49 protein-coding genes and 1 pseudogene (2 of these 50 cut by a window edge) are annotated in these 57,671 nt (G+C 50.5%); 35 read left to right on the top strand and 15 right to left on the bottom strand.

Features of this window, described 5'->3' with window-relative positions; all coding sequences use genetic code 11:
* On the top strand, nucleotides 1-1,218 hold the 3' portion of the coding sequence (locus AC5JLP_RS31940; protein ID WP_496071899.1) for a tetratricopeptide repeat protein. It extends 57 nt beyond the left edge of the window; 1,218 of the gene's 1,275 nt are visible here — the last part of the coding sequence; its start codon lies beyond the left edge, outside the window; it ends in the stop codon at nucleotides 1,216-1,218.
* Here the strand turns inward: AC5JLP_RS31940 and AC5JLP_RS31935 are convergent.
* The 3 genes from AC5JLP_RS31935 to AC5JLP_RS31925 all read right to left on the bottom strand — a co-directional run bounded on the left by AC5JLP_RS31935 (nucleotide 1,176) and on the right by AC5JLP_RS31925 (nucleotide 3,383).
* Nucleotides 1,176-1,967, bottom strand: a complete 792-nt coding sequence (locus AC5JLP_RS31935; protein WP_496071898.1) for a phosphate/phosphite/phosphonate ABC transporter substrate-binding protein — start codon at nucleotides 1,965-1,967, stop codon at nucleotides 1,176-1,178. The genes AC5JLP_RS31940 and AC5JLP_RS31935 overlap by 43 nt on opposite strands.
* Before the next feature lie 494 nt (nucleotides 1,968-2,461).
* Complete coding sequence (locus AC5JLP_RS31930) at nucleotides 2,462-2,620, bottom strand: hypothetical protein (RefSeq protein ID WP_496071897.1); 159 nt, start codon at nucleotides 2,618-2,620, stop codon at nucleotides 2,462-2,464.
* A 46-nt stretch (nucleotides 2,621-2,666) separates the two neighbouring features.
* The gene (locus AC5JLP_RS31925) at nucleotides 2,667-3,383 is read right to left on the bottom strand and encodes a hypothetical protein (RefSeq protein ID WP_496071896.1); all 717 of its coding nucleotides are present in this window, start codon (nucleotides 3,381-3,383) and stop codon (nucleotides 2,667-2,669) included.
* Nucleotides 3,384-3,708: 325 nt separating this feature from the next.
* Here AC5JLP_RS31925 and dacB point away from each other — a divergent pair, with 325 nt between their 5' ends.
* Nucleotides 3,709-5,163: a D-alanyl-D-alanine carboxypeptidase/D-alanyl-D-alanine endopeptidase gene (dacB, locus tag AC5JLP_RS31920; protein WP_496071895.1), complete on the top strand. Its 1,455-nt coding sequence runs from the start codon at nucleotides 3,709-3,711 to the stop codon at nucleotides 5,161-5,163.
* 70 nt (nucleotides 5,164-5,233) lie between these two features.
* Here dacB and AC5JLP_RS31915 read toward each other — a convergent pair whose 3' ends face one another.
* Nucleotides 5,234-5,917: an SDR family oxidoreductase gene (locus tag AC5JLP_RS31915; protein WP_496071894.1), complete on the bottom strand. Its 684-nt coding sequence runs from the start codon at nucleotides 5,915-5,917 to the stop codon at nucleotides 5,234-5,236.
* 203 nt (nucleotides 5,918-6,120) lie between these two features.
* The gene (locus AC5JLP_RS31910; RefSeq protein WP_496071893.1) at nucleotides 6,121-6,549 is read right to left on the bottom strand and encodes a pentapeptide repeat-containing protein; all 429 of its coding nucleotides are present in this window, start codon (nucleotides 6,547-6,549) and stop codon (nucleotides 6,121-6,123) included.
* A 324-nt stretch (nucleotides 6,550-6,873) separates the two neighbouring features.
* Here AC5JLP_RS31910 and AC5JLP_RS31905 point away from each other — a divergent pair, with 324 nt between their 5' ends.
* The 4 genes from AC5JLP_RS31905 (at nucleotide 6,874) to AC5JLP_RS31890 (ending at nucleotide 11,962) form a co-directional block, all read left to right on the top strand.
* A complete protein-coding gene (locus tag AC5JLP_RS31905) occupies nucleotides 6,874-7,128 on the top strand; it encodes a hypothetical protein (protein WP_496071892.1) in 255 nt (84 codons plus the stop codon).
* A 320-nt stretch (nucleotides 7,129-7,448) separates the two neighbouring features.
* Nucleotides 7,449-8,720, top strand: coding sequence for an HlyD family secretion protein (locus AC5JLP_RS31900; protein ID WP_496071891.1), 1,272 nt, complete (start codon nucleotides 7,449-7,451; stop codon nucleotides 8,718-8,720).
* 205 nt (nucleotides 8,721-8,925) lie between these two features.
* Nucleotides 8,926-11,001 carry a glycosyltransferase gene (locus AC5JLP_RS31895; RefSeq protein ID WP_496071890.1) on the top strand — a complete coding sequence of 692 codons (2,076 nt, stop codon included), beginning with the start codon at nucleotides 8,926-8,928 and terminating at the stop codon, nucleotides 10,999-11,001.
* A 70-nt stretch (nucleotides 11,002-11,071) separates the two neighbouring features.
* Entirely contained in the window at nucleotides 11,072-11,962 is an 891-nt protein-coding gene (locus tag AC5JLP_RS31890) for a polysaccharide lyase (protein ID WP_496071889.1), read from the top strand.
* Nucleotides 11,963-12,046: 84 nt separating this feature from the next.
* Here AC5JLP_RS31890 and AC5JLP_RS31885 read toward each other — a convergent pair whose 3' ends face one another.
* Complete coding sequence (locus AC5JLP_RS31885; protein ID WP_496071888.1) at nucleotides 12,047-12,268, bottom strand: CU044_2847 family protein; 222 nt, start codon at nucleotides 12,266-12,268, stop codon at nucleotides 12,047-12,049.
* Here AC5JLP_RS31885 and AC5JLP_RS31880 point away from each other — a divergent pair.
* Together AC5JLP_RS31880 and yidD are read left to right on the top strand one after the other, a co-directional pair.
* Nucleotides 12,263-12,808, top strand: coding sequence for a transposase family protein (locus AC5JLP_RS31880; RefSeq protein ID WP_496071887.1), 546 nt, complete (start codon nucleotides 12,263-12,265; stop codon nucleotides 12,806-12,808). The genes AC5JLP_RS31885 and AC5JLP_RS31880 overlap by 6 nt on opposite strands.
* A 452-nt stretch (nucleotides 12,809-13,260) precedes the next feature.
* The gene (gene yidD, locus AC5JLP_RS31875; RefSeq protein WP_496071886.1) at nucleotides 13,261-14,004 is read left to right on the top strand and encodes a membrane protein insertion efficiency factor YidD; all 744 of its coding nucleotides are present in this window, start codon (nucleotides 13,261-13,263) and stop codon (nucleotides 14,002-14,004) included.
* A 59-nt stretch (nucleotides 14,005-14,063) separates the two neighbouring features.
* On the opposite strand, the gene AC5JLP_RS31870 is transcribed toward yidD, so the two are convergent.
* Nucleotides 14,064-14,234 carry a hypothetical protein gene (locus tag AC5JLP_RS31870; RefSeq protein WP_496071885.1) on the bottom strand — a complete coding sequence of 57 codons (171 nt, stop codon included), beginning with the start codon at nucleotides 14,232-14,234 and terminating at the stop codon, nucleotides 14,064-14,066.
* Between the two features lie 211 nt (nucleotides 14,235-14,445).
* On the opposite strand from AC5JLP_RS31870, the gene AC5JLP_RS31865 reads away from it, so the two are divergent.
* From AC5JLP_RS31865 to AC5JLP_RS31825, 9 genes are all read left to right on the top strand, one after another.
* Nucleotides 14,446-14,577, top strand: a complete 132-nt coding sequence (locus AC5JLP_RS31865) for a hypothetical protein (protein WP_496071884.1) — start codon at nucleotides 14,446-14,448, stop codon at nucleotides 14,575-14,577.
* 127 nt (nucleotides 14,578-14,704) lie between these two features.
* On the top strand, nucleotides 14,705-15,004 hold the full coding sequence (locus AC5JLP_RS31860) for a ferredoxin (RefSeq protein WP_496071883.1): 300 nt from the start codon (nucleotides 14,705-14,707) through the stop codon (nucleotides 15,002-15,004).
* Between the two features lie 512 nt (nucleotides 15,005-15,516).
* Nucleotides 15,517-18,246 (top strand): putative Ig domain-containing protein, encoded by a 2,730-nt coding sequence (locus AC5JLP_RS31855; RefSeq protein WP_496071882.1) that lies wholly within the window; start codon nucleotides 15,517-15,519, stop codon nucleotides 18,244-18,246.
* 257 nt (nucleotides 18,247-18,503) lie between these two features.
* On the top strand, nucleotides 18,504-19,265 hold the full coding sequence (locus AC5JLP_RS31850) for an SDR family oxidoreductase (RefSeq protein ID WP_496071881.1): 762 nt from the start codon (nucleotides 18,504-18,506) through the stop codon (nucleotides 19,263-19,265).
* Nucleotides 19,266-19,569: 304 nt separating this feature from the next.
* Nucleotides 19,570-22,485 carry a right-handed parallel beta-helix repeat-containing protein gene (locus AC5JLP_RS31845; protein ID WP_496071880.1) on the top strand — a complete coding sequence of 972 codons (2,916 nt, stop codon included), beginning with the start codon at nucleotides 19,570-19,572 and terminating at the stop codon, nucleotides 22,483-22,485.
* A 76-nt stretch (nucleotides 22,486-22,561) separates the two neighbouring features.
* A complete protein-coding gene (locus AC5JLP_RS31840) occupies nucleotides 22,562-24,520 on the top strand; it encodes an MASE1 domain-containing protein (RefSeq protein WP_496071879.1) in 1,959 nt (652 codons plus the stop codon).
* Nucleotides 24,521-25,092: 572 nt separating this feature from the next.
* A complete protein-coding gene (locus AC5JLP_RS31835) occupies nucleotides 25,093-25,845 on the top strand; it encodes a peptidylprolyl isomerase (RefSeq protein ID WP_496071878.1) in 753 nt (250 codons plus the stop codon).
* An 11-nt stretch (nucleotides 25,846-25,856) separates the two neighbouring features.
* Complete coding sequence (locus AC5JLP_RS31830; RefSeq protein ID WP_496071877.1) at nucleotides 25,857-28,850, top strand: peptidase domain-containing ABC transporter; 2,994 nt, start codon at nucleotides 25,857-25,859, stop codon at nucleotides 28,848-28,850.
* A 4-nt stretch (nucleotides 28,851-28,854) separates the two neighbouring features.
* A complete protein-coding gene (locus AC5JLP_RS31825; protein ID WP_496071876.1) occupies nucleotides 28,855-30,435 on the top strand; it encodes a beta-barrel domain-containing protein in 1,581 nt (526 codons plus the stop codon).
* A 120-nt stretch (nucleotides 30,436-30,555) separates the two neighbouring features.
* Here the strand turns inward: AC5JLP_RS31825 and AC5JLP_RS31820 are convergent, their stop codons facing one another.
* Nucleotides 30,556-31,467, bottom strand: a complete 912-nt coding sequence (locus tag AC5JLP_RS31820; RefSeq protein WP_496071875.1) for a pirin family protein — start codon at nucleotides 31,465-31,467, stop codon at nucleotides 30,556-30,558.
* A gap of 149 nt (nucleotides 31,468-31,616) precedes the next feature.
* Here AC5JLP_RS31820 and AC5JLP_RS31815 point away from each other — a divergent pair, with 149 nt between their 5' ends.
* Entirely contained in the window at nucleotides 31,617-31,820 is a 204-nt protein-coding gene (locus AC5JLP_RS31815; RefSeq protein WP_496071874.1) for a hypothetical protein, read from the top strand.
* Here the strand turns inward: AC5JLP_RS31815 and AC5JLP_RS31810 are convergent.
* Nucleotides 31,797-32,672, bottom strand: a complete 876-nt coding sequence (locus tag AC5JLP_RS31810; protein ID WP_496071873.1) for a MerR family transcriptional regulator — start codon at nucleotides 32,670-32,672, stop codon at nucleotides 31,797-31,799. The two genes, AC5JLP_RS31815 and AC5JLP_RS31810, sit on opposite strands and share 24 nt — an antisense overlap.
* A 253-nt stretch (nucleotides 32,673-32,925) precedes the next feature.
* Between AC5JLP_RS31810 and AC5JLP_RS31805 the strand changes: the two genes are divergently transcribed.
* The 5 genes from AC5JLP_RS31805 (at nucleotide 32,926) to AC5JLP_RS31785 (ending at nucleotide 35,360) form a co-directional block, all read left to right on the top strand.
* Complete coding sequence (locus tag AC5JLP_RS31805) at nucleotides 32,926-33,183, top strand: hypothetical protein (RefSeq protein WP_496071872.1); 258 nt, start codon at nucleotides 32,926-32,928, stop codon at nucleotides 33,181-33,183.
* Nucleotides 33,173-33,319 carry a hypothetical protein gene (locus AC5JLP_RS31800; protein WP_496071871.1) on the top strand — a complete coding sequence of 49 codons (147 nt, stop codon included), beginning with the start codon at nucleotides 33,173-33,175 and terminating at the stop codon, nucleotides 33,317-33,319. Before AC5JLP_RS31805 ends, AC5JLP_RS31800 begins: the two co-directional genes overlap by 11 nt.
* 161 nt (nucleotides 33,320-33,480) lie before the next feature.
* Complete coding sequence (locus tag AC5JLP_RS31795; RefSeq protein ID WP_496071870.1) at nucleotides 33,481-34,245, top strand: DUF4386 domain-containing protein; 765 nt, start codon at nucleotides 33,481-33,483, stop codon at nucleotides 34,243-34,245.
* A 57-nt stretch (nucleotides 34,246-34,302) separates the two neighbouring features.
* Nucleotides 34,303-35,241, top strand: coding sequence for an SDR family oxidoreductase (locus AC5JLP_RS31790; RefSeq protein ID WP_496071869.1), 939 nt, complete (start codon nucleotides 34,303-34,305; stop codon nucleotides 35,239-35,241).
* Complete coding sequence (locus AC5JLP_RS31785; protein WP_496071868.1) at nucleotides 35,238-35,360, top strand: hypothetical protein; 123 nt, start codon at nucleotides 35,238-35,240, stop codon at nucleotides 35,358-35,360. Before AC5JLP_RS31790 ends, AC5JLP_RS31785 begins: the two co-directional genes overlap by 4 nt.
* 97 nt (nucleotides 35,361-35,457) lie before the next feature.
* Here AC5JLP_RS31785 and AC5JLP_RS31780 read toward each other — a convergent pair whose 3' ends face one another.
* A complete protein-coding gene (locus tag AC5JLP_RS31780) occupies nucleotides 35,458-37,209 on the bottom strand; it encodes an iron uptake porin (RefSeq protein WP_496071963.1) in 1,752 nt (583 codons plus the stop codon).
* Nucleotides 37,210-37,898: 689 nt separating this feature from the next.
* Here AC5JLP_RS31780 and AC5JLP_RS31775 point away from each other — a divergent pair.
* Nucleotides 37,899-38,480, top strand: coding sequence for a beta-class carbonic anhydrase (locus AC5JLP_RS31775; protein WP_496071867.1), 582 nt, complete (start codon nucleotides 37,899-37,901; stop codon nucleotides 38,478-38,480).
* Nucleotides 38,481-38,582: 102 nt separating this feature from the next.
* Here the strand turns inward: AC5JLP_RS31775 and AC5JLP_RS31770 are convergent.
* Nucleotides 38,583-39,271, bottom strand: a pseudogene (locus AC5JLP_RS31770) (IS1 family transposase).
* 419 nt (nucleotides 39,272-39,690) lie between these two features.
* Between AC5JLP_RS31770 and AC5JLP_RS31765 the strand changes: the two are divergent.
* The 6 genes from AC5JLP_RS31765 to sds all read left to right on the top strand — a co-directional run bounded on the left by AC5JLP_RS31765 (nucleotide 39,691) and on the right by sds (nucleotide 47,528).
* On the top strand, nucleotides 39,691-40,503 hold the full coding sequence (locus AC5JLP_RS31765) for a carbon-nitrogen hydrolase family protein (protein WP_496071866.1): 813 nt from the start codon (nucleotides 39,691-39,693) through the stop codon (nucleotides 40,501-40,503).
* Between the two features lie 304 nt (nucleotides 40,504-40,807).
* Nucleotides 40,808-42,226, top strand: a complete 1,419-nt coding sequence (locus AC5JLP_RS31760) for a cation:proton antiporter (RefSeq protein WP_496071962.1) — start codon at nucleotides 40,808-40,810, stop codon at nucleotides 42,224-42,226.
* Between the two features lie 213 nt (nucleotides 42,227-42,439).
* Nucleotides 42,440-42,586 carry a hypothetical protein gene (locus AC5JLP_RS31755; RefSeq protein WP_496071865.1) on the top strand — a complete coding sequence of 49 codons (147 nt, stop codon included), beginning with the start codon at nucleotides 42,440-42,442 and terminating at the stop codon, nucleotides 42,584-42,586.
* A 234-nt stretch (nucleotides 42,587-42,820) separates the two neighbouring features.
* On the top strand, nucleotides 42,821-44,629 hold the full coding sequence (locus tag AC5JLP_RS31750; protein ID WP_496071864.1) for an N-acetylmuramoyl-L-alanine amidase: 1,809 nt from the start codon (nucleotides 42,821-42,823) through the stop codon (nucleotides 44,627-44,629).
* 186 nt (nucleotides 44,630-44,815) lie between these two features.
* Nucleotides 44,816-45,679 (top strand): glutamate racemase, encoded by an 864-nt coding sequence (gene murI / locus AC5JLP_RS31745; RefSeq protein ID WP_496071863.1) that lies wholly within the window; start codon nucleotides 44,816-44,818, stop codon nucleotides 45,677-45,679.
* An 877-nt stretch (nucleotides 45,680-46,556) separates the two neighbouring features.
* Nucleotides 46,557-47,528: a solanesyl diphosphate synthase gene (gene sds, locus AC5JLP_RS31740; RefSeq protein WP_496071862.1), complete on the top strand. Its 972-nt coding sequence runs from the start codon at nucleotides 46,557-46,559 to the stop codon at nucleotides 47,526-47,528.
* A gap of 145 nt (nucleotides 47,529-47,673) precedes the next feature.
* On the opposite strand, the gene AC5JLP_RS31735 is transcribed toward sds, so the two are convergent.
* From AC5JLP_RS31735 to AC5JLP_RS31725, 3 genes are all read right to left on the bottom strand, one after another.
* Nucleotides 47,674-48,543 (bottom strand): transglutaminase family protein, encoded by an 870-nt coding sequence (locus AC5JLP_RS31735; RefSeq protein WP_496071861.1) that lies wholly within the window; start codon nucleotides 48,541-48,543, stop codon nucleotides 47,674-47,676.
* Nucleotides 48,544-48,705: 162 nt separating this feature from the next.
* Nucleotides 48,706-49,668 (bottom strand): alpha-E domain-containing protein, encoded by a 963-nt coding sequence (locus AC5JLP_RS31730; protein WP_496071860.1) that lies wholly within the window; start codon nucleotides 49,666-49,668, stop codon nucleotides 48,706-48,708.
* A gap of 372 nt (nucleotides 49,669-50,040) precedes the next feature.
* Nucleotides 50,041-51,474: a circularly permuted type 2 ATP-grasp protein gene (locus AC5JLP_RS31725; RefSeq protein WP_496071859.1), complete on the bottom strand. Its 1,434-nt coding sequence runs from the start codon at nucleotides 51,472-51,474 to the stop codon at nucleotides 50,041-50,043.
* A 343-nt stretch (nucleotides 51,475-51,817) separates the two neighbouring features.
* Here AC5JLP_RS31725 and AC5JLP_RS31720 point away from each other — a divergent pair, with 343 nt between their 5' ends.
* Both AC5JLP_RS31720 and hetR read left to right on the top strand, forming a co-directional pair.
* The gene (locus AC5JLP_RS31720) at nucleotides 51,818-52,030 is read left to right on the top strand and encodes a hypothetical protein (protein ID WP_496071858.1); all 213 of its coding nucleotides are present in this window, start codon (nucleotides 51,818-51,820) and stop codon (nucleotides 52,028-52,030) included.
* Between the two features lie 680 nt (nucleotides 52,031-52,710).
* On the top strand, nucleotides 52,711-53,616 hold the full coding sequence (gene hetR / locus AC5JLP_RS31715; protein ID WP_496071961.1) for a heterocyst differentiation master regulator HetR: 906 nt from the start codon (nucleotides 52,711-52,713) through the stop codon (nucleotides 53,614-53,616).
* 169 nt (nucleotides 53,617-53,785) lie between these two features.
* Here the strand turns inward: hetR and AC5JLP_RS31710 are convergent, their stop codons facing one another.
* A complete protein-coding gene (locus tag AC5JLP_RS31710; protein ID WP_496071857.1) occupies nucleotides 53,786-54,844 on the bottom strand; it encodes a dipeptide epimerase in 1,059 nt (352 codons plus the stop codon).
* A gap of 278 nt (nucleotides 54,845-55,122) precedes the next feature.
* Between AC5JLP_RS31710 and AC5JLP_RS31705 the strand changes: the two genes are divergently transcribed.
* The 3 genes from AC5JLP_RS31705 to AC5JLP_RS31695 form a co-directional block, all read left to right on the top strand.
* Nucleotides 55,123-56,424 carry a S41 family peptidase gene (locus tag AC5JLP_RS31705; protein ID WP_496071856.1) on the top strand — a complete coding sequence of 434 codons (1,302 nt, stop codon included), beginning with the start codon at nucleotides 55,123-55,125 and terminating at the stop codon, nucleotides 56,422-56,424.
* Between the two features lie 198 nt (nucleotides 56,425-56,622).
* Nucleotides 56,623-57,198: a hypothetical protein gene (locus tag AC5JLP_RS31700; protein ID WP_496071855.1), complete on the top strand. Its 576-nt coding sequence runs from the start codon at nucleotides 56,623-56,625 to the stop codon at nucleotides 57,196-57,198.
* Nucleotides 57,199-57,232: 34 nt separating this feature from the next.
* Nucleotides 57,233-57,671, top strand: the 5' portion of a protein-coding gene (locus AC5JLP_RS31695) for a Uma2 family endonuclease (RefSeq protein WP_496071854.1). It continues 164 nt past the right edge of the window; 439 of the gene's 603 nt are visible here — the first part of the coding sequence; its start codon is at nucleotides 57,233-57,235; its stop codon lies off the right edge, out of view.

Raw genomic sequence — 57,671 nt, 5'->3', positions numbered from 1 at the left:
CACCTTAACGACTTTGTGCAACAGGCGCTCGGCTATGGCAAAGACGCTGAGGTCGCAATCAGCCAAGCGCTTGCCGCCGACCCAAGCTGCGCGATCGCCCATGCCTATGCGGCTGCCCATTTTCTATCTCAAGAGAATGCGGTCGATCGTAGTCAGGCGATCCGTCACCTTCAGTCGGCTCAGCAGTACGCTCGTCAGGCAACCCAGCGCGAGCAGTGGTACATTCAGGCGATCGCCGCCTGGGCCGCAGGAGCCATTGATCGAGCGATTCAATGGCACGAGGCGATCGCTCAAAGCTATCCTCAGGATTTGATCTCGGTGCAGCAGGGGCAATATCACTATTTCTACCGGGGGGAAGCAACCAACCTGAAGCGCCTTGCAGAAACCGTGCTGCCTGCTAACGCTAATAATCACTATCTCTACGGCATGCTGGCGTTTGGGCTAGAGCAATGTGGTGCTTTGCAGCAAGCTGAAACGATCGGACGGAGAGCTGTCACCATGAATCGGCATGATTCCTGGGCACAACACGCGGTTGCTCATGTACTGGAAACGCAAGGTCGAGTCGCTGAAGGCATTGCGTGGATGGAACACCATGCCGATACCTGGGTAGCCTGCAATTCCATGCTGCTGACGCATAACTGGTGGCATGTCGCCCTTTATTACCTAAAGCAGGGTGACTGGCAAACGGTGCTGGAACTGTATGACACCCGTGTGTGGGGGCATGCTCGCAAAGAAACCCCCAAAGATCAGGTCGGGGCGATCGCCCTACTCTTGCGGCTAGAGTTGCAGGGCGTGGATGTAGGCGATCGCTGGCAGGCGCTAAGTAGTTACCTGCGGTTTCGACTGCATGAGCATGCGTTACCGTTTCAAGACCTGCATGCGCTCTATGCGATGGCGCGGGCAGGCAAAATGGCGTGGGTTGCAGAAATGCTAGACAGCCTTCAAGCCCATGCCCAAACCGTCGATCGATCTCAGCGTCGAGCATGGCTAGAGGTTGCTGTGCCCACAGCTCAGGGATTGATTGCTCACGCTCAAGCAGACTGGGGCCTTGCTGCTACGACGCTGAAGCCTGTCATGCACCGACTTCAAGAACTTGGCGGTAGCCATACCCAACGCGCGTTGTTTAAGCAGATCTATCAAAATGCTCAGCGCCATGCAACTACGTCGGTTCGTCTTCACCCTGCCATTATGTCCAGGCAGTTATTGATAGCTGTGTAATCTGCCGCTTTGACCGCAGTATAGCGTTGAACCATCATCTGCTGCATAGCTGTTTGCAGTGCTTCATCGGGCTGTAGTAAAGCTACTTGAGTGCGATCGCCCAACGCGCGTCCCAAATGAGTGGCTGTTACAAGGGGTGGCATCGGCGATGGGCCAATGGACTCGATTACTCGAAGCTGAGGCGCGAGTTCAGGAAACTGACGCAGCTCTTGTTCTAACACGGTGCTGTCGATCGTCGCCCAATCTGCTTGTCCTGACAGCACCCAACGGATGGATTGCTGATGAGAACCAGATGCGATCGCGTTGGTCAGCGTTGGCTGTAGCGATCCACTCTGGAGCAAGCGCTGCTGTACCAGATGATAGCCGCTATTGGAACCGCGATCGTTGTAGCAGAACATTGACCCATTCAAACGTTCCAAACTATTGAAAGTACTCCTTGCGTGCACAATGACATCTGCAAAATAGATGGGTTGATTGCGATACCGGGGCGCTTGCATCACGGGTGCTACTGCCGCTTGCAATTGATGTGGCACGCGTTGACAATAACGGCGAAATGGCAGCCCACAGATGAAAGCCAGATCCCATTGGTCTTGCAACAGCGCTGGATCTTCGAGTGGATCAAACACTGCCTGCACAAGTTGCACCTCTCGCAGCAGCGATCGACTCAAAAACTCTGCCACTGCCTGATAAAAGCCAAACCAGTTTGGGGCCAGGTAAGAGACGGCTCTTAGCGGTGTTTGTTCAATCATAGTTGCGTATTTAACCCTAGTTAAGCCAATCACTATCGTGAGTCTTTTTTAATCATCTTTTTTGTTAGGACTTACGCAAAAGTGGTCATCTTTCGCCCCCTAGCCCCCCATTCATAGCCCTTTGGGCATACCCTTTGGGAAGCAAACTACAAGAAAGTGGGAATCGAGCTAATTAAAGCCCCCAAAGTTAGGGTTTGGGGCAAATGCGTAAGTCTTATTGATCATAAAGGCAGAAAAGCCTGGATACTTTTTGCTTCTGCGTCGTCGCTACCCCCTTTCTTACAACACTGAGGAATCTGAAGTGGATCTCTCCTAGAGTGTTGCTTCACCCATTTGAGTGCCTTGAAGAAGGGCTGAGGCAAGTTAAGTCACGAGTCTTTCTAGACTTGGCTGCTTGTAGTGGTGTTAGAAGGACGGGTCTGGGAAAGCATTGAACTTGAAGACGTATGGGTCGTAGAATTACTTCGTTCTAGAGAATCTTAATTTAGCTTGCATCATTCGGCTGCACTTAACTCAGGTGGATAAGCAAGGCGACGACAGCAAGCGTCACACCCACGCCGACAGGGCCACCAGTCTCGATCCGCACGGATGGCCTGCGCTCTGGCTTCAATCTGTGCGTCTAGTCTTTGCAATGGCGACCATCCTTTACTCATAGCGCTATTTCTTGGAACGCTCAGAGTGCATGTTACAGCGGCAGCATTAGTTTGCGATCGTCACGTTCTTGAACGCTTGCGTTTTGGGGATGAGAATGTCGATCCCTTTTGTACTTTCGGGAATTTGCATCCACACATAAGCGTCAGCGGTCGCGTTTTGATTCAGGTCGCTGACAGAGATGTTGCTGGTGGCACGATTAATGCGATCGACGGCCTGATACGGTTCGCCTGTCGTTGGATTGCGCGCCGTGGTGCTGCCAGGGTAGATCACGCCCTGCTCATAGCCAATGGCATCGGTTTTGGGAGCCACTCGACGCACCCGAAACTGGATGTTGACAAAGTCCCGCAGCTTCGTATTTGGATTTTGAATCCGGTTGACCGCGATAATTTCAACCTGCGCTTTGTTGTCGATCGCAGGTTGCGTTGTTCCTGGCTGGCTAAAACTGTTGGTTGGTGCCTGAGCAGACGGTTGAGGGGACTCTGTTGTTTGACTTGCTGTTGGATTTGTAGACGGTTGATTTGTTGTCTGCGATGTCTCCGCGTTAGGCTTCTGGGCTGCATTCTGATTCAGCGCATCAGTTACAACCGAGACTGCCTGTTGTACATCAAGGAAGCGGTAGGCCAAAAAACCGCTGATGCCTAAGCTCAGCAGCGAGAGGAGAAATGCCAGTGTTGTCAAGAATGAAAGCCCTGCATGACCGTGCGATCGTCGGGCGTAGACAATAGCGTCCTTGTCCGTTGCTTGAGGATTTCGTGTTCTCATAACAAACGCTGTAGTGCTAAGCTACAGAGCTAACTTGGCTATACGAGCATTCCATTTCCGCTCTGGAATATCCTCTACCGCCAGAGAGAAAGCGTACTATTCGTTTAGACAGGTATTTTTGGAACTTTCGCTTCAACCGATCGCTCAAAGAAGGCAACAGGAAAGCGTAGACTGCAACATAACAATGATTGTGGTTGCCTCCCCAAAACGTGCTTCTCACCCTATTGGCTGTCGATCGATGAAATTTGAACCCTCTGTTAGACGCTTCAAGCTACTTGTTACGGCTTCAATCTCGCTTGTGCCTATCATGCCAGTACAGACAAGCATGGCTCACAGCCCGACAGCAACACCTTTAAATACCAACGCTTTTGTGCAAGCAACGTCTTTAGCGCAAGCCTCCGCAGGCACCCTTTGTCCAGCGCAGATAGGCAGCGCCATCGATCGTATCACTCAGCGAAAAGCGTTGGCTGGTGTCCGTTGGGGCATCGTGGTTCAAACGCTGGCTAATCCTGCGAACCGCAAAACACTGATTGCTCGTAACGCGACGACACTGCTTGCCCCTGCTTCCAACAACAAGCTATTGACCACCGCCGCTGTACTGAACGCACTGGGAGCAACATACCGCTTTCGTACGGCTGTATATGGCGATAGCCCCCAGCCCAATCTGGTTACCTTGCGCGTTATTGGACATGGCGATCCTAGCCTCACCACTGCCCAACTCACCACCCTTGCCCAACAGATTCGCCAGAAAGGGGTACAGCAAGTAGAGCAACTCATTGGGGACGATACTTACTTTCGCGGTGCTGCCGTTAACCCCAACTGGGATACAGATGATACGCTCCAGGGGTATGGTGCGCCTGTGAATAGCTTGATGCTGAACCAGAATGGTATTGGACTTACGCTGTTTCCCCAACGAGTGGGACAACCACTACGAGTGCAGTGGGATGATCCAACAGACGCGGCTAGCTGGAGCCTTCGGAATCAGTCCGTGACGGTTTCTGCCAATGGTGGCGAGTATGTGGATGCGGTACGCACGGCACAGCGGATCATTCAAGTCAGCGGACAATTGCGGGTTGGGTCAGAATCGGAGCCGATCGCAGTCTCTATCCCCAACCCTGGCAACTATTTGATCGACAAATTCCGCACCGTGCTTATCAATGCCAATATCCTCATTCAGCGTGCGACCGTCGTTAAAACTACTCCTGCCCCATCCGGCCTGGTGGAACTTGCTGCCATAGAATCAGCTCCTCTGGCGCAACTGCTCATTGAAACCAACCGCGAAAGCAACAATACGTATGCCGAAGCACTGCTGAAAACCCTGGGAGCCACACAAACGGCCATTAGCCAGGATGCGACGACTAGTGGTATTGCGGCTGTAAAAGCCACACTCACACCCTTGGGTGTCAATGCCGCAGGCTATCGCATGGTTGATGGCTCTGGTTTGGCAAGCCGCGATCGTGCCACCCCCAAAGCGTTGGTGCAAACGCTCCAAGCAATGGCTCAATCTCCAAACGCACAGGTTTTTCGTGATTCGTTAGCGGTAGCAGGTATCAACGGGACGCTCAAAAAGCGCTTTCGCAATACGGCGGCGCAAGGCAAATTGCAAGGCAAAACAGGCACGATTGCGGGTGTAGTTGCGTTGTCGGGCTACCTCACGCCACCCAATCATCCCGATCTGGCACTGAGCATGCTTGCAAACTACTCAGGAGCTTCAACAGCATCGGTCAGAAGTGCGGTAGATGAAATGGTGCTGGTGCTGACGCGGCTGCGATCGTGTTAAGACGGCTATTTGACCTTGTTTCGTCGAGTGGCGCTCTTACAAAAGGCTTTTGTAAGGCTGGTATTACTTTTCAGTTCGGCACCGTCAACGGCTGTCCATTATTTTCTGGCTTTAGACTCAGTAAGAACAGAATCGCCTTGACTGTCCAATCTTTGAGCGCTGTAAAGTTGGCGGCATCATCGCCATAGCAGATTTCCAGCATCTCGGTATGCACAATGCCAGGGCTAAGTGGAATCGCCGCCATGCTTGATGGAAGTTCTTGAGCCAGAGCGCGGGTCAATCCTTCGATCGCCCACTTCGAGGCACAGTAGGAAGCGACATTGGGTGAGGTCGATCGACCCCAGCCAGAACTCAAATTCACAATGATGCCGTTCTGCTGCGCAATCATGGCTGGCACAAAATGGCGAATGACGTTTGCGACCCCTTTGATGTTGATGTCAATCAGCGCTGAGAAGTCTGCGGAGGGCACTTTCCACAAGGGAGCCAGGGCGTTAATGATAGCCGCGTTGTTAATCAGCAAATCTGGCGGCGGATAGTCTTTGAGCAATTGGTTTGCCCAAGCCTGTACCTGTACCTCATCTGATACATCAACCGTTTCAAACGCATGGGGTGAACCAAACTGTCGGCGTAATTCCGTCATTGACTCTGCTGATCGCGCACAGCCCAACACAGTATGTCCCTTTGCTGCAAGGCCTTGTGTCAGCGCCAGCCCTAGGCCACGACTCACGCCGGTAATTACAATCAGTTTTGACATTCCTTCTCCAGGGGGTCGCTAATCAGGGCGTAGGGATTCAGTAAGATTGCAAATGAACCGCAGAGGTGTAGAGAACGCAAAGAATGATCTCTGTAGCCTCTGCGATCGAGCAAGCGTCAGACAACTTGTTTAATTTACGATCCTACGTGCATCGTATAAGCTTACAGCCCATAATCAACCACTAAAAACGCCACAAAAACGGTTCAGTCTCCACCAACGCTGATGTCACTGCCTTCTACCAGGGCACCTGTAATATCAACTCCATTCATTTGGGCACCTGTGGTTTCGGCATTGCTGACATTGGCATTCTTCAAATTGGCATTCTTAAGGTTTGCCAAATTTAAACTCACATTGCTGGCAAACGCTCCCGCCAGGTTGGCGTTTTGCAAATTAGCGCTGGTAAGATCAGCCCCTTCGAGATTGGCAGCCGTCAAATTTGCTCCTTGCAGGTTGGCTTTTCTTAAATCAGCACCCACTAGATAAGCGGCTGGCAAGTTTGCTCCTGAAAGGTCGCAGCCAACGCACGATCGTGTTTCCAGCAACTGCTTGACGTGGCTAGGGTTTTCAGCGCGCACCGGAGCTGCGATCGCCACAGCAGCCATAAGAAAAAAGGTAGAAAAAAGCTTGTTCATTGTTTGCCTCCTAAAAGCTGAAGCGTCCATTGACGACTACACGATTGATGCGACCAAAAACGGAATCGGGTCAAATTCAGTGGGTAGAGTCAACGGGCCAGACTTGATCGGTAAAAAGTGAAACTCGAAGAAAAGGACAACACAGGGTACACATTTGTACGGGAAAGACACTCGCTTGGACGACTCTATAAGCAACTCTAAATCAAGCAAAGTTAATACAGAACAATCGAGAAACCCCTTGCACTGTAGCTTTAGCACTCTAACGTTGACGCTGTAGCACGCGTTGCGTTACTCACGCATTCTCCTAACGCATAATGTGAGTTTATGCACCGTACAATCATGCCAGTACAGGGGGTAATCGTCCTCTTACCAGAGAATGAATTGATACTAAATGCTTGGATCGGTTATGAGAAAATTGTGACAGGGCGATCGCGCTTCTTACCGTTTTGGGTTGCTACTAGTCATGATTCTGGAGCAGTTTTGCCAAACGCTACAGCACTTAAACCTACAGGGGTAGAATACTATCTCGCGAAGTTAATCGAAGGCTACAAGTCCTGGCCTGCCTGCAAAAAACTATAGTCCGTCCTTTTCCAGAGACGAACAATCCCGTTATGATTTGAGACCAATGGCTTCTCAGTAATACTACAGACCCTCACTATAATCTTCGTTGCTTTCTGCTACATGAACTCGCCACTATTACGCGTTGAACGAATATATTTTTCTGAGCCTTTATTTTTACTTTATGAAGGTTTTATGAGAAATTCATAAATACAGTGGTTTCCAACGTTTAAGCTTGGCTGCAAGAGTCATTTAACAGCAATTTCACACAGATTGTTGCAGCATTTATCCCTTTGCAAATCTGTACTTCTGTATACTTCTCGACACGGAGAACGTGGTGAATGCTAGAAATTCCTGCCAAACCAGTTCATTCTGATCAATCGATCGGAGTACCTTTTGAGGCTGATCCGAAGCTCTCCCAGCAGCGCCGTTTGTTTCTAACACTTGCAGCCGTTTCTTTAGGTGCTACAGCGATTGCGTTTGGGCTTTCTTCGATTGGGTATCGTTTAACGCACTTAACCATTGATAATGGTCTCATTAATGCTCGGGCGGTGCGGCTTCAAGCGCCAATTAACGGCACCATTAAAGATTTCTATGCACAGCCAGGAGTGGTGGTTAAGCAAGGGCAAATGCTGGCTCGTATTGCGCCCACGCCTCAAGAAGATCAGCAAGTTTTAGAGCTTCAAGGTGAGATTAATGCGATTGCCACTCAATTGGCTGCAAGTCAGCAATCGCTGGCTCTGCTACAACAGCAACTCAACGGGATAGAGACTCAGGATCAATCGATTCAGGGTGCCAATATTGAGCTGGCAAGCAACGATATTCGTCGCTATCAAGCAGCAGTGGACGAAGCAAAAGCAAAAGCTCAGTCGGCCCGCCTAGATTATCAACGCAACCGTCAATTGGTGGAAGAAGGCGCGATCGCTCAACAAAAAGTTGACCAATTAAAAGCGGTCTGGCAGTCTAGCGAAGCTGAGATCAGACAAGCACAGGCTGATTTAGATTCTGCTCGTACATCTCACACGGTGTTGAAAGAGGGGACGGCACTTAAGGCCTCCGATCGCTTATTGAGTCAGCGGGTTAACTTAGCACAGGCCATTCAAGCTCAGTTGGCACAAATCAAAACGCTAGGAGCACACCTGGCGACGAAAAAAAGCCTCCTGGCCCAAGCTCAAGCTCCCTACACAGCTCGAAAGGATATGGCGATAGTGGCCCCGTTTAGTGGAGTGATTTATCGCACCGAGCAGGAGCAGGGTGAACAGGTTAATCGCCCCAGCAACTTGTTGACCATGCTGGATTGCAACGAGCTTTGGGTGGAAACGCTCGTGAGTGTAGAGCAGGCAAACCGCATCGATCGACAGCAGCCAGTGCGGGTTCAATTGCTGGGTGATCCAAAGACTCTAACAGGAGACGTCGATCTCATTGAATCTGTTAGCAATATTGAAACGATCAAACAACAAACTCAGGCCATTACACCAGCCACCCCATCTTATTTGATGGATCAACCGCTGGTACGGGTCACAGTTAAGATTCCACCATCGCAACAGCAGGCCCAGGCACACCGATTTTGCGGAGTCGGTCAGTCTGCAAGCCTCACTTTTGGCACGCGCTAAAGAGGGCTTAGGTCGAGTTTTGTGGGTGCCTATTCTCATCATGTCGATCGAGCGATCGCACGTGTTTGAGCATTGATTCTATCTTTTGAATTGCAAGAGTGATGGTCTGTCTATGTCCAGCGCAAGCGCTTCCTCCCCGAAAAGAACGCTAAATTCTCAATTAAATTGGTTCGCGTGTTTAACCATCACAGTCTTTGGCTTTGCCTTGTTGTATCTCTCTCACAGTTCAAAGCACATTGCCGTTTGGGATGTCTTTGCACTCGTTAGCCTGGGTATCGTCGGTACCTGGCGCTGGAGTCTTTTTCTCCTTCGAGGGATTCGCTCTCGCCTGTATTTAAACTGGACGTTTCCGCGCTGGCGACGCCAAGCCAATGCTGTGGCGGTAGAAGAACTCCCGCCTGTATGCTTACTGGTGCCAACGTATAAGGAGAAGCCCTGGATTACAGAGCGCGTTTTTCGAGCGATCGCGTGCGAAGCCAAAACGCTGGTTCAGCCAATTATTCTGCTGACCAACAGCAGTAGTGATGAAGAAAATGCGTTTATCCGTCAAGTGTTGGAAACTGAAGACCCGGAGTTGCGATCAATCCAACTGATCCAGATGGTGCAACACGATGGCAAACGCCAAGCGATGGCAGATGGATTACGCGCGTTAGCTCGCCACAATCTTCCGGCGGATACCGTGATTGCGTTGATGGATGGTGATTCAGAATTAGCTCCTGGGGTGCTACGTCAGTGTTTACCGTTCTTTCGGTTGTTTCCTCGCTTAGGAGCACTCACGACCGATGAACTGCCCGTGGTGAAAGATTCTTACCTATTTTCTGAATGGTTTCAGATGCGGTTTGCCCAACGGCACCAGCAAATGTGTGCCGATTCGCTGTCCAGTAAGGTGATGTGTTTAACCGGACGCTTTTCACTGTTTCGGTCAGAGGCCGTGTTACAACGATCCTTCTGTGAGCAGTTAGAGAACGATAGCCTGGATGATTGGCTGTGGGGGCGTTTTAAGTTTCTGTCTGGCGATGATAAAAGTACCTGGTTTTGGCTGCTGCGTCATGGCTACGACATGCTCTACATCCCTGATGCACTGGTGTATTCCATTGAGACGCTGTCAGGATCAGCCGTTGATCGGGCCTACGAAAACATGCGGCGCTGGTATGGCAATATGCTCCGCAACAACAGTCGCGCGATCGCGCTTGGTCCCAAAGTTACAGGTTACTACCTCTGGTATGGCTTACTCGATCAGCGCATTAGTATTTGGACATCGCTCATTAGCCCTAGCTGTTTACTCCTATCTCTCCTTCAAGGTCATTTCATTGCGGCGGGCATTATTGCTTCGTGGATTCTGTTTAGCCGCTCTTTTATGCTGCTGCTGATTTTTCAGGGCAGAGCGGCTGATCCAAAACCGATCCATCTACCCATTTTGTTGGTCACGCAATGGAGTTCATCGTTGGTCAAAATTTGGACTCAGATGAATCTGGCGAAACAACGCTGGGCAAATCGGGATAACCAAAGTATTTCGGCTGAAGGAACGGGCAGAGAACGCGTTGCAAAACTGGGAATTTCTCGCTTTCTGCTGGTGAGTCAGGTGTTTAGTTTTGCGATCTTTCTTTTGTGGTTAAATGGCATCCTCAATCCATTGTGGGATCTAGAAGGACTACACCTGAAATTTACAACGGCGCAACAACCTGTAGTACAGGAGATTGAAGCCCTCGACCAGGGCATCGTGCCCAGTGATGGCAAAGATGATTCCACCGCTCTACAGGCATTAATCGATCGCCAACCCATTGATCAAACAATTCAAATTAATCTACCGATCGGTGAATTGGATTTGTTTAAGCCGATTAGTATCGAGCGCAGCCACATCCGCCTTAAAGGACAGGGTGTGAATCGAACCATCCTGCAAGCTCAATTTGATCCCACTGCTGACACAGCCATGCTGATGGTTTCGTCGCTAAAAGCTGCTCAGACAGAGCTAATTGCAAATGCACAAGCGGCAACAACCACTGAACAAAAACCTGTTCAAGACATTCAAATTAGCGGCTTTACATTGCGCTATAGCCCATCCAAACCAGACTTGCCTAACCAGTCGATCAATGGCTTAGTCTTAGACAATGTGGCTCAAGCAACGGTTAGCAACCTTCATTTAGAACAAGGCATTCGCTATCCTTTTGTGCTGACGCGATCGCGTGACGTGACTACCCAATATGTAACAGCAGTAGATGATGTTGATCGGAGCAAGATTGTCATGAATGGTGAACTCGATCGCGAGACTATTGCGAAGTAGTCATGCTGCTTAAGGAGGCATCGCTGTTCAATTTCAACCTCTTTTGCAACTTTATCTCCTTGCATAAGTCATGAAGTTTAGCCTTATTGATGCTGGTCTATGGCTCTTTGCGTTGCTCAGTTCTACCCAAGTTGTGAGTGGCTGTAGCCAGCTAAATTCAATTGCAGCGATTGAAAATGTTCAGCCATCATCGCGGTCGGAGTCTCGTGACATAGCCAGGGCAAGCGATCGTGTGGCGGCTGGAAAACGACTGTGGGCAGGAGACTTTTCTGGCTCTCGTTGGCAATCGCAATGGCATATCCGCAAGCAAGGTGACTGGGGATGGCAAAATACAACGATTATTGCTGATCCTCAATTTTCACGCGCCTTGAGAGTGCGCTATCCAGCCGGATCTGCCAGCCCAGCGGTTAGTCGTAAAACGGGCGCACCTGCAGGTGGAGCGCAATTTTACACCAAACTACCGTTTGCGCCACAAGACTCTTTACGGCTGAGCTATTATGTGCGCTTCTCTAACAATTTCAACTTTGTGAAAGGTGGAAAACTACCAGGTTTTTTTGGCGGCACTGAAACCAGCGGTGGACGCACGCCAGACGGTACTAACGGCTTTTCGACTCGGTTTATGTGGCGCAAAAAGGGACAAGGGGAAGTGTATGCCTATTTACCCACTAGCTCTAAGTATGGAACCTCGATCGGTCGTGGCAACTGGATCTTTACACCGGGCACCTGGCACCATTTAGAACAACAAGTTGACCTGAACCAGCCTGAACAGAGCAATGGTCGCGTTCAAGTTTGGCTAGATGGTCAAAAAGTCTTAGATCAAAACAAACTGCAATTTCGGACAACTGAAACGCTCAAGATTGAAGGCGTTTTCTTCTCCACATTTTTTGGTGGGAACGATCGATCGTGGGCAACTCCCAAAGACGTCACGGTTGATTTCGCCAACTTCTCGGTTACACAGTAGCCGTTTGGAAGGACATTGTTTTGGGTTACGGATGTCACACACGTTATATCCCTTGCCACGCTCACAAACGGACATTAGCACCTTTCAAAGCTGGTTTTCTTTGCTCGGAAACGTGCACTTGACTAGAACTTCAAGATTACAATCGGTAGAACCTTCCGTAATGTAGGGAATGCCCGTTTTAACGCCGATCTTCAAGCCAAACTTCAGGCTGACTTCCTCTACGTTGGCATCGCCCAAATCTTTAAAGGCATTGAGCGCATACAGGGTGTAGCCCCGAATCATGTTCTGTGCTATGAGTGGATGCATCGTCTCCAACCGCTGCTGGAGCAAACCCTGGGTGAGAAGCTGGTGTTGCCAGAGCGGAAGCTCGCTAGCCTTGAAGCGTTCTTGGAGCGCTTTCCAGGGGTAAAACGCGTGATGATTGATGGCACCGAACGACCCATCGCCCGTCCTCAAGATTCGGCAGCGCAGCAAGCCAACTACTCAGGCAAAAAGAAACGCCATACCCGCAGACATCTCGCAGCTGTCGACGAAACCAAACGCGTGTTGGTACTGAGTAAAGCACGGGAAGGCAAGTTGCATGACAAACGGTTTCATGATGAAGATGATATTGCTGGCAGTGTGCCAGACGAGATGCCGATTGAAGTTGATTTAGGCTTTTTAGGTTTGCAAAGAGAGTATGACAACATCCATCTACCCCACAAAAAACCGAGAGGCGGAGCGTTGAGTGACCGACAAAAGCAAGAGAATCGCACCTTGAGCCAATTACGAGTCGTTTGTGAAAACGCCTTTGCGGGAGTCAAGCGCTACAACGCCGTCAGTATGATTTATCGCAGATGCCGCTGAGCGATCGAATGTTTCAGCCCGTCATCAACGATCGCTTGCAAATAGACAACACATTCGCTGCTACTGAGAAAACACAGATAGCAACGCAGTGAGTATGGGAAAACTCAAGTAGAAGACTGTAATCACGCCTTAGTTCAGTGAAGTAAATTCAACAGGGCTTACGCAAATTCTCTAAAGTCAGCCCCCGACCCCAATTTATAGCCTTAGCGGGCATACAAGTAAGGGGGAGCAAGCACTCAAAGTCTCCCAGAATTGGAGGCTTAAAGCCCTTTGAGCATACAAGAAAAGTGGCTGCGTAAGTCTTATTTAATAAAGAGTCCTGAGCTTACTTTATGTAACTCAGATAGAAGTGCCGTAGACGAAACAATAGAAATTTCAAGATGCGCTTAACTAATCACAACTGTAAATGACAGCACGCAACTCTAAATCCAGCTTCAAAACCCTCTCCATCCATGCAAACGACTCAAATTTCGCAACGACAATCGCCTCATTCGCTAGACCTTTTGACCCGTCAAACGGCTTCTACATTCATTAGCATTTATCAAAAACAAATCTCTCCCCGCAAAGGGTTCTCCTGTGCATACCGTGTGCTGCATCGCAGCGAATCTTGCTCGCAGTACACTAAGCGCGTTATTTCTGAGTTTGGTATTGGTCAGGCGATCCCTCTGATTCGGCAGCGCTTCCAAGCGTGTAAAGCTGCCAATCAAACGCTAAAAGCGCAGGGTTGCCGTTTCACTAAACAACAAGAGACCGCTACAATGTCACCCGCGATCGCTCTCCAAGACACCCAATCGACTGAGTTGGTAAGCCAACCGTGGAGCGCAATTGAAGACGTGCCACTTGATGAACCAATCGAACCACCCGATGAGAACGCTAACCCTGACGGAGAGCGATCGCAGCAAAAGGGGAGAAGCATTGGCGGCGGCGGTTTTAGAAAGCCACCTGTTGCCAACAGTGCTGACTCTACAGGTACAACCAATCAAAACAACAGCTCTGATTGGAACTGCGACTCTATTAACTGTACTAGCTTAGGTTGTGACACGATCGATTGCGCTAGCACCGACTGTAGTGGGATGGACTGCGGGGTTAGTGATTGGCAGGGCTTGGACTGTAATGGGCTAGATTGCAACGGAGCCGATTGCGGCAACCTCGATTGCGGTAGTTGCGATGTCGGTAGCTGTGATTGCAGTGCCTAGAGCGATTAACGGAGAGTAGGAATTGGGCAAGGTGTGTAGAGGAGCTAACCTCATTCCTTTTAACCGATCGCCGCTTCTCCCTGTTTATAAAACGCATGGGCATAATCTGTCCATACGCCGCCTTTGGTAGCGGAAACAGCTTGTGCACCGCAGCAGGTTGTACAGTCATGCTTTGTGGTAGTGAGACGTTTTTGTGAGAGGTGTCTGCTCTGGCTCGGAGGGGATTGCACGAGCAAATTGAGCGTTTAGCGGAAGTGCGCGCTGAGTTGATTCATGGGGGTCAGCACTAGGACTTACGCAGTTACCTCCTTTTCTTGTATGCCCAAAGGGCTTTAAGCTCCCACGTCTGGGGGACTTTGAGTGCTTGCTCCCCCAATTTGAGGGTTGGGGCCAGTTTTGCGAGACTTTGCGTAAGTCTTAAGTGAGCAGGTGGATAGGTAGATGAGTACCCTTGCTGAACGGCGCGTTGACGCATTCACCCATCCCCTCCCTACCTGTCACGTTGATCTTGACGAGCCACTAGATTGCTTTACTCGTGGTCACTACACAAAAGGGCATAAGCCGATCGACTAAACGAATAGGCAGGGCTTTACCCATAGACTCATTGCTACTGGTACACCATTCAAGGCAGACTACATAAGCGATCCCACGATCGCGCTTTCAACTACAGATCAATTCATATCAATCTAAGGATTACGACATGGCCACTTATCAAGTCAGACTCGTCAATGAAGCAGAAGGCTTAGACACCACTATTGACGTGCCTGACGACCAATATATTCTTGATGCTGCCGAAGACAACGGCCTGGATCTTCCCTACTCTTGCCGTGCAGGTGCGTGTTCATCCTGCAATGGCAAATTGCTAGAAGGTACCGTTGACCAGTCCGATCAGTCATTTTTAGACGATGACCAGATCGCGGCAGGCAACGTACTCACCTGCTATGCCTATCCCACATCAAACTGCACCATCCAAACACACGCAGAAGATGCACTCCTTTAGGCATTAGCATTACGGGTATTGACGTTGTACAGTCAGCGTCAACAATGAAAGGGAAAGTCACCTGTGGCTTTCTCTTTCGTATTTAGCAGCATCGCTGACGGAGATCGCAATTCGCACTCAAGTGCGGTACAACTTTGCAGCAGAAGGCAGGAGGCAAAAGGCAGGAGGTCAATCTGTCTTAGGGCTTACGCATTTGCCCCAAACCCCAAATGCTGGTGCTAGGGGCTTTAATTGGCTCGGTTCCTCCAGCATTGGGGGCTAAGGGGCGAAAGACGACCGCTTTTGCGTAAGTCCTATGTCTAATGCAGAGGTAAAGATGGAGTGGCATGAGGAAAATCATCTTTGCGTTCGGCAATGCCTGGAGTAGACAACCGAAAAACCGTCTAGCGGACTGAACGGCGATTCTGTCTATCGTATACACTGGCGGACATATTTTATACGCATTGGGTGCGCTCCACTAAGCTTGTAACTGGGCTAATCATAAGCAAAGCAATACATTTGGAGAAGCACACATGTCTATTATTACAGTTAATAATATCAACGATAGTGGTACTGGTTCTCTCAGAGATGCGATCGCCCGTGCTCAGTCAGGTGACACCATTCAATTTTCATCCCGTCTGGCAAATCAAACCATTCGGCTCACCAGTGGTCAGCTCAGCATTCCTAACAACAAAGATTTGATCATTGATGGAGCGTCTGCAACCGGGTTAACGATCAGCGGCAATAATGCTTCGCGCATTTTCTATGTCAACTCTACGTATGTCAGTCAAACAAGTTTAACAGTCAAAAATTTAACGTTAACCAACGGATTTACTGCCGATCAGGGTGGAGCAATTTTTACTACTCACCAGGCAGTTCTGTCGATCGAAAATGTGACCTTCAGAAACAATGTTGCTAACAACGGTGGAGGCGCAATTTTTAGTGCCTATGAGGGCAAATTAACCGTTACGGGCAGCAAGTTTGAGGGAAACAAGGCAACAGTAGGAAATAACGAACGAGGGGCAGGCGCGATCGCGTTTCTTGGTCCGGGACCTTTGACGGTTCGCAATAGCGAATTTGTTGGTAATCACGGCATTAATGGTGGTGCAATTAACAGCCTCCAGGGCAAATTGACCATTGAAAATTCCCGATTCATCAACAATGACACCACAGCTGCACGATTTGATACCGGGAAACCGAATTCCTTTTTAAGAGGCTACGGAGGTGCCATTTACACCGATCGCGCCAGTTCCCGTAGCGAATCATCTGGAACAATTCGGATTACCAACAGCATCTTTGAAGGAAACCGGGGCAGAGCTGAGGGAGGCGCTGCCTATCTCTATACGGGAACTCAGGATAACGTTGCGTTTCAATCCAACCTGTTTCGCAACAATGAAATCATGGGGTTGCCCGGCGGCAATAGCGGCAATGGCGGTGGGGTCGTGGTACTGAGCAATGGCTCCAACCGAGGGTTAACCATCCAAAGCACCACCTTCGCCAACAATATTGCCAGCGGGCAGGGTGGTGGACTATGGACGTATGACACTCCAACCACCATCACCAATAGCACCTTTTCGGGAAATCGAGTCACGGGCACTGGCTCCAGCAACGTGGGCGGTGGCATGACGCTTTACAACGCTCCAGTCAATATTGTGAACTCGACGATCGCCAACAACTTTGCAGGCTGGGTTGGCGGCGGCATTAGTGCCAATAACCGCAGCAGCGTCAGTGTAAAGAACACTCTCTTCTACAACAACACTGCCGCGAATGGCGGCAATCCCTGGAATATTCAGCAACACACCAATGGGCAATTGACCGATCTGGGCGGTAACCTGCAATATCCTCCCGGCAATGGCAGCACCAATAACGCAACCGCTAACATCACCATTGCAGATCCCAAACTGGGAGCATTGCAGTTGATTAATGGCTCCTGGGTTCATCCTCTACTCACAGGAAGTCCTGCCATTAACGCTGGTGTTTCGGGGGCACCTGCCACAGACGAAACTGGCAAAACTCGTGATGCTCGATCCGACATCGGATCGGTTGAATTTGGTGGGAATACGTTGCCCACGCTATCGATTAACGATGTGACGTTGACAGAAGGTAACACGGGTAGGTCAAATGCAACCTTCACCGTCTCCCTTTCTGCCGCCAGCACTCAACCTGTGCGTGTTAACTACGCCACTGCTAACGGCACCGCGACTGCCGGGATGGACTACACTGCCCACTCTGGAAGCTTAACGTTTAATCCCGGTCAACTCACCCAAACGATTACCATTCCAGTTACGGGTGACACTTCAGTAGAAGCCAATGAAACCTTTGTGGTCAACCTGAGTAGTCCCACCAATGCAACTATCCGGGATACTCAAGGTGTCGCAACCATTCGTAATGATGATGGTCTCGCCAACGTTGCGCCCGTTGTTAACAGTGCCATTCCTAACCAAGCAGTCGATGAATTTAGCACATTCCGCTATACGGTTCCCGCAAACACATTTACCGATGCAAACGGTGACTCACTCACCCTCAATGCAACGTTAACAGGTGGTGAGACTCTACCGAGTTGGCTTATCTTTAATGCATCGACTCGTACCTTTAGTGGCAGTCCTACTGGTGCCAATGTCGGAGTCGTTTCTATTGACTTAACCGCCCGTGATGGTAGGGGGGGTAGCGCGAAGGATACGTTTACTTTAACAGTGAGAGATTTGCCTACAGGGGTGCTGAATGGCACGTCTCGATCGGAAACTCTTGTGGGTAAATCTACCTCCAATCAAATTCGAGGGTTGGGTGGACATGACCTGATTACAGGCGGCGTTGGCGCGGATCAGTTGTGGGGTGACGATGGGAACGATCGCCTCTGGGGGCATGCTGGAAACGACACGCTTTACGGCGATAGTGGTAACGACCAACTCTGGGGTAATGCTGGAAACGACACGCTTTACGGTGGCGTGGGGGATGACCAACTGTTTGGTGATGCTGGCGCTGATTGGCTTGATGGCGGTAGTGGCAATGATGTGCTGACAGGGGGTGCTGGTGCCGATACGTTTGCCCTAGCGCGCGGACAAGGCATCAAAATCATTCGTGATTTTGAGGTCGGTACCGACACAATTGCTTTAGGCAGTGGCTTTAACCTCAGTGAGGCGCTGCTGCAACAACGAGGAAGCCAAACCTGGGTAATCGACAACTCGCTGCATCAGGTTGTTGCGAAGTTGGATGGCGTGAATGCATCTCTGCTGCAAGAGAAAGTATCGACGGCTTTCGTTTAGCCATCAGCGACTTCAGATTGACAGTTAGCAAACCTAAAGAGTCGTTTGGAGGGGTGTCATCTCTCCAAACGACTTGATGCAATCCTGCGCGAGCGTAAATAATTCACAAAATATTCACATTTTTCAGATTAAATGATAAGGATTTGTACCTTTTGCCGTAGTTCAAATTGGACAATTAGTGGCACAAAGGCAGGCTTCAGTTTAGCTTCAACAACACTGCTTCAAAGATTCATACCTCTGATCCCAGGGAGAGCGATATGTCAAATGGTTTGAGTGGAAAAGTTGCCATCATTACAGGTGCATCTGCCAATTTGGGTAAGCTATTTGCAGAAGCCCTTGCAGCCGATGGTGCGAAAGTTGTGATTCATTACAACAGTGCAGCCAAGCAAGATGAAGCAGAGCAAGTGGCTCAAGCTATCGTTGAAAAAGGCGGTAAAGCGATCACCTATCAAGCTGATTTAACCCAAACAAGCAATATCAAAAGGCTAGTTGATGCAACGTTTGAAATCTTTGGCCAGTGGGACATTCTTGTCAATACCGCAGGCATGATTGTACGCAAGCCGATCGCTGAGTTTTCAGAGGATGAATTTGACCAACTCTTCAAAATTAATGCGAAAATACCCTTTTTCTTAATGCGCGAAGCTAGCACACGCATGGCAGATCAAGGGCGTATCATCAACATGATTACGACCGTTGTTGCAGTTACCGCGCCAACATACGGTGGCTACGCTGGCAGCAAAAGTCCCGTTGAGCACTTCACAAAATCACTTGCAAAGGAGATTGGTCATCGCGGTATTACTGTGAATTGTGTGGCTCCGGGGCCATTAAAGACATCCTTTTTCTATCCTGCTGAAACCGATGAGAATATTGCCTGGCTAAAAAGCATGAGTATCAATGGTGACATTGGTGAACCAGCAGACATTGTTCCCCTGGTACGCTTTCTTGCCTCTCCAGACGCAAAGTGGATCACAGCGCAAACCATTTATGCTAATGGTGGTCTGGTCGCTACTGCTAGCTGAACGTTGAGAAGTCCGCATCAACATATGTCCACAGCCTTTGATCTTTAAAACCTTTTGAAACGCAAGAGTTTATTCGGTATAGGCGTTATTTCTAATACCTGTTCTTAATTTGACGAAGGCGCTTTAAATCAATTCAAGACCTCTTTAGATCTAATCTTTATAGGTCATTTTATCGTCTTTGTTAAACTCAATTTATAAACAAAATCAACAAGTAAAGAAATCAAAAATATCCGGGTGAGAATGCATTCAGAGCGATTGAGCTATTAATAGCTTCGTATGAAGATCACAGCTCTTCTCTAAATGTATGTCTGCAAAAAAGCTCACCCGTGTAACTGTTTGTGCGGCGGGTCTACTGTTGGCGGAATTTGTTTCAACCAACGCAGCACAGGCCAGTGATCAATCCGTTGAATTCGGTGATGATGCAGCCCCAATCACTTCAGAAACCAGCCACCAGTCCCTCTCTACTCACAAAGTAGTATCGACTCAGCCAGCCCAACTCAGCCATCCAGAGCAATTCAATCAAATTGCATCGCGCCTAAACGAGTCTCATAGCATTAAGCGAACCCTGATCGCGTCCAGACCCCATGACGTCATTTCATCATTATCCAGGCCGGAAACAATTCCGGTGCACGTCGAAGAACCGATCGCTGTAAGCCAACCAGTCACAATCGCCCAACAAGTCGCGTCACCAACTGCGATCGCGCAGCCCGAAACAGTATCACAGCCGATTGCCTCAACAGGTAATGTAACGGTACCAGTCCCAACAGGTAATGTAACGGTGCCAGTCCGAGCCGCTGCTTTAACTGTTTCAACTCGTGCCAGCGATTTAGCGCCATTACCGGCATCCACGATCGTGCCCGCCCTTCCCGCTGTTGCTCAAACGCCTTCAACGGCATTAGCGGCTTCGCCACCCAACATTTTGCCGCGCGTAGGGGCATCCTTCACAGCTGGTGATGGAGTGGGTGTTTCTAATTCGTTTGGCAGTTTGAATGGCTTTGTTCCCATCAAGCAGACGCCGGGACGCAGCATTACGTTTGTGGAAGGGCAACTATCACTTTCGACAGAAGGTGCAAATCCAAGCGCTAATTTAGTTGTGGGACACCGTTTTTTTGATGCTAAGAGCGATCGTATTTATGGCGGTTATTTAGCGTTTGACCATCGTAATACGGGCAACAATGGTTTTAACCAGATTGGGTTAGGCCTAGAAACCTTGGGCAACACCTGGGATGCACGGGCAAACGTTTATTTACCCATTGGGGATACACGTCAACTGGCAGCAGAAAGCATTAGTAACACGGTCACTGCAACCTCAAACCCCTTCTTTCAGAGCAATTTTTTAGCGATTAACCGCACCATTCAACAGCAAATTACCCAGCGCTATGAAGCGGCGGGTACTGGGTTTGATGTGGAAGCGGGTGGCAAAATTGCCAGGTTAGGGCGATCGGGCGATCTGCGTGGCTACGGTGGTTTGTATTACTTCAGTTTGCCGGGTGGCGACAACACAGTGGGCCTCCGTGCGCGATTGGAAGCGCGACCCACCGATACCCTTCAGCTTGGACTGACGCTTTCCAATGACAACACCTTTGGTACCAATGTTGCGTTCACTGTGGGCATCACGTTCCCTCAAAGCCGTCCTCGTCGAGATGAATTGAAAGCGCCACTCTTGGCACGGCTAGGCGACTCGGTAAGCCGAAACGCCAATATTGTGATTGATACTCAAACGGAGTCCCAAGCTTCGACGATTCAAGACACGACGCTTGTGACTAATCCAGCAACAGGGCAACCCTGGCAGTTCCGGCACGTCAATTTAGGCATTGGTACGGGTAATGGCACGTTTGAACAACCCACTGGCACTGTTGCGGAGGCTTTAGCAGTCGCTCAATCCAATGATATTGTGTATGTTCAATCAGGAACCAATCCGGGTATTCCTGCGTTCTCCATTCCTGATGATGTGCAGGTCCTTTCAACTGGGCCTGTGCAGCGAATAGATACAGTAGAGCTAGGCAATTTGCAACTGCCACTGTCTGGTGCAGGTGTGTTGCCCACCGTGCAAGGAACGGTCACGCTAGGGAACCGTACAACGCTCTCTGGTTTTACGATCGGCACCGCAAGTGGTCCTGGCATTACAGGAAACAACATCAACACGGTGACTGTCCGCGATAACGTGATCGCCAATACAGCTGCTCAAGGCATTTTGCTGAATAACGTCCAGGGTACCGTTACGGTGCAAGATAACTCCATTCGGCAGGCTGGGGGAGAGGGCTTCTCACTCGCCAATGACCAGGGGCAGGTGGATCTGTTGCTAACGCGCAACCAGATTGAAAATAATGGAGCAACGGCAACAGAGGGCGATGGTGTGAAGCTGGCACTCAGCAATGGTGCAATGGGGAATTTCACCATTACCAATAACACGATCGCTAACAATAGTGGGACGAGTGGCCTTGCTGATGGCCTCGATGTCAAACTCTTTGATACAGCCAGCGGCACGTTTAACTTAGCTAACAACACCATTACGGGCAATCAGTTGAATGGGGTGGCGATCGATCTAGAAGCGACAACTCAGAGCACCTTTAACCTGTCTGGTAACACGTTGTCTAGCAACCAGTCTTCTGGTATCGCCACGCTCCTCTCCAATGACGCTACGAGTACGTTTAATTTGGATAGCAACACGATCGCCAACAATCAACTAAAAGGAGCGCAGTTTGTGTTGAGCGATCGGGCTAATGGAACGGTCAATCTTACCAATAGCACCATCACTGGCAATCAAGATGATGGTGTCTTCCTGCAAACCTCTGACCAGGCAAAGCTAACGGCACAACTGCTTAACAGCGCCATCACCAACAATACTAATTACGGCCTCTTCACGACTGCCAATGGTACGTCTCAACTGCGGCTTCTAACGAACTCAATCACCGTTACGGGCAATGGGTTTGCGGGTATTTCAATTAACACCGATGGGAGTGCCAGTAGCGCAGCGTCTCTGCGATCGAATACCATCACAGGCAACACGTTAGGCGATGTGGAATCATTTACAAACGCATCCGGTGCCACTGCTTGTTTGAAACCCCTGAATAATACCATTGGCACCCTCTCACTGGATGACAGCTTCGGCGGGCCAATTTCTGTAGAAAGCGGTACTTTATCAACCAATACGATCACAACCAGTAATTTGACGTTCTGGTCAGGCACAACCGTATCAACTGATACATGCGGGTTGTAATTTTTTGCAGAAGTTATAAAAGGATTCAGAAAGGGCACGTTGAATGTGAAATGACTTCACTTAAGCAAACAAACCCATGCCTCTTCCAAAGTTTAACGGACCAAAGTTTAACGGGCATGCTTGGAGTGTGCGTTTAGGAGGCAATCTCACCCTTGCCCTCATGTACTACATCCTGGCTGATCTGTCCCGGACGCTTGCTTCAACACCCAAATCTGTCACCCCTGTGTGGCCTCCTGATGGTCTTGCGGTGGCAGCCACGTTAATCTATGGCAACTGGCTATTACCAGGTGTCTGTTTAGGCTCTTTCTTGGCCAATGTTGGCGCTTTTTGGAATCCCCAAGGGTGGCTACCGTTTCTAACTTCGTTACTGGGTGTTGTTGGGATTGCGGTTGGTACAACGTTAGGAACCTGGCTGGGAGTCTGGCTGTTGCGTCGAGCCGTGCGGCAGCGCTACCCGCTCAACCGCGTCAACGATAGCATCAAATTTTTGACCTATGCAGGGTTGATTGGCCCTATTGTCAACGCTACGGTAGGCGTAGCGATGCTGGGTCTCACTCAAAAAGTGCCCTGGGCTGCCTATCAAAGTGTTTGGCTCACCTGGTGGATTTCTAACGTGGCTGGGATCTTTATTCTCACCCCTGTGTTGTTAAGCTGGCACCATTGGTTTCAGTCCAATCAAGCCTCTGTAGTAGGGCAACCCTTGCCATTTCAAATTGGTCGTTGGTTCGCGTTATCACAAGAGAAGGCGTTAGAAGCGTTAGTTTTAGGTGGATTCATTTTTGCGATCGGTAAAGCGGCCTTCTGGGGCAACCAACCCTTTGCGTATATGCTGGTGCCCCTGTTAACGTGGGCAGCTTTCCGCTTTGGGCAACCAGGCGCAACTCTTGCCATGTTCTTGATTGCGGCGATCGCCATTTTAGGCACGGTGAGAGGACTGGGCACATTTGCGGGTGCTGACCTCAATTACTCTTTAATGGGGCTGCAATCGTTTATTGCCGTCGTGGTATTTACCACCCTGACACTGGTGGCAGTTTTATCAGAACGCTTGCAGGCAGAGGCAAAGCTCAGGCTGGCTTTTTCAGAATTGCAGCAGTCCAACGAAACACTGGAACAGCGTACAGAAGAATTGGCGGGAAAAAATCAGCAGCTTGAGCAAACGCTGGAAGAACTCGGACGCACCCAGGCGCAGATGATTCAAAGCGAAAAAATGTCGGCCTTGGGAAATTTGGTAGCAGGTGTTGCTCACGAAATCAACAACCCGGTTGGTTTTTTGAAGGGGAATATTCGACCCGCACTCACGTATATCGACGATCTGTTTGGCTTAATCGATCGTTATCAGCAGGAGTATCCTCATCCCAGCGCTTCAATCAAAGCCGAAATGGAAGACATTGATTTAGCGTTTTTGCGGGAAGACTTACCTAAGTTGATGGGTTCAATGACCGAAGGAGTTGAGCGGATTCAAGATATTAGCACCAGCCTTCGCACCTTTTCTCGTACTGATACGGATCACCCCACCACGTACAACCTGCATGATGGTATTGATAGCACGCTCTTAATTCTTAAGCATCGCTTGAAAGCGAATGAATTTCGTCCCGAAATTGCCGTGCTCAAAGAGTACGGTGCCTTGCCACTGGTGGAGTGTTACGCAGGGCAAATCAATCAAGTATTGACCAATATTTTATCGAATGCCATTGATGCCTTGGATGAAGTTGCCACTCAACGCACGCAGGCAGAGTCAAAAAAGAATCCTGGTCAAATCACCATCACGACTGCCATCATGGAGAAAAAGTGGGTGCAGATTACGATCGCTGATAATGGTATCGGCATACCTGAGTCGATTCAAGCGCAGATTTTCAAGCCATTCTTCACTACAAAGCCAGTGGGTGCAGGCACAGGTATGGGCATGTCGATTAGCCATCAAATTGTGGTAGAAAAACATGGTGGAGACTTGCAATGCGTTTCAACTGATGGGACTGGCGCTAAATTTATCATTCAATTGCCAGTGCAACAAGCTGTGCCAGTCAGTAATCTCTAAAGGTTTGGGCAAGCAACGCAATTGATGCAACCGCTTCAGCCGATTTCATGTGCATGCACCACACCGGATACCTCATACCCGTCTTTACAAGACCTTGATTTACCAGATTGGAAACCGCCATAAAGTAAAGAAGCCATAAGTTCTGCGGCGATCGCCTTACATTCACAAAATATTCACAGTGATCCGTTGTTATAGTGAAAGGTGTATTTTACCAAGTCTACCCACTCATTTATACGCTCATGCTCGTCGTAAGCCAGTGTGAGTAAGGGTTGCAACACTGCATTCTACCCGCCTTAACCGATCGCTTGGAGCATTCAGAGCTTCAACTCGGTACGTCACAAGCCGACAAAACCATCTACCCATTTGATCGTTGTTTTTAGCGTTTAGAGCGACGTGCGATCGCAACGCTTCAATGTTGAGCTTTTAAGTTCTAAGCAGACCTAAACAGGATGACTTAACGCGGCAAGTGCTGTGCTGATGAATTCGTCAATGTGCTGCTTTCAGTAAACGTCTTTAAATCGCTGCTGTACAACCAGTAGTGTCACCATACTCAGCGTCAGTGTTGCTCTATCATGACCAATGAGCTTCAAATTGGTAAGCAAACAATCACAGGTTCAGATATTTTGCCTCTGCTGTCGAATTACCTCTTGCTACCGTCATTAAAGCGAGAAGTCTTGATTGATCAGGCGATCGCAGACATTGAATGTACGCCGGAAGAGCTTAACAGCGCCTACCAGCAATTCTGTCAACGCTATCAGATTTCTTCAGAGGCCAGTTTGCAGACGTGGATGACGCATTACAGTATTACATCTCAGCAGTTGAAAACGGTCGTTGCGCGCTATGCAAAAATCGAAAAATTTAAGCAAGTGGCTTGGGGACAGACGCTCGAAGCTTATTTTTTCAATCGCAAGGGGCAGTTTGACAAAGTCATCTACTCCCTCCTACGCGTTCAAGATGCTGGCGCGGCACAAGAGTTTTACTTTCGCATTCAGGCGGGTGAACAATCCTTTAGTGAGTTAGCGCGCGAGCATTCTCAAGGTCCCGAATCACGAACAGGCGGAGTTGTTGGCCCCCTTACCGTAAGCGCCCTTCATCCGACAATGGCAAAAATACTGTCGCGGAGCCAACCCGGTCAACTCCGTACCCCGACTCAAATCGATCAATGGTTTGTGCTTTTGCGTCTAGAGAAATTTATGCCAGCAGAGCTAGATGAATCCATGCGCTACCGTTTATTGAACGAGCAATTTGATCAATGGCTTGAGAACCAACTGCAAACCCTCAGTGCTCCTGTCAACACTTCAACTGCTCCTGCGACTGCCTACTGACTTTCCACCCAATGACTTACACCAAGACCAGCATTCAAGAATTTTTAGCAGGCACGTTTCCCTTCAGTTTATTAGCAAGTCAATCCCTCACAGACCTGGTGAGCCATTGCCAACTGCTCCGCTATCGTTTGGGGCAGGTCATGCTGGTACGCGAGACGCTACCAGATCGGATTTCAATTCTTTATGAAGGGCAAGTGCGGTTGATTGGCTATGAACCCAATACGCAGCAGGCTATCACCCTTAAGCGGTTACAACCAGGTGTCCTTCTCGGTTGGGTTGGGGTTTTGCGAAACATCCCCTGCGAAACTGCGATCGCCTCTACCGAAGCTACCTGCATTTCTTTACCAACTGAGCAGTTTTTAGCGCTCTTGCAGCGAGAGCCAGCGGTTGCCAATGAGTTCAACCATCAATGTACGTTGATTGAAGTATTTGAACTGTTGGGTAAGACGTTGAGCCAGCGAGCCGATAGCGAAGCGTTACTCCAATCGGCGGGCGCAGACAATTTACTGGAAATTGTCAACAGGTTGCATCGTGATGCGGTGGTGCGTACACTGCCTCCTGGCAAGACGTCGCTGGCTCATCTGGACAGCGATCGCGAGTGGTTTGTCAGCAGTGGTACCGTCGCCGATTTTGCAGTGGGCAGTGGTCTACAACGCGATCGAAAGACAACTCAGTTGAGCGTAGAAGGTGCAACTACCGCTCGTTTGGTTGGCATTCAGAAAGCCGCTTTACAGGGGTTGCTCACCCAGCCTGACCGTCCGCCAACAAATGCGGCAGTGGATGAGGATGACCGTCCTCCTTATGCTCCAGATCGCGCCTTTAAGCGGGAGATGGCGAAATCACAACGCCGTTCGTTTAAAAAATATCCCTTTGTGCGGGGGCAAGATCCGATCGAGGCGACGATCGCTTGCTTCCAAATGCTTTCACGCTATTGGGAACTGCCGTTTAAACGCGAAGTTGTGCAACGGGTGCTTACCAATCAGCTTGACCGGACTCAATCACTCTCGCTGCAACTGTGTGGTGCGATCGCCGAATTATGTGGGTTGAATGCTCAGCTTGTTGCAGTACCTGTCGAATCCATTAGCCATTTAGCGGTGCCCGCACTCATCCGTTGGCAAGACAGTTTTGCCATTCTGTATGACGTTAGTGAAAAAGAGCTTGTCCTGGCGGTACCAGAATCGGGTCTTTATCGCCAAACGCCCGCTCAATTTGCCGAGAACTGGGGCAAAGAAGGACAGGCGTTACTGCTCAAACCAGCGATGCAATCTTCTCAGCAACCATTCAATCTGCGCTGGTTTCTCCCGTCTCTCGTCCGGTATCGCCGCGTTTTACTGCAAGTCTTAGTCGCCTCCTTCTTTGTGCAAATTCTGGGGCTGGCGAATCCTCTGGTCACTCAACTTATTATCGATAAAGTCATTGTGCAAAACAGTGTCAGCACCCTGCATGTGCTGGGCATTCTGGTCATCATTCTGTCTGCCTTTGAAGGACTCATTTCCAGCCTGAGAACCTATCTGTTTGTAGATACCACCAACCGGATTGATCTCACACTGGGGAGTGTCATTATTGATCACTTGCTTCGCTTGCCCCTCCGCTATTTTGAACGTCGCCCAGTGGGGGAACTCTCTACGCGTGCCAATGAACTGGAAAATATTCGTCAATTTCTGACGGGCACCGCTCTAACGGTTGTCCTCGATGCGGTCTTTTCCGTTGTCTATATTGGCATTATGGCGTTCTACAGTTGGGTGCTGACGTTAGTGGCATTGGCGACAGTGCCCTTGTTTACGGTGCTCACCCTGGTCATTTCACCGACCATTCGCCGTCAATTGCGCGGAAAAGCAGAACGCAATGCGGAAACTCAATCCTTTCTGGTTGAAGTTTTATCTGGTATTCAAACGGTGAAGGCGCAAAATATTGAACTGCGATCGCGCTGGCAGTGGCAGCAGCAATATGCCCGGTATGTAGACGCTGGCTTCAAAACCGTGATTACCTCCACAGCGGCAGGTGCAACGAGTAATTTTCTCAATCAGGTGTCTGGTCTGTTAGTGCTGTGGGCGGGTGCCTATCTGGTGTTGCAAGGGCAACTCACCCTGGGCCAACTCATTGCCTTTCGCATCATTGCAGGCTATGTCACCAGTCCACTTTTGCGTCTGACGCAACTTTGGCAAAACTTTCAAGAGACAGCGCTTTCACTGGAACGGCTCGGTGATATTCTCAACGCAACGCCAGAAGCGGATGCTCTAAATCGACATAACATCCCCATGCCGGAGATGCGAGGGCATGTCACGTATGAGAATGTCACCTTTTCCTTCAATCGGAACAGCCCACCTCAGCTCAGTAATATCAGCCAACGGTTTCAGGCAGGGCAATTTGTCGGCATTGTGGGACAGAGTGGTTCTGGCAAAAGCACCATGACCAAGCTGTTACCGCGCTTGTACGATGTCGATTCTGGACGCATTCTCATTGATGGTTACGATATTGCTAAGGTGGAACTTTACTCGCTGCGACAGCAAATTGGCATGGTCTTGCAGGATACGCTGCTTTTTGATGGCACGGTGCAAGATAATATTGCGCTGACCAATCCTGAAGCGACGACAGAAGACATTATTGCAGCGGCAAAAGTGGCGGCGGCTCACGACTTCATTATGTCGCTGCCCAATGGCTACAACACCCGCGTGGGAGAACGGGGTGCGGGCTTATCTGGAGGGCAACGGCAACGGATTGCGATCGCCCGTACCGTGCTCCAAAACCCGCGTTTACTGATTTTGGATGAAGCAACCAGTGCGCTTGATTATCAATCGGAACGACAGGTGAGTTTGAATCTAACGGATGCCTTTCGAGGCCGCACCGTCTTTTTTATTACCCATCGTCTCAGCACCGTTAAACATGCCGATGTCATTCTACTGCTGGAGCAGGGAGCGATCGTTGAACAGGGAACCCATGAGGAGTTGATCGCTGCCAAGGGACGCTACTACTGCCTCTATCAACAACAGGAAAACCAGTTATAACGCTATGAGACAAGCAACGCTCGACATGGAATGGGTTGAACCCATCCAGTGGTCTAAATCCCTACCAACCGCATTCGCAGCAGCATTACCAGCAACGCTGCCCAATGAGATTCCAGTCGCACCAAAACCATCTGGTGAGTATGGCAAGTACACTCAATCCGTCTCATTGCGGCAATCACCACTCTGGTCAAAAGCCATTTTGTGGGGCTTGATGGGAAGTATTGCTGCGGTCATTGCTTGGGCTTGCATAGCGCAGTTTGAAGAAGCCATTCCCACGCAGGGACAGCTTAAACCACAGGGAGCAGTGAAAGAGGTACAGGCTCCGATCGCGGGAGTTGTGAAAGCGGTCTACGTGAAAGATGGGCAACGGGTGAAGAAGGGCGATCGACTCTTAAGCCTGGATGCTACGGCGGTTAATGCTCAAATCGCTTCACTCACCAAAATCCGAGCGGCCTTGATGCAAGAGAACCGCTTTTATCAACTCCAAATGGCTGGAGGCAATCCGTTGTCCGACCCGGCCTTTGCCAAGCTTCAGATTCCACCCTCGATCGCGGCGTTGACGAAAAAGCGTCTTGCTCTGCTTGCCGAAAACCGCACTGACCGGGCACAGCTCAACGGTTCTATTCAGAGTGGGGAGTTGAGTGCCGATGAAGTTGCCCGCGTTCAGGCGGGGTGGGCAGACCTCATTTCACGTCAGCAGGCAGCTCAATTTGAAACGCATCAATTAGAACGTCAGCGCGAGCAGGCGCAGATTCAGTTGACGGATGCCAAGATGGTGTTGGCAGTGAACCAGAAAATTCTCAATGACATGGAACCGCTAGCCGTGGCAGGGGCGATCGGCCAGGTGCAATATCTCAAGCAAGTGCAGGAAGTGGGCACACGCAAAGCCGAAATTGCACGACTCGCCCAGGAAACATCCCGCTTACAGTTTGCCATTGCTCAATCTCAGGAACAGAAGCAAACCATTTCTGCCCAATCTGAGCGCGATTTACGGATGCGCTTGGCAGACAATGACAAGCAAATTGACGAGATTGATGACCAGTTAAATAAGGCGATCGTGGAGAACGAGAAGCGTCTGGCTGAGATTGATAGCGATATGAGCCAGGCTCAAGTGTCTCTAAAGTATCAGGAACTCGTGGCTCCCACGGATGGTGTCATTTTTGATCTTCAGGCACGATCACCTGGTTTTGTCGCTCAAGCTAGCCAACCCATGCTAAAAGTGGTTCCAGATGATTCCCTGACAGCAGAAGTCTTTATCACCAATCAAGATATTGGGTTTGTGCAACAAGGCATGAAAGTTGATGTTCGGGTCGATTCCTTTCCTTACAGTGAATTTGGCGACATCAAAGGAGAACTTGTTTGGATAGGTTCTGATGCACTTCCCCCAACGGAAACCCGCCGCTTTTACAGCTTCCCTGCCAGGGTGCGGCTCGATCGTCAATCTTTATCCGTGCAGCAACGAGATATTCTGTTGCAGTCGGGAATGTCGATTCAGGCCAATATCAAACTGCGGAAGCGATCGGTGATGAGTATCTTAACCGAGTTGTTTACCAAGCAAGTTGATAGCCTTGAGTCGGTACGCTAGGTTTCATCCCAAAGCTACGAGCGTCCGAAGCCACGAGCGTGTCCTGAGCCAATCTGTAACGACAGAATTTCTTTCAGTCGATGAGATTCGCTGTGATGGGGTGCGTTGTGATGGGTCGCGCTACATGGGCTGTTCTGTGGGGCGGGGCGGTTCCTGGGGCAAGGGAATGAACTCTGTTTCCTGAGGGACTGATTCAAACCGCCCGTTCTGCCAATCTTGTTTGGCCTGCTCAATACGATCAAGGCGGCTGGAGACAAAATTCCACCACTTATGCCGTTCGCCCAGCGGCTCACCGCCTACGATGATACAACGAGCCCTGCGATCGGCAGAAACACGATCAGTAGAAACCTTAACGGGTGTACCAGAGGCGAGAACGACGAGCCGATGCTGCTCTAGTGGGGCATCGTTGAGGTAAAGTCCTTCTGTGACGCTGTAAACCGCTTGCTCTTTGTAGTCAGCAGGCAATGTAAATTGCGTTTCAGGAGCCAGTTGTACATCCACATACAGCATGGGCGAAAACGTCTGCACAGGAGATGTGTGACCAAACGCTTCACCAGCAATTAGAGTAAACGAAGCTCCATCCTCTTCCCAACTTGGCAACGTGTTGGCTGGGTGATGCCGAAACCAGGGCTCTGTTTCTTCATGTTCGTCGGGAAGTGCCACCCAGGTCTGGATGCCATGCAGAATGGCTTCTTGGCTGCGATCGTCATCAGGACTGCGCTCGGAGTGCACAATCCCTCGTCCAGCCGTCATCCAGTTCACTGCACCAGGCCGAATTTCCTGCACGCTGCCCACGCTGTCGCGGTGCAATAACACGCCTTCAAACAGATAGGTGACGGTTGCTAAGTTGATATGAGGATGGGGCCGCACATCAACGCCTTTGCCCGGTGGAAAGACGGCTGGACCAAGATGATCAAAGAAGATGAAAGGTCCAACCGTCGTGAAAACATTTGAGGGAAGCAGGCGACGGGCTTGAAACCCGCCTAAATCCTGAACGTGCGGCTCAATGATGTGTTGAATGCCAGCGGTCATAGTAAGTCTGCATAGGGTTATTGGACACCATCAGCGCGAAGACAGCCCTCGATCGCAGGGTCGATTGACTGCATCCAGCCACACATAGGGAAATGGCGCTGAAATAAGCAAAAGTTAGCCCTCTGAATCCCCCAAGTCTAGGGGACTTTATGGTTCGGCTCCCCCAGATTTTGGGGTTGGGGGGCGGATCGTTCCGTCAGTACTATTCACCTATAGGGCATTTTAACGGGAAACAGGGTGCGGAGACAGGTGCGATCGCAGGATTGGCGAACGGCCATCACGTTTTTTGCAACCCTGGAGCGGTGAATGGTTTATGCACTGGCTGTTGTTCAACGTTTGACTGGAATTTGTAATTCTATGACAACCGCATCAAAATCAACCTTGGGATTGCAATCCCATACCGCTCCCACTTGTTCAAACTCGCGTCCAAATAAATGGATTTCTCGGTAAGGGCCATCAGCAGCATATCCATTCTCACCCATCCAGGTAAATAATTCGATCACCCCTTGCCCGATTTCGCACATTTTACCGTGACGCGTCAGACTCGCCATTGTTTGTACCGCAGGCAGTTCATGGCAGTAGACTTGTTCATTTGCACCCATGAGCGTTGATGGAATGGCGGCTTGATCGATCGCAACTGCCATTTCCATATCAATCGCTTGTTCCGTATACTCAGCATTATGATAGATTGCCATTTCTGGTTCACCAGCTTTAAGGCGATGTTGCTTGAGCCAGGTATACACATCTGCATACATACGGCTGCGATAGGGAATCATATCGGTCAGATCAGGAAGAATTTGGCGAGCCGCTGCAACAAACTGTGGCTCAACGCGCTTCAACACAACCTCGTAATCGGCTAATTTACCTTCACGCTCAATTTGCCTGAGCCGTGCCTCAACCTGGGTTAGTTTCGTCAACCCTGCCTGAACCTGTTGCTCAATCTCGGCCTGTCTCAGTGTCAGCATGGCCCGCAATTCCACAACGGTGAGATCTTTATCTACCAGATCTTTAATTTGAGTGAGTGAGAAGCCTAAATCCTTGAGCGCCAGAATGCGATTGAGACGCGGCAATTGATCGACCGAGTAGTAGCGGTAGTCTGTAAAGCGATCGACCTTGAGCGGCTGAAACAAAGCCATTTCTTCGTAGTACCGCAAGGTTCGCACCGATACCTGGGCCAGTCGTGAAAAATCGCCAATTCTGAGCATGAGCAAGCTCCTGTAATCAAAAAACGAAACGCACTGTTTATGGCACGTGTGCTTTAGACCATAAACCCTAACGCCACGTGAGTGTCAATGGGTTGGAGGCAAAAAAGGCCAACGCTGATTGGGTTGACTCTAACGCTACGTCAGAGTGCATAGTTTCTCATGTAGACGCTTTGAACACATTTTGAACACGCTACTCCGCGATGGAAGCAGTCGTGTGAGCGCTATCTCAACTGTTGCTTTAAGGAATCCAATCATGGTTCACGCTGCTCTTTTTCAACGGCTTGGTCAATCCATTCTGATCACGACAGGCATTATGGCGGTTAATCATACCTTGCCTCAGCCTGTACAAGCTCAGGAGCGTCTCTGTCAGCGATTGCCTCAAAGCGCTCTGTGCCAGGAACAGCGATTGCCCAATTCTGCTAACGATCGCTCAGCTCAACCATTGCAGGTTATCCAACCGACGTTGGATGCAGTCAGCAAGCATCTATGGAACTTCAACAATGAAGACTAAAAAACCAAAGCTATTACCGACCCTCATTTGCTTTGCGATCGTGGGACTTTGGGCGATCGTGCTTCCCTATCCAAAGTTTGACGTTTTACCCTTAATGGGCAATACAGCCAGTGAATCAGCATTCTCTTCAAAGTGAATGGATGCGTCCTGGTTCAATCTACTGGTTAGGGAGCGATCGCCCCTGATCGTACAAAGCTTGCCTTGCGCGACTTCAACTGCTAGCACGATCGTCCTTCCAATACTGACCATTCAGTTCACTCGCATTCACTACACCCTGGAAACAACACCAATAGTCCTATGACTGTCCCGTTTGCCATCAACCACTACATGGGTACGAACAGCGTGATCAATCCTCTCCCTTCCTTCCCTCAAAAATTTCTCTATCGCACTACCGGATGCGTGTTGATTATTGAAAGTCTGCTGCTTTTTGCACCTGTTGCCATTTTAGGCAGCGCCATTAACTGGCCTCAAAGTTTGAGTGCTCCAGCAGATGTCATGCTACCGCTGTTAACGCAACAGGCCGCAGCCGTCAGACTGGGCTATCTGCTTTACCTGCTTTACTCAATCCTCTTTTGGGTCGTGGCTCTAGCACTGGTTCGCCTGTTGAGTCATGAAGAAGCGTATGCCACCTGGCTGCGTGTTGCGGCTGGCTTTGGCATTGCTTCAACGATCGCTCGCTGCTTAGGCATTATTCGTTGGCTCGCTGCCATGCCAGCCTTGGCAACCCTGTATGTCAATCCCGCCACATCCAGCCAAACTCGTGATGCGATCGCGGTCGTGTATCGCGTGCTGAATGATTACGCTGGGTCGATTGGTGAAGTGCTGGGCGTGAGTTTATTTGCCGCACCCTGGTTGGCGATCGTGTCGTTGATCATTCTGCAAACGAGGCGCTTACCGCGCTGGCTAGGCTTCTTTGGACTGGTATCCGCCACGCTGTTAGCCCTGCAAGTAGCCGAATTATTTGGAGTGGATCTGGGCGCATTCATCACGGTGTCGGTGAGTGTGCTGCAACTCTGGTTTTTGCTCACTGGGATTGTAGTACTGCGCCGCACGCCACGCTAAAGCCTTTCATTGTTGATCTCATTGTTGAAAAGAACATCTTGTTGAAAAAAGGAAGCCATGAAAACAGAACTCCATGTCATTTTTGGGACGGGACCGTTGGGTCAAGCGGTGATGCGCGAATTGCTAACTCGTCCAGTGCGGATTCGGATGGTCAATCGCAGCGGACAGGCCACTGTGCCTGAAGAGGTTGAAGTCATTGCGGCTGATGTTTATGACCTCAAGAATACCCGTGCAGTGACGCAAGATGCCGCCGTTGTGTATCAATGTGCTCAACCTCCTTACACCCAATGGCCTACCTTGTTCCCGAAACTGCAAGCCAGTATTGTACAAGGGGCGGCTGTCAGCGGTGCCAAATTGGTTGTGGCAGATAACCTCTATATGTATGGAGCCGTTAATGGCTTGCTCCGAGAAGATTTACCCAATGCGGCTACAACCCGCAAGGGACGTACGCGTGCTCAAATGTCAGAAGCCTTGCTCACAGCCCATCAACAGGGTTTAGTGCGTGTTGCGATCGCGCGCGGGTCGGACTTTTATGGCCCTGGTGTCTTAGGCTCTGTGATGGGCGATCGCGTCTTTCCAGCCATCTTAACGGGGAAAACGGCTGCTGCCGTAGGTGATTTGGATGTACCTCACACTTATACCTTTATTGACGACTTTGGCAAAGCATTAGTCGCCCTTGGAGAGCAGGAAGCAGCCCTGGGGCAGATCTGGCATGTTCCCAATGCTGAAACCCTTACAACGCGTCAGTTTCTCACGTTGGCATTTAAAGAAGCTGGGCATACACCCAAAATGAGCGGTATGGGAAAATTCATGACGCGAATTGCTGGACTGTTTATTCCCGAAGCACAGGAAACCGTTGAAATGATGTATGAATTTGAGCAGCCATTTGTCGTGAATCACAACAAATACGTGCAAGCATTCGGCAATCACGCAACACCTTTACACACTGCAATCAGAGCCACATTAGATTGGTATCGTCGGCATCTAAATTTGTGATGGCTTTGGTGCGATCGTCGATCGCCTGCCAAAACTCCTCTGCACGATCGCCATCCCCTTTAAGCCGTGAGCCTCATCTTGCAAGCAACAATCAGCCGTTAGCCATCATCAAAAGCTAACGGCTGACGGCTGACAGCTAACACCGATTCAAATAGATTTCACGACAGATCCATCTGTAGGGCCGTTATATGTAACCCCTACAGATGGATCGGCAAGCTAGAACGTAAACGTGGTACGAATGACAGGCACATAAACGGTAGAACTACTGCTCAACTCTTCGGCATTGAAAATGACAAATAAGCCTGGAGTGACGCTAATGTTGTCGCTCAACTTGAAGTTGAAGAAGCCTTCCACCTGATACGGCGTGCGGTTGCCCGGATCAAACGCGCGTCCACTCGTGCTAACGCGAGACAACGGTTGCCCAAAGATGAGACCTGCCGTACTTCCCTTGCGGAGCAGATCGTTTGCCTGTATGCCAACCTGCCAGCTCAAGAAATTGGTTGAGGCATCAACATCCACCAAACTGCTAAAGATATAAGAGAATGAGCCTGCCAGCGAAAACTGTGGTGAAAGCCTAAAAGCAGCGGTTAGGCCCAGCGTATCTAACGTAATACCCTGATTAATGACAGCCCCTGTAGCGCCCAGACCCGCTCCCCGACGCGCAATTTCACCTGCCGTTGGTGTAAACACGACAGAACCAATATCAGAAGCAGCCAGTCCTGTTCCTAAGATATTAATCTGGTGGTAGCTATGGGCGTAGTTCAACGCAATGTCCAGACTTTTAGAAGGCTTTACGGTTAACTGTGCCGCTGCAATGTAGCTACCGTCAAAAAGGCCAGAACCCAACGGTGTACCTGGAAAGCCTGCATTATTTGGCAGACTAGCTGACGTTACACCGTAGAGCGCCCGAAGGTCGATCGCGTCTGACAGGTTCAAAATAAGACCCGCCGCCGAGTCTAGACCCGTTTGCGAGGTGCCTCCCGAAACTCGCTGCGCCGCTGGAAGGGTCGCAAAACGAGAAAGTGCCCCCTGCCCTTCACTTGACCACGGCAAAATGGATGGAAACGCATCCGATACTTCTGCACTGGTGCCAATGAACGCTGTCACTTTGTTCGCAACAGGAAAGATGTAGAGTAGTTTATAGAGATCCACTCGATTGTTGCCTCGTCCACCCGTTAAGTTTTGGGGGTTGGTTTCAGGAAACTGAGGGGCATAGCCTAAATAAACCTGGCTAGCGTTACCGAAGACCGGATCACCGTAGCCCAAAGTGCCGCCCAAACTGCCCGACCCACCTAACAGTGCGCTTGGCCCTTGCCCAAAGTTATAGGCTTGCAACCCTGTAATCAGCAAATCTTTCCCTGTAAAGCTGGTCGTCAAATTCAGCCGCAGTCGATCGTTAAACACAGGCTGAGCATCTTTGAAACCAGGCGCTGCACCATACGCGCTAGCTAAACTAAAAATCACTTCACCATTCAGCTTAGTCGTGGTAGAGAATTGCTGCTTTTCTAGCGTGGCGGTACGCGCTTCCAGCGCACCGACCCGTCCTCGCAACGTGGCTAGTTCGGCGGCAAATTCTTCTTGCAGTTTTTGCAGCGCAACCAGATCTTCTTTTCTCGCCAGGTCAGCCGTGCCTGCTGCAATCAGTTCATTCACCCGATCGAGGCACGCATTCAAACCCGCCGCAAATTCATAGCGCGTGAGAGCACGATTACCCCGAAAGGTTTTGTCTGGATAGCCAACAATGCAACCATAGCGCTCAACCAGTGACTGCAATGCCTGAAATGCCCAGTCGGTTGGTTTCACATCCGATAGCTGAGACACGGAGGTGACTTGTGCCATCGGTTCGGTGTCCGAAGCGGTTGCAGTAGAAACATCCTTCAGCGGCGTAGTGACATCGCTGCTCGCTTGTAGTTGGGCCTCAATGCGACTCAAGGGAGGGGTGGTTTTGGGTACGTTGATGGTACTCATGGGTATCGCCGCGATCGCGGCATCAATCCCAAACGGTGACATCCCCATCAGCAAGCCTAAAAAGCCCCATCGCTTCATGGCAATCAATCCACTCAAAAGCCCTCGATCCTGGTTCACAAACATTCCTCACGCTCTAAGTTCAACTTGCTTTGCAAAACGGTTGTTAACGCTACATTTCGCTCTAGATCAAACTATATTGCGAAGCTGAGATAATGAAAAATAAATGTATTTTTGCTTATCAATAGACTAAAATCTATTCTCTATTGCCTGTTACTGGGTGTGTTCTTTGAGCAAGTAGGCGATCGCGGTGAATCGCTAGGACAGAAAGCGGAAGTATATACTCTGCTTTCTGCAACGCAAGCTGTAGATGCAAAGACCCTTTCGATTTGCTGTGTTTTTATAGGACTGAGTGCGCTGTAGGTAATCTTGAGACGCAGTAAACCCTGTACACATATCGGAAAACCGTTGTATAGTCGTTCGCAGAGGTGACTGAAGCAACTATTGAGACGATCGCCAACTGTTTTTGGGCTTAGGAACGAGAATTAATTAAAGTGTGATCTTGGAGTACGGGCGCACGGCAGTGCGTCCCCTACAGAACAGCTCACTCGTCGAAGTTATTTAAGCTGCGATCCTTAGCTATAGCGTTGGCACCTGCACACCTTTCTCATGTTCAAACGTGGAGCCAAACAATGAGCCAAATCCTGGCAGAAGTCCTTTCAGCAAATCGCGCCTATGCTGAAAACTTTGGGGACAAAGGAAAACTTACCATTCCCCCAGCCCGTCATTTCACAATTCTCACCTGCATGGATGCACGGCTTGATCCTGCTCAATATGCAGGGTTAGCAGAGGGGGATGCGCATATTATTCGCAATGCGGGTGGACGTGCCAGCGACGATGCTATTCGCTCTTTAGTCATTTCCTACAAGCTACTGGGCACCCGTGAATGGTTTGTCATTCACCACAGTGACTGCGGCATGGCGCTGTTTACTGACGATATTATTCGCAGATTGCTGGCAAGCAGTTTAAAGACGGCTGTGATTGATGAGCAGGGCTGGCAAGATGTGGGCGAAGGGCCAGGATCAATAGAAGCCGAGTATATTGACTGGCTGACGTTCAAAGATTTGTCCCGCAGCGTTTATGATGACGTGAAGCGAATTCGCAATCACCCCTTAGTGCCCCATCAAATTCCCATTTATGGTTTTATTTATGACGTTAGAACTGGGAAGCTGACTGAGGTACCCGAAGCAACTGAGGTTGGCAAGGCGTTGTAGCCGTAGCTAAACACATTCTGTTGGTATTGCGGGGAATGCTGAGTTAAACCTAAGCTGGACTGCGCTACTAGGTGGTCGGCGTTGGTAAATGAGGAGATGAATTTAGGCAGGCACAGGCACATCCCCAAACTTGAGGTATGTGGATTAACAATCGGACAGAATGCGTGAGCATTTCAACCGGGTTGGAGTAGCACAACATTTTGCGATGTCACCGTGTAGATAATGGCGCAGACGAGTACTGTCGTCTTCCACAAGGGTCATGTAAGCCTTACTGACAATCTGATCTCCTGGCGGAATAAACCCTGGGTTAGACAGGGTTGCCATTACTCACCCAGCAGTAGCATTGCCAAACTGAGATCGCGTTCCATCAGGTCGAAAGGTTTGGGCGCTATGATCGCCGATCGCCCATCCAAGGACTCCAGGCTGAAAGTGATTCACTACCGTCCAAATCCACACCTTGCTTTCCTTCTTGCCGACAAACGTTTCCAGTTCATCCAGTTCCCTCAGTGGGGGAATCTGCTTTAGGCCATAGCTATCCGGTAACTGTTCCCCCGAAGCTTCAATCCAGTTCAAAATGGTCGGGTGCGCAATCTCGGTGACACGGCTAATCCCTCGCACTCCCATGGCATCGGGCACATCTTCAGGCATAGCCGCTTCACGTCGTCACTGTAGCCGCGATGCTCATACTGGTTGAGCAACTGCCACCAACAGCTCATACAGATATAGTTTTGTTTGGTCTGGCGCTGCCCATTCTTGCGAATATGAGTGCCACCACAGTCGGGACATTCCATTGGCTTTGCACTCCCACTCTAACTGACATTATTCTCCATCCTGTCTAGGCGTTAAAATCTGAAGTTCATCTGCTAATTCACCAACGCTGCGACGACAACGCCAAGCAGAGAGACTAGTCATGTTGATGTGAACCGAGTCAGCACGGAGTGATGAGTGAGTATTGGCACAGGCGTTCGATACAATGGCGTGGTATGAGCGACAGTAACCGATTCAACGTGTGGGGGATCAATTTCGGAACAGGCCTGATCCCGATCGCGTAAAGAGATGTGTGCAGGCAAACATTCTCAAGCATTGCGGGGCAAACCTGGTTTTAAATAGTAATGAGGGGTTTCAAGTCATTGGAGCAACCAACACTAAACGCGGTTACACTCCAATAAACTTGAACCTATGATTTTTAGCTGCGATTTGAGTTGAGCCTATGAAGTCTTATCTGGCGGCTGCTGTGCAAATGACCAGCCTGCCCAATCTCGAAAAAAATTTAATCCAGGCGGAGGAATTAATTGACCTGGCAGTCCGTCAGGGTGCTGACCTAGTTGCCCTACCCGAAAATTTCCCGTTTTTAGGTGACGAACACGAAAAACTAGCTCAGGCAGAGGCGATCGCAGTTGCCAGCGAAAAATTTCTCAAGACGATGGCACAACGTTTTCAGGTAACTCTGCTGGGCGGCGGTTTTCCAGTGCCCGTTGGAAACGGCAAGGTGTACAACACGGCGCTACTTATTGGTCCAAATGGGGAAGAACTGGCACGCTACGAAAAAGTACACCTGTTTGATGTCAACGTGCCAGATGGTAACACCTATCAAGAATCCGGCACTGTGCTGGCAGGTGTACGACTACCGCCCGTGTATCCGTCTAAAGAACTGGGCAATCTGGGGTTATCTGTTTGCTACGATGTGCGCTTTCCAGAACTTTACCGTCATCTCGCTCAAATGGGTGCGGAGGTGCTGTTTGTACCAGCGGCGTTTACCGCATTTACCGGAAAAGACCACTGGCAAGTGTTGCTTCAAGCGCGGGCGATCGAAAACACCTGCTACGTGCTGGCTCCGGCCCAGACAGGACGGCACTACGCCATGCGTCAAACTCACGGACACGCGATGGTTATTGACCCCTGGGGAATGGTGCTAGCAGATGCAGGCGACGAACCAGGCGTGGCGATCGCCGCGATCGAACCTTCTCGCTTGGTACAGGTGCGTCGCCAAATGCCGTCGTTGCAGCATCGAGTGTTTGTGTAGGGAGGAGAGAGGGGCAGAGGAGGCAGAGGGAGCGGAGGAAGCGGAGGAAGCTAGGTTTGAGTTGATTTAGCAGAGCTTTCTTCTTTCTTCAAAAAACTAGCTTCCTTCTACTCTTCCCTGCTTCCTCCGCCTTCTTCTGCTTCCCCCCGCCTTCCTCCCCGCTTCCCCTGCCCTCCCTTGCTTCCCCCGCCTGCTTAACCTTCTGCAATAGAAACTGTACATTGGTAAGGAACATTTTCCCCAGGGGCCAATGGTAGGTTTCATGACTTGGTTGACCGTTCCGGTGTTGTTTGATGGTGCTTCAATGCCGCTCGGCCATTCTTTGCTGGCGGCAGCGGTTGAGGCAGCAAACGGCTCTCTAGTGCTGGCTGGGGTGCTGTTAAGCTTGGTGGTCATCTTTCTGGCAAGCAAGATTGGGGGTGAGTTGTGCGATCGCATTAACCTACCCCCTGTTCTAGGAGAGTTGGTCGGTGGGGTTGTTGTCGGGGTGTCTGCTTTCCGGCTGCTCGTGTTTCCGGGCAGTGGTGAAGACGGCAGCCACTCACTGATTATGGGTTTGATGCAACTGACGGCAAACCTAAGCCCAGATGCATTGACATCTGTGTTTCAGGCGCAGAGCGAAGTTATTTCCGTCTTGTCAGAACTGGGTGTGATCATTCTGCTATTCGAGATTGGCTTGCAGTCTGACCTTAAAGAACTCTTGCGAGTCGGGCCACAGGCAACGCTGGTGGCAGTGGTTGGGGTTGTGGTTCCCTTTGCTTGCGGTACGATCGGGCTAAGCCTGATCTTCGGGATTCCCACCATACCAGCAATTTTTGCTGGAGCCGCGTTGACCGCAACGAGTATTGGCATCACGGCAAAAGTGCTCGCTGAGATGCAGCGCTTGAGTACTCCTGAAGGACAGATCATCATTGGCGCAGCGGTGATGGATGATGTGCTGGGCATCATTGTGCTGGCAGTGGTTGCTAGCCTTGCACGCGATGGCTCGGTGGAACTCACGAAAGTGGCTTACCTGATTGTGAGCGCGGGTGTGTTTTTGGTCGGTGCCATTCTGGTCGGGCGTTTGCTCAGCCCACTGTTTGTGGCACTCGTCAACGGCATGAAAACGCGGGGTCAACTGCTGTTGGTCTCTCTGATCTTTGCGTTTATCCTGGCGTACATTGCGGCGGTTATTCAGCTAGAAGCCATTTTGGGTGCCTTCGCAGCAGGGCTGGTGCTGGCAGAAACAGAGAAACAACGGGAGCTAGAGGAAAAGGTGGTTCCGATCGCCGATATGCTCACACCTGTGTTTTTTGTGGTAGTGGGTGCCCGTACCGATCTGAGCGTGCTAAATCCACTGGTGCCGGAGAATCGCCCTGGGCTGATTATTGCGACATTCTTGCTCGTTGTGGCGATTTTGGGCAAAGTGGTAACGGGTCTCAGCGTGTTTGGTGTACCTGGCGTGAATCGACTGGCGATCGGGGTGGGCATGATTCCACGAGGGGAAGTGGGACTTGTGTTTGCAGCGGTTGGCTCTGAGAGTGGCGTGCTTTCTAAACCACTGGAAGCTGCCGTCATCGTCATGGTGATTTTGACGACGTTCCTCGCGCCACCATTGCTGCGGCTTGTGTTTGCTCAGTCCGATCGAGCGGGTATGGGCCGTGGGGAGCCAGATCTCGCTCAGGCAATCACGTTAAATCCGGGCTTAGTGGATTTAGAAAGCGTTGAGTCAGAATCAAAGTAGCGTAGAAATTCCGATCGCACACTTGATCCATCGAGTATATTCTTACAGCAGTTTTGTGTGGCGGGTACCCTCGTTTTGACACAACTGATACTCGGTAGCGTCTGGTTACCGCTGTTTCAGATTTTGCTCAGGGCGAGAACAATCGCGGTATAGGCTGCTAAGGGTGTGATCACTCTTCCGATGTCTCTGGTGAGCAGAAAATTCTCTTTGGGCATGAAACTAACGACTCAAATTTGCGTCAGGCACCTGTACGCGCCGATTGTCTGGCAGTCAATTGTCTGGCAGTGGTGGCGCGACGAAGGCAACGATTACAGCTTCAAAATTGACCGGATTTATGGTTTAACGGAGCGGAGTTGTTGAATTGAAGCCCCAATTAGCACACGCGATCGCTGGTTCTGTACACCGCAGTTGTTGCGAACCACAGTTGTTGCGATCGCAAACAAGACACCCTCATCGACACATTGACGATCGTCTTCGCTCTGTACGGTGAAGCGGGTGTGAGGAGACCAAGTTGTGAACTGTTCCTGGCTGATATCCAGCTTTTTGAGAACCAGCTTTTTGAGAACTAGCTTTCTGAAAATTTGACGAGATACCGTGAAACACCTTCCCCATTTTCTGCTCGCTGCAACGTCCCTCCTACTCCTCGCAGCTCCGGCTCATGCCTCGCGGCTAGAATCGTGGCGGTTCGACTCTAACCGCAACCAGTTAGAATTCACCACCGATGAAGATGTACAGCCTAAAGCACAGCTAATTTCTGACCCAACCCGGCTCGTGATTGATTTGCCAGGGGTCATTTTGGGTCGTCCCGCCTCCACCCAGTCTTACGGTGGGGCAATTCGGTCTGTGCGATTGGGGCAGTTCGATCGCAGTGCCGCACGACTGGTTGTAGAGCTAGCACCGGGCTACACGATCGATCCCAATCAAGTGCGGTTTCGCGGCATTACAGCGCGACAGTGGACGGTACAGCTACCAACACCACAACTTTTACCGCCTGATACAACGGCTACTGCACCATCCGGAGGCTTGACTGGCGGCAGTAATCAGTCCAGCACCTCTACTCAAATTCAGGGTGTACGAGTCACGCCCGACGGTATCTTTGTTCGTACCAATGGTGGGTCGCCAACTCTGGATGTGCGCCGTAGTAGCGATCGTGGTCAGATTACTATTGATGTGCAGGGCGCAACGCTTGCCTTGGCAGCCCCCCGTGACGTGCTAGTCAACCGTTTAGGTGTAAATCGCGTCACGCTAAGCCAGCAGCAAGCATCGCCACCTGTTGCCCGGATTACTCTCAACGTCGATCAAGCCAGCCCCGATTGGCAAGCCAGCACCAGCAGCGTAGGTGGGTTAGTGTTGCTTCCCACCAGTAAAGTGGCGTCGAGTGGTGAAGGCAATACGACCCCTGCTCCCGTGCTTCGCCCAGGGGCACTGGCTACGATCGAATCGATTGCGTTGGAAAACAACGATTCTCAGCTTGTGGTTCGTGCTAGCCAGCCGTTGAAGTACACCACAGGATGGGATCGTACCACTGGTGCGTATCGCGTCACAATCAACTCTGCTCAGCTAGCCAAGAACGTTAAGGGGCCTCAACTTGAAGCCTCCAGTCCGGTACTCAAGTTGCGACTGCGACAAGAAACGGCCAACACGGCTGTGATTTTGGTGACGCCAGCTTCAGGTGTGCTCATTAGCGATCTGAATCAACCGAGCCAGCAATCGTTAGCACTGCAACTCCAACGCAGTCGATCGCCCGTTGCTGCTCAGCCCAATCCCTCTGCCAATATTCCTGTACCAGTTGCCCCCCGCACCGATCCAGTGCCGCCACAGCCGAGCTATCCTAACCCTGACCCACCCAGAGCAACGAATGGACGGCCTGTTGTCATTATCGATCCAGGGCATGGTGGCCCTGATCCGGGCGCGATCGGCATTGGTGGCTTGCAAGAAAAAGGTATTGTGCTGGATATTGGGCAGAAAGTTGCGGCCATTCTTGAGCGGCAAGGCGTACAGGCTGTGATTACTCGTCCGGACGATCGCGATCTCGATCTGGAACCACGTGTTCAACTGGCAGAACGGATTAATGCCACTGTGTTTGTCAGTATCCATGCCAATTCTATCAACCTGAGCCGACAAGATATTAGCGGCTTAGAAACCTACTACTATCAAAGCGGACTGAACCTAGCTCGCACCATTCACCAAAGCGTGCTCGAAGGCACGGGCATTCAAGATCGAGGCGTGCGATCGGCTCGCTTCTACGTGCTGCGCAAAACGTCAATGCCGTCCGTGCTAGTAGAAGTGGGCTTTGTCACGGGACGTGATGATGCGGCTAAGCTGTCGGATGCCAACTACCGCACCCAGATGGCAAACGCGATCGCCCGTGGGATCTTGCGGTATCTTGGGCGCAGCTCGTAGCTGGGTAAATGGTAAACTTTGCAAATTGTAAAATCTGTGAGAATTTAAGAGTTCATACAGCAGTTTGCAAGCTAACCAGCCACCGTCCCATCAAGACGGGTAGCGGGTTTAGGGTCTTGGATGGGGTGAATACCCATGAAACTAGCTGTAAGTGTGGCAAGGGTTCGTCAGTAAGAGGAGTGAGGAGTGTCAGGTTATCGCTTTGTTCGCAGCAGCCTTCCAGGTCAAAATGCTGCTCCGATCGGTCTGTTTGATAGTGGTTTGGGTGGATTGACAGTACTGCGCGAACTGTATCGCCAGTTGCCTTACGAATCCGTCATTTACTTTGGCGATACGGCGCGCTTGCCCTACGGCGATCGCACACCGGCCCAAATTTTGCAGTACGTGCGCGAAATCCTCGGTTGGATGGAGCAGCAGGGCACCAAAATGGTCGTCATGGCGTGTAATACCAGTTCTGCCTTGGCGCTAGAGGCGGTGCGCTCTGAGTTCGACCTGCCCATTTTAGGGTTGATTTTGCCTGGAGCCAGAGCCGCTGTGCAACAGGGCCGTCGCATTGGGGTCATTGCCACGCCTGCAACTGCTTCCAGTCAAGCCTACAGCCGCGCCATTGCAGAAATTGATGCGACGACGCAGGTTTGGGAGGTGGGTTGCCCCGAATTTGTACCTCTCATTGAGGGCAATCGGCTGAATGACCCGTATATCGGCGCGATCGCTCAGGTCTACCTGGAGCCTCTCATCGAGCAGCAAGTCGATACTCTAATCTATGGCTGCACCCACTACCCCTACCTGGCACCGATTTTGCGTCAACTTTTGCCCTCGTCGGTGAAGCTGGTAGACCCTGCGGTTTCGGTTGTGGCGGCGGCAGCACAGGAGCTAGATCTCCTGGCGCTTAAAAACCTTCGGCCCCCTGCACCCACTCGCTTTTGCGTGAGCGGTTCGCCTCAAACGTTTAGCCAACTGGCAACGTCCTGGCTTGGCTGCACCCCTGTTGTGGAACAAGTGATTCCTGCCCAAACTGTTCAACCAGCCGCGCTAGAACCCGTTGACTAGAGACGATCGCCCAACCTTAGACACATGGCTCATCTATCGGTTCATCTAAATGGCAGTCAATGAGAGAAAGCATGATCACAACGGTTATGCACATTTGTATGTTTGTCAAATAGGCAATCCTGCTGGCAACCATCTGAATGCATTTGACTAGAAGCAAGCCATTAGCGCAAACGCGACAAACGATTGCGCTGAGCTATCAATAACAACAGATAGACAGCCAGGAGATACACAGCTGCACAAACAGGAATGGCAAGAGACAATTGAGGACTGAACATGGGCAGGTACGGGCGCAGGGTCAGCAAGCAAAGCAGAGAAAAGTCAGAAGCAAAGCAATAGTTTGCGGGTGGCGGCGATCGGAAGCCCCAGCTTGACACTTGGCTCAATAGGCACAGCCACGTTTAAGAGCATCTTGCGAAGACAGGATGCGCCTCTCGAGGTGAACAAACCGACCACGCCACACGCGGCCCTTAACCTCGGTCGATCGCCTAGCCTCAAAGACCATCTGCGGCTTAAGCTCAGCATCTTTCACAAAGTCTTTCGCTAAGAAAGATGAGAAAGATCTACACGGTAAGATGAGGGGGCACACCTACAGTCTGGTTGCCAAAAGCAGCACCAGAGGGTCAGATACCTGAAGAGCGATACCGCAGAGCTTAATTTTTAAAATGCTTCTAGCCCAAGGCTAACACGATGTTAGACGCTCTGTCCAAAAGTTTTTAGCCCTGTGCAAGCACCCCTCGTTTTGCCTTTGAGCGCCGACAAAAATCCGACGAAAATGTATAAAAAGGAAGTTTTATGTTCTATAGATAGGTGGCTTAGCTTAAGATAGATGGAGAATAATTAAAGTTTCGTAACCTTATATCGTCTGAGTCGGATATTCATGACTTCAGCTACTTCCCTTTTTTCTCCGGTTGAAACAGATTTGCAGGTGCTGACGGAGAACCTCAAGAACCTCATCGGGGCACGCCATCCAGTTCTGTACGCTGCCGCAGAACACCTCTTTGGAGCCAAGGGAAAGCGAGTTAGACCCGCGATCGTCTTCCTGGTTTCAAGAGCGACCATGCTCGATCAAGAGATCACACTGCGCCACCGCAGACTGGCCGAAATCACCGAAATGATTCACACGGCGAGCCTTGTGCATGATGATGTGGTGGATGAATCTGAACTGCGTAGAGGCGTACCTACGGTACATAGCAGCTTTGGCAACCGCATCGCGGTTCTGGCTGGAGACTTTTTGTTTGCCCAATCATCTTGGTATCTCGCAAACCTGGACAATCTGGAAGTGGTGAAGCTGCTTTCCCAGGTCATTATGGATCTGGCAGAAGGTGAAATCCAACAGGGGCTGAATCGGTTTTCAACCAGTCTTTCGATCGACGAATATCTCGAAAAAAGCTATTATAAAACTGCCAGTTTGCTTGCGAATAGTGCCAAAGCCGCCGCCACCTTAAGCGAGACTTCTACCGCGTTAGCCGATGACCTGTTTCAATACGGTCGCCACATTGGCTTAGCCTTTCAAATTATTGACGACATCCTCGACTTTACAGGCTCGACTGAAGCACTGGGTAAACCCGCTGGCTCGGACTTGAAGAGTGGTAATCTCACGGCACCCGTTCTTTATGCGCTAGAAGAAAAGCCCTATCTAGAAGTGCTGATTGAGCGCGAATTTGCCCAACCAGGTGATTTAGAGCAGGCATTGACGCTGGTACGCGATAGCAAAGGCATTCAGCGATCGCGCGACCTGGCAATGCATCATACCCGCACCGCGATCGAGCACCTTGCCGACTTGCCTCCCTCAGAGTCGCGTCAGGTGCTGGTCAAACTGGCAGATTACGTTCTCAGCCGCCTTTACTAAGGCAGAGGGTAGAAGTTCAGAGAGCGAGAAAGAAAGCGTTCAAGCTTCGACGTGTACTTCATTGAGCGGCAAACAGGCTGCAAGCCTGGTTTTCCCTACAGACAAGCTCCCGTAAGGAGATCATATGCCTCTATGCGTGTAAAGTTTACATAATGCCTTGAATCGTAAGCTGATAGGTCATGGCTGCCTTAGCACCGTTTGCCTGCTTAAATGAGCCAGTAATGGGTGATGCATAGCGAGATAGCGGACTGGCTACCAGCGCCATATGTCGATCAGCAACCGCTAAGCCATTGGTTGGATCATACCCACGCCAACCACCACCGGGTAAATAGACTTCAGCCCACGCGTGAAGGTGACGATCGTCGCTATCAGGATCTCCCTCCTGATACCCGCTCACAAAGCGAGCCGCCAAACCGATCGCCCGACAGGTTTCCACAAATAGCACCGCAAAATCGCGGCAGGTGCCCGATCGCATTGTCCACGTTACCCCTGCTGGGAGCGGATCACCCGTGTCACGAATCATGTACTGACAGCCAGCGTAAATACGTTGATTCAGTTCGCTTAAAAAGTTAAGTGTATTGCCATCTACGGCGTGCCCAATCTCTTGTGCCAGTTGAAGCGCGATCGGGTCAATGCCCGTTTGATAAAGCACCTGTTGACCGCCCAGGTAGGGCTGTAGCTGCGAAAGCAAGGACGAAGGGTAGTCGATCGGCAAGCGCGTTGCCCAGGTTTCTAATAAGTAATCAAATGGGTTCGTGCGATGGGTTTCCACTGATGACAGCACTTGGACTGTCAGCGTTTGTGTTTCCTCAGGCTTAAACCGCAATGTTGTTAAGGTATTACCATCCAAATCAGACACGATCGATTCTTGGAATGGCGAAGGGGTCACATTAAGAGAACACGATCGCAATGTCTGCCAGCTATCACTACGAGGGCGTAACCGCACCACATGAGGCAACAAACTCACGGGCTGACTGTAGCTGTAGCAGGTCGTGTGGTTGATTTGGTAAAGCACGAAGAGTTGTTGGTTGTTAGAGGGAGGCAGAAGGTAAAAGACAGGAGTTAGAAGCCAGGAGCTAGAAGCCAGAGAGTAAGAGTAAGAAGCATAAGCTGACGGCTGACGGCTCGCTGATAGCTGTCTTAACTCAATGCTTTCTTTCCCCTCACTCCTCACTTCTCACCCTACTGGTTGAAGCGCTACGAAGGTTTCAAAAATCTTCTTACCCACGTCGTTCATGCGAAGCTGCAAGTCATCTAGCGTTTCGTGCAGGCCAGCTTCGATGATATCATCGATCGTCAGGTAGTCGAGGTCAGAGCGGAGCCGTCCCAACGTGCGTTCGACAGGGGTCTGCCAAGTGCCAACGGGCGTACCCGTAATCTGATGGAGCGATCGCTCTGCTTGCAAAATGCAAAAGCGCACCGATCGGGGAAAGTCTCGTTCTAGCACCAAGAATTCGGCAACCGAATTAGGTGAAATGCGATGGATGCCTTGTTTGCGGTACATCTCGTAAGCACTGGCCGACTTGAGCAATGCCATCCATTGAAGTTCATCCAGCGTGCTGCCCACATCTTTCACTGACGGCAGCAGGATGAAGTATTTCACGTCTAAAATCCGCGCCGTTTTGTCTGCCCGTTCTAAAAATCTACCAATTTGCCCAAAGTGCCAACCTTCGTTATGCGTCATGGTGGCATTCATCACGCCAATAAACTGATGGCTTGACAGCTTCACTTCTTCAAAAAAGCGGAGGATAGCCGATAGATCCTGAAGCGATCGCGTCTGCGCCACTTCCGTCACCATCAGATAAAACTCATTCACCTGATGCCACATTTCCGACGAAATGATTTCGCGTACCGATCGCGCATTCTCCCGTGCAATGCGAAGGCAGGAGACGATCGAGTTGGGATAATCCGGATCAAAGGTGAGAAACTGAATGACCTTTTCGGCGGTGGCTTCCCCATAGCGCTCCTGAAACAGCGGCAAATCGCCCGTTGTTAAAATCAGCGGTTCCCACTGTTGCGTCGTCCCCGCAGGCGAATCGAGCAGCAAGTTCAAGTTCACTTCCACAAAACGAGCCACATTCTCAGCACGTTCAACATAGCGATTGAGCCAGTAAATTGAATCAGCAACACGACTTAGCATGGCAAAAAGGATGTGTAGGACTCCAGCAAAACGAACCGATCAGAGCAGTTACTTAATTTGCTCAGCTCCTTAACCGAACAAGCAGTAAAATGAACCAGATGTTTAGTGCTGTTTGAGCAGTGCCAAGAATCGCACGCTCGATGAGCAGAAAATTTTGAATTCTTTCTCCGCTAGTTGCACCTAGCCACAGGAATGAACCATCCTCAATTGCCTTTAATATTGGACTCGTCAAACTAGGAACGAGCAAAGCGCTAGCAATAAAAAAGCCTAGCCACACAAGAATAAACAGCTCTTTCGAGTAAAAGTAGCCCCACAGAAGCGTTGCCACTGTTGCAAGCGGCAGAAGAACCAGGTAAGCGCTGAGAAAAGTGCTTATTTGCATACAACCCACGTATCTTTGCTGCCGCCACCCTGAGATGAATTCACCACCAGCGACCCTTTGCGAAGGGCAACACGCGTCAACCCACCGGGGCTAACGTAGACTTTCTTGCCATAAAGAATATACGGACGTAAATCGACATGGCGACCTTCAATGGTGTCATCAATGAGTGTGGGAACCCTGGACAGAGACAGAGTTGGTTGGGCAATGTAGTTGCGCGGGGAGGCTTTGATTCGTCCGGCAAAGTCGTCCCGCTCTTGTAAGGTTGCGGTGGGGCCAATCAACATCCCATAGCCACCCGATTCATCTGCGGCTTTGACGACCAGGGTATCTAAATTTGCCAATACGTGCTGCTGTTGCTGCTGTTCCCAACATAAGTATGTGGGAACATTCGCTAAAATTGGCTCCTCACCAAGGTAATAGCGGATCATCGCTGGTACATAAGAGTAGATGACCTTATCGTCGGCAATGCCTGTGCCAAGCGCATTTGCCAGCGCTACCTTGCCAGAGCGGTAAACATCCATCAGTCCGGGAATACCCAGCAGCGAATCAGGGCGGAAGGCTTTGGGATCAATAAAAATGTCGTCTATACGCCGATAAACAACATCCACTCGCTTAAGACCTTTGGTGGTGCGCATTTGCAGGTAACCATCTGCCACGACTAAATCGCGCCCTTCGACCAATTCTACGCCCATCTGCTGCGCTAAGAAGGAGTGCTCGAAATAGGCAGAATTGTAAATGCCAGGGGTTAGCACCGCGACCGTTGGATCGATCAGGTGCGGAGGGGCAAGGTTGAGCAGGGTTTCTAACAGGTGGCTGGGATATTCTTCCACAGGTTGAATTTGCATCGTGTTGAAAACTAGGGGAAAGGTGCTTTTCATGACGCGGCGGTTTTCGAGCACGTAAGACACGCCAGACGGACAGCGCAAGTTATCTTCTAGAACGAACCATTGCCCGCTGCGATCGCGCACCAAATCGGTCCCCGTAATATGGCACCAGATGCCACCCGGAGGCTTCAGCCCCATGCACGGCTTTAGGAAGCCACTGGCAGAGTAAACAATCTCAGACGGAATCACGTTGTCGCGCAGAATCTTCTGCTCATTGTAAATATCTGCTAAAAACAGGTTGAGCGCGTAGATTCGTTGTTCCAAACCTTTTTCCAGCGTTGCCCAATCATTTGCCGAAACAATACGGGGAATAATATCAAACGGAATGATGCGTTCTGTGCCCTGGTTGTCGCTGTAAACGTTAAAGGTCACACCCATTTTAAAGAGGGCGATCTGCGCCGCTTGTTGTCGCCGCTGCACTTCTTCAGACGACAGAGAATTGATGCGATCGATCAGCGGCATCGCCTCTGTACGCGGCTCACCTTTCGCCATAAACAGTTCATCGTAAAAGTTCTCTGGTTCGTAGTCGTTGAATTGCACAGCGCTTGATCCAATGCATACCCCCTCATGAATACGGGTGAGGGCCACTGCAAACAGTAGCCTCCGATACATTTCCTTGGTTCGCGCAGTTGTTTGTAGGCAGAGCCAGCTTCTCACCTAGAAGCACAAAAAGTCTGTAAGTCTTGATGTCAGCGCTTAACACAAGCATGCCATCCCTAGCTTCAGAAGACAGTCAAGCAAGAATGCCAGGTTTGCGTTCGGAAAACTGCTGACCCACGACGAAGACATAAACGAGAGTATTAGCGCCAATCTTAGAAATTCGTCCTGATGGATTGACAAATCGTCCGTAACAGGTAAGAGGAACCTAACACGAACTAAATTTATGGGCTTTCATCCGACTGCATTGTTACCAGGCTTGCTGCTCGTGCTTCTCATCTCGGACTTGCGTGATGCTAAGGCGATCGCAAATCAAGCACTCCGCTCTTTGGATCAATCCGCGCCGACGACTCAGCTAGCAGATGCAACCGTGCAAACCTTTCACCGTGGTAGTGGCCGTCGTCAACTCTTTCGGGAATTTACGCTGCTTGGGGCGTAACTGCTGCTAGTTTATGCTATTCAGCGTCTCAGTGTGTAAAAGCGTCTGCTTTCCTGGGGTGCCTTGTTAGTGATTAATCACGCCAGAACACCAGCTGTTTACCTGATTCATCGTCTCGTTGCCCAGTTAGATCCGCGATGTGATCAAGCCCATTGTGTGATCAGAATCGTTGCGCTTACCATGTGTTGGCTGCATGCTGAATGCTAGATGAATGACGTTACCCGTTCTTGAGCGTTGGCGTCACTTTCCTACTGCTTACATAGCAAGCAGTTGAGAGCAGTATATCGTGGTACCCAGCATCGACCTCTTTAAATAAACGAGCTTGAGTGTCTTTGTTACGGTGCGATCGTTCCTGGAGTAATCTGTTACAAAGTAAGCCGCACTTTTACTGAAAAATCTTTGTCTACATAATCTTGCGTTAGAAGGGGACAAAGCTACAGAAAGTAAACTCTAGGGGCACTAATTCATCAGTTTAAAGCTTGAATTGTTGGGGAATACTAGGATAATAGACAACTAAGGGTTTGAAATGAGCCGTTTAACGAGCACAGTGGCAAAATAGTCTAGCTTAAGCGCTATTGCTCTGTACGTTGTGGCGATTGCCGCGAGCAAGATGTAACAAGACGATGCTTATAGCATCATTGACGCGTCCGTAGTGGTTCCAGTGGATTAGTTTGGCTGACATGATTAAAGACCTCGATCTGATCAAACGTCTCGGTCCTAGTGCCATGGATCAGATCCTGCTCTACTTGGCGTTTAGTGCCATGCGAACCAGTGGGCATCGGCACGGAGCGTTTTTAGATGCAGCGGCGACGGCTGCCAAATGTGCGATCTACATGACCTACCTGGAGCAAGATCAAAACCTCCGGATGACGGGGCACTTACATCACATTGAACCCAAGCGTGTAAAAGCGATCGTCGAAGAGGTCAGACAAGCGCTGACAGAAGGCAAACTGCTCAAGATGCTAGGTTCACAGGAACCGCGCTATTTAATTCAGTTTCCTTACGTTTGGTTGGAACAGTATCCCTGGGAAGCGGGGCGATCGCGTATCGCGGGTACCAGCCTTACCTCAGACGAAAAGCGCCAAATTGAGCAAAAGCTACCGTCTGACAAACTGCCCGATGCACAGTTAATCAACTCCTTCCAGTTCTTAGATCTCATTGAGTTTCTCCACGCTCGCTCTCAAGAGTATTTGCCGGAAGACCAGCAGATGTTGCTCAGTGAGGCTCTGGCCGAACACATCAAGCGGCGGTTACTCTATTCTGGCACTGTCACCCGACTCGACTCTCCTTGGGGCATGCCCTTCTACGCGCTCACACGAGCCTCCTATTCCCCTGCGGATGAAGAAGAGCGCACCTTTTTAATGGTAGAAGACACCGCCCGGTATTTCCGCCTTATGAACGCCTGGGCAAAGCGTCAGTCGAAGGCTATGCGTGCCCTTGAAGAATTAGATATCCCGGCTGATCGCGTTGATGAAGCGCTAAGTGAGCTAGATCACGTCATTCGACAATGGGCCGATAAGTACCACCAGATCGGTGGCGAACCGTTTGTGATGCAAATGGCGATCGGGCCGAGAGAGGAGGAATAGGGAGGCAGAGGGGGTAGAGGAAGCAGAGGAAGCAGGGGAGAAGGCTGTAGCTTGCTTCCCGGAGGGTAAGCTAAAGTATAAAGGCTAAAAAGCTGAGCGCTGGTAGCTTTCTTAACTCAGAACTCAAAACTTTTCTGCTTCCTCCGCTCTCCTAGCTTCCCCTGCTCCCCTAGCCGCCTCCTGCCCTCAACCTAACCCCCAACCCTGGCTTCTCACCCGGCAGCACACGCCCATTCTGGAAGCTAGCACCCGTAAAGGGATCATCCAGCAGATTTAAATGACTATCGAGATCCAGGTGATCAGCGAGGGGTGACAGTTGGCTAAAAGCGGTGTTGAGTAAGGCGCTATCAGAGTAGCAGCCAAACATCACCTTTAAACCACAGGCGCGGGCGGTGTGAATCATGCGCCACGCTTCGGTGATACCGCCTGCTTTCATGAGTTTGATATTGATCCCGTGGACACGATCAACCAGTGGCAAAATGTCATAACTGGTGAAGCAGCTTTCATCCACAAAAATAGGCAGTGGCGATTCTCGGTAGAGTGCAGGCAGATCTCCTTCCTGCCCTTTTGCCAAGGGTTGTTCGATGTAGGTGATGCCTCGATCTGCCAACCAGTGCGACATTTTCAACGCTTGCTCTACGTGCCAGCCACCATTCGCATCAACACTAATCTGGGTGATGTGAGGAGCAGCACTTTGTACCGCTAACACCATTGCCTGGTCTGCCTCAATCCCTTCTGGGCTACCAAGCTTGAGCTTCAATGCCTGGAGCGTTGGCACCTGCCCCAGCCAATCTCGCACACGCTGCTGAGCGATAGCGGGTGGGTTGATCCCAATAGTCATGGACGTTGGGACGATGCGATCGCGGTCTAAGCCCCACAGTTGCCACAGCGGTAGGTTTGCTTGCTTTCCAGCCCAGTCGTGTAATGCGATGTCTAAAGCTGCACGCGCAGCAGACGGCAACCGGGCTTCTAGCATCAGTCGTTCGATGCGTTGGCGCTCTAGAGGATTGAGCGCTTTTAAGAGGGGCGCAATTTTTTGCAGCGATCGCGCGATCATGTCCGTTGTCTGCGGTTGCTCCCCGATCGAAAAGGGCGAAGCTTCTCCCCAACCCTCGGTGCCCTCATGCTCGATCGCCACACAAACATTAGTCGTCTGTGCCGTTGTGCCACGGCTGATGGTGAGAGGACAGCGCTTGTGAACGGTAAAAAGCTGGATGCGGAGCTGCATGGGAAGAAGGGGGGGAGGAGGGAGAAAGTTTTGAGTTAAGAGTTTTGAGTTAGGAGTTAATTGAGCAGTCAGTGGTGAGCGGTCAGCCGTTTATCCTTTAGCGTTGAGCGTTGAGCCTTCTCCCCTTGCTTCCTCTGCGCCCCCTGCGCTCCCTTACACCCTACCCCACGCACCCTCGCCAGCCAAACAAGCCCATTGAGGGATTTGTGGAACTTTCGTGATTCGCTTTAATTCAATTTAGAAAGGTAAATCGTTATCTGAATGATAGCAAGGTAAGCATGTTGAGCCATTTCATGCGATCGACACTCACTCGTTTCATGCGATCGCCCCATCGCTGGTTAATCACACTCTTCGCAAGTCTCCTAGTGCCGATGGTATTCTGGGCGGTTACACCGGTGCTTTCACGCGCTGAGCCGTCGCAAGCTAAAGTTTTTGAGCAAATTTGGCAGACGGTCAACGACAATTTTTACGACCCAAAGTTCAACGGCGTTGACTGGAAGGCGATGCGGCAGAAGTATTCACCTCTGGCGGCTCAGACACGATCGCCGGAAGCATTGACTGTGGTCGTGAATCAGATGCTTGCAGAGCTAAAAGCTTCCCATACCCACTACTACACCGCAGCGGAGCCAGAATACTACCAGCTTGCAGGTGTTTTTTGGCGACGCGGCATTCAGCGTCAACTTAAACCCTTCTTACCGAATGGCAAGCTGGAGTATGTGGGCATTGGTGCCTACACGCGTGAGGTGGATGGTAAAACGTTTGTACGTGCGGTGCTGGATGGTTCGCCTGCTGCCAACGGTGGTCTTAAGGTCGGGGATCAGCTTCTAGCGGTCAATGAAAAGCCGTTTCAACCCATTCAATCGTTCGCTGAAAAGGCCGATCGCCCCGTTGAGATCCAGATTCAGCGCATGCCCAACACGGCTCCCCAAGCGATCGCCGTTACGCCCAAGCGTCTCGACCCCACGACGATGTTTCTGGATGCGATGAAGGCCAGTGTCCAAGTCATCGATCGCAGCGGTAAAAAAGTTGGCTACATTCACGTCTGGTCGTATGCCGATGATGCCTATCAGCGACAGCTTGAGCAAGAATTGGGCGATCGTCTCAGCCAAGTGGATGGTCTGGTTTGGGATTTGCGGGATGGCTGGGGAGGTGCCGAACCCAGTTACCTGAATCCGTTTACTGCACCCGCGCTGAATGTGACGTTTACTAACCGCAACGGCACCAAAGGCCAGTTTGACTTGCCTTGGAAAAAGCCAGTTGTGATGCTGGTCAATCAGGGATCGCGTAGCGGTAAAGAAATTCTTGCTTATGGCTTTCGGCAGTTTCGGGTCGGCAAAATTGTGGGCAGCACAACGGCTGGGGCCGTGCTAGCTGGACGCGCCTACATCATGCAGGACGGCAGCCTGCTCTATCTCGCTGTTGCCGATGTATCGGTTGATGGACAGCGCATCGAAGGCAAAGGCGTTGCCCCAGATATTGATGTGCCGTTTGCCGTGCCTTATGCCCAAGGACGTGATCCGCAGAAGGACGGGGCGATCGCAGCAGTGCTAGAGGCGATCAAGAAGCCTGCAAAGGGGTGAGGAGTGAGGGAAAGCATAAGCCGTGAACGTTTTTTGAGTTTAACTTCTGCGTCTCTGCGTCTCTGCGGTTGCCTTCTACTTCAACTGTCCAGAAAACCATCCACGATCGCTCCCATCGCATTTGTAGAAAGTCAGTATCAGCTTGTGCATCACGATTTAAGTTCCAAGTCATCAGTTGCTTTCACATATTAAATAGAGATGAAGAAACAATTACTCGTATTCGGTGTTGGAATTGGATTCGCCTTGAGTGTGGAATCGGTTGCGGGAGCCGTTCAGCCTGCGCCGATCGAGGGCAGCGCCAAAGTGCAGTGGTCTCAGGTCATTAACGATCCCTTTGATGGAGTCGTCGTGTATGACAAAAACTTTAGCCCTTCTGATCATGGGTTTGTTTTCGTCACAAGCTGGTCAAAAGGTGGCATTCGCGCCACTTATACCTGGTACGACTCAGACATTATTGGCTATAACACGGTTTGGCGTAGCCGCTGGATTAAAAAGAAGGGCAAAAAGATTGAAGAACGCTACTCTGAGCAGGAGCCAATTTATCGCTATACCCGCTTTGACGATACACCTAAAGCGATTTTGTTTGCCGTTAATGGTCAGCTTTACACTTACGAAGACGGCGCGATCGCCCCTGAGTTAGCATCGACTCTTGCAAACGCACCCATTGGCAATATGAGAATTCGACTAGTGTGGGAGAATGGCAAAACGAAAGACATCGAAATCGGCAAAGGCACGGTTGAAGCATGGAGAACCGTGTTTAAAGAAAAGACTTGATGGCACGCGTCCCTTCACAGGCTGAGAGGCAACCATGACAACGCTGCTCATTCAAACAGACAATACGCCACTGACAGTAAATTTGCCTGCGATCGCCTCTATGACCCAGGCGCAGTTCTACGAATTTTGTTTAGCCAATCGTGACTTACGCATTGAACGCACTGCCAGCGGAGATGTGATCATCATGCCACCCGCGTTTGCCGATACCGGGAATCGTAACTTTAACATTGCTCAGCAACTAGCTAACTGGGCTGACCAGGATGGCACCGGCATAGGTTTCGACTCTAGCGCCGGGTTCACCCTTCTTAACGGAGCAACCCGCTCTCCTGATGCTTCCTGGGTCAGGTTGGAGCGTTGGCAAGCGTTAACAGAAGAAGAAAAAGCCTCCTTCGCGCCCATTTGTCCTGACTTTGTAATTGAGCTACGTTCTTCCAGCGATACGCTGACCAGTCTGCAAGACAAGCTGAAGGAAT

The sequence above is a fragment of the Stenomitos rutilans genome (assembly GCF_059505485.1).
This window is presented reverse-complemented; position numbering and strand designations above follow the sequence as displayed.

Coding starts and splice junctions, on each gene's coding strand:
- AC5JLP_RS31815 (WP_496071874.1), top strand. CDS start 31,617: ATGGTTCGGCTCCCCCAGATTTTGGGGTTGGGGGGCGGATCGTTCCGT.
- AC5JLP_RS31935 (WP_496071898.1), bottom strand. CDS start 1,967: ATGATTGAACAAACACCGCTAAGAGCCGTCTCTTACCTGGCCCCAAAC.
- AC5JLP_RS31705 (WP_496071856.1), top strand. CDS start 55,123: ATGTTGAGCCATTTCATGCGATCGACACTCACTCGTTTCATGCGATCG.
- AC5JLP_RS31765 (WP_496071866.1), top strand. CDS start 39,691: ATGAAGTCTTATCTGGCGGCTGCTGTGCAAATGACCAGCCTGCCCAAT.
- AC5JLP_RS31775 (WP_496071867.1), top strand. CDS start 37,899: ATGAGCCAAATCCTGGCAGAAGTCCTTTCAGCAAATCGCGCCTATGCT.
- dacB (WP_496071895.1), top strand. CDS start 3,709: ATGGCTCACAGCCCGACAGCAACACCTTTAAATACCAACGCTTTTGTG.
- AC5JLP_RS31790 (WP_496071869.1), top strand. CDS start 34,303: ATGAAAACAGAACTCCATGTCATTTTTGGGACGGGACCGTTGGGTCAA.
- AC5JLP_RS31805 (WP_496071872.1), top strand. CDS start 32,926: ATGGTTCACGCTGCTCTTTTTCAACGGCTTGGTCAATCCATTCTGATC.
- AC5JLP_RS31900 (WP_496071891.1), top strand. CDS start 7,449: ATGCTAGAAATTCCTGCCAAACCAGTTCATTCTGATCAATCGATCGGA.
- AC5JLP_RS31810 (WP_496071873.1), bottom strand. CDS start 32,672: ATGCTCAGAATTGGCGATTTTTCACGACTGGCCCAGGTATCGGTGCGA.
- AC5JLP_RS31780 (WP_496071963.1), bottom strand. CDS start 37,209: ATGAGTACCATCAACGTACCCAAAACCACCCCTCCCTTGAGTCGCATT.
- AC5JLP_RS31720 (WP_496071858.1), top strand. CDS start 51,818: ATGGGCTTTCATCCGACTGCATTGTTACCAGGCTTGCTGCTCGTGCTT.
- AC5JLP_RS31865 (WP_496071884.1), top strand. CDS start 14,446: ATGAGTACCCTTGCTGAACGGCGCGTTGACGCATTCACCCATCCCCTC.
- AC5JLP_RS31755 (WP_496071865.1), top strand. CDS start 42,440: ATGAAACTAACGACTCAAATTTGCGTCAGGCACCTGTACGCGCCGATT.
- AC5JLP_RS31825 (WP_496071876.1), top strand. CDS start 28,855: ATGAGACAAGCAACGCTCGACATGGAATGGGTTGAACCCATCCAGTGG.
- AC5JLP_RS31925 (WP_496071896.1), bottom strand. CDS start 3,383: ATGAGAACACGAAATCCTCAAGCAACGGACAAGGACGCTATTGTCTAC.
- yidD (WP_496071886.1), top strand. CDS start 13,261: ATGCAAACGACTCAAATTTCGCAACGACAATCGCCTCATTCGCTAGAC.
- AC5JLP_RS31760 (WP_496071962.1), top strand. CDS start 40,808: ATGCCGCTCGGCCATTCTTTGCTGGCGGCAGCGGTTGAGGCAGCAAAC.
- AC5JLP_RS31910 (WP_496071893.1), bottom strand. CDS start 6,549: ATGAACAAGCTTTTTTCTACCTTTTTTCTTATGGCTGCTGTGGCGATC.
- AC5JLP_RS31855 (WP_496071882.1), top strand. CDS start 15,517: ATGTCTATTATTACAGTTAATAATATCAACGATAGTGGTACTGGTTCT.
- AC5JLP_RS31905 (WP_496071892.1), top strand. CDS start 6,874: ATGCACCGTACAATCATGCCAGTACAGGGGGTAATCGTCCTCTTACCA.
- AC5JLP_RS31845 (WP_496071880.1), top strand. CDS start 19,570: ATGTCTGCAAAAAAGCTCACCCGTGTAACTGTTTGTGCGGCGGGTCTA.
- AC5JLP_RS31860 (WP_496071883.1), top strand. CDS start 14,705: ATGGCCACTTATCAAGTCAGACTCGTCAATGAAGCAGAAGGCTTAGAC.
- AC5JLP_RS31850 (WP_496071881.1), top strand. CDS start 18,504: ATGTCAAATGGTTTGAGTGGAAAAGTTGCCATCATTACAGGTGCATCT.
- AC5JLP_RS31915 (WP_496071894.1), bottom strand. CDS start 5,917: ATGTCAAAACTGATTGTAATTACCGGCGTGAGTCGTGGCCTAGGGCTG.
- AC5JLP_RS31840 (WP_496071879.1), top strand. CDS start 22,562: ATGCCTCTTCCAAAGTTTAACGGACCAAAGTTTAACGGGCATGCTTGG.
- hetR (WP_496071961.1), top strand. CDS start 52,711: ATGATTAAAGACCTCGATCTGATCAAACGTCTCGGTCCTAGTGCCATG.
- AC5JLP_RS31700 (WP_496071855.1), top strand. CDS start 56,623: ATGAAGAAACAATTACTCGTATTCGGTGTTGGAATTGGATTCGCCTTG.
- AC5JLP_RS31890 (WP_496071889.1), top strand. CDS start 11,072: ATGAAGTTTAGCCTTATTGATGCTGGTCTATGGCTCTTTGCGTTGCTC.
- AC5JLP_RS31710 (WP_496071857.1), bottom strand. CDS start 54,844: ATGCAGCTCCGCATCCAGCTTTTTACCGTTCACAAGCGCTGTCCTCTC.
- AC5JLP_RS31880 (WP_496071887.1), top strand. CDS start 12,263: ATGCATCGTCTCCAACCGCTGCTGGAGCAAACCCTGGGTGAGAAGCTG.
- AC5JLP_RS31800 (WP_496071871.1), top strand. CDS start 33,173: ATGAAGACTAAAAAACCAAAGCTATTACCGACCCTCATTTGCTTTGCG.
- AC5JLP_RS31930 (WP_496071897.1), bottom strand. CDS start 2,620: ATGAGTAAAGGATGGTCGCCATTGCAAAGACTAGACGCACAGATTGAA.
- AC5JLP_RS31730 (WP_496071860.1), bottom strand. CDS start 49,668: ATGCTAAGTCGTGTTGCTGATTCAATTTACTGGCTCAATCGCTATGTT.
- AC5JLP_RS31820 (WP_496071875.1), bottom strand. CDS start 31,467: ATGACCGCTGGCATTCAACACATCATTGAGCCGCACGTTCAGGATTTA.
- AC5JLP_RS31835 (WP_496071878.1), top strand. CDS start 25,093: ATGACCAATGAGCTTCAAATTGGTAAGCAAACAATCACAGGTTCAGAT.
- AC5JLP_RS31795 (WP_496071870.1), top strand. CDS start 33,481: ATGACTGTCCCGTTTGCCATCAACCACTACATGGGTACGAACAGCGTG.
- sds (WP_496071862.1), top strand. CDS start 46,557: ATGACTTCAGCTACTTCCCTTTTTTCTCCGGTTGAAACAGATTTGCAG.
- AC5JLP_RS31885 (WP_496071888.1), bottom strand. CDS start 12,268: ATGCATCCACTCATAGCACAGAACATGATTCGGGGCTACACCCTGTAT.
- AC5JLP_RS31830 (WP_496071877.1), top strand. CDS start 25,857: ATGACTTACACCAAGACCAGCATTCAAGAATTTTTAGCAGGCACGTTT.